49 protein-coding genes and 2 pseudogenes (2 of these 51 cut by a window edge) are annotated in these 56,736 nt (G+C 68.4%); 27 read left to right on the forward strand and 24 right to left on the reverse strand.

What is annotated here, in order from left to right:
- Nucleotides 1-153: the 3' portion of a sigma-54 dependent transcriptional regulator gene (locus ABNQ40_RS02080; protein WP_109048765.1), read on the forward strand. It extends 1,203 nt beyond the left edge of the window; 153 of the gene's 1,356 nt are visible here — the last part of the coding sequence; its start codon lies off the left edge, out of view; it ends in the stop codon at nt 151-153.
- Nucleotides 154-179: 26 nt separating this feature from the next.
- On the opposite strand, the gene ABNQ40_RS02085 is transcribed toward ABNQ40_RS02080, so the two are convergent.
- From ABNQ40_RS02085 to ABNQ40_RS02100, 4 genes are all read right to left on the reverse strand, one after another.
- Entirely contained in the window at nt 180-767 is a 588-nt protein-coding gene (locus ABNQ40_RS02085; RefSeq protein ID WP_109048764.1) for a zeta toxin family protein, read from the reverse strand.
- A complete protein-coding gene (locus ABNQ40_RS02090; protein ID WP_109048763.1) occupies nt 764-1,006 on the reverse strand; it encodes a hypothetical protein in 243 nt (80 codons plus the stop codon). The genes ABNQ40_RS02085 and ABNQ40_RS02090 overlap by 4 nt, the downstream gene beginning before the upstream one ends.
- Nucleotides 1,007-1,124: 118 nt before the next feature.
- A complete protein-coding gene (locus ABNQ40_RS02095) occupies nt 1,125-2,069 on the reverse strand; it encodes a hypothetical protein (protein ID WP_109048762.1) in 945 nt (314 codons plus the stop codon).
- Nucleotides 2,070-2,437: 368 nt separating this feature from the next.
- On the reverse strand, nt 2,438-3,754 hold the full coding sequence (locus ABNQ40_RS02100) for an amidase (RefSeq protein ID WP_109490810.1): 1,317 nt from the start codon (nt 3,752-3,754) through the stop codon (nt 2,438-2,440).
- 333 nt (nt 3,755-4,087) lie between these two features.
- Here ABNQ40_RS02100 and ABNQ40_RS02105 point away from each other — a divergent pair, with 333 nt between their 5' ends.
- Nucleotides 4,088-5,644: an FAD/NAD(P)-binding protein gene (locus tag ABNQ40_RS02105; RefSeq protein ID WP_247879664.1), complete on the forward strand. Its 1,557-nt coding sequence runs from the start codon at nt 4,088-4,090 to the stop codon at nt 5,642-5,644.
- 26 nt (nt 5,645-5,670) lie between these two features.
- Here the strand turns inward: ABNQ40_RS02105 and ABNQ40_RS02110 are convergent, their stop codons facing one another.
- The 5 genes and pseudogenes from ABNQ40_RS02110 to ABNQ40_RS02130 all read right to left on the reverse strand — a co-directional run bounded on the left by ABNQ40_RS02110 (nt 5,671) and on the right by ABNQ40_RS02130 (nt 10,596).
- Nucleotides 5,671-6,375: an aspartate/glutamate racemase family protein gene (locus ABNQ40_RS02110; protein ID WP_109048761.1), complete on the reverse strand. Its 705-nt coding sequence runs from the start codon at nt 6,373-6,375 to the stop codon at nt 5,671-5,673.
- Between the two features lie 13 nt (nt 6,376-6,388).
- Nucleotides 6,389-7,216, reverse strand: a complete 828-nt coding sequence (locus ABNQ40_RS02115; protein ID WP_109048760.1) for an ABC transporter permease — start codon at nt 7,214-7,216, stop codon at nt 6,389-6,391.
- Nucleotides 7,217-7,219: 3 nt separating this feature from the next.
- Nucleotides 7,220-8,137 carry an ABC transporter permease gene (locus ABNQ40_RS02120; protein ID WP_109048759.1) on the reverse strand — a complete coding sequence of 306 codons (918 nt, stop codon included), beginning with the start codon at nt 8,135-8,137 and terminating at the stop codon, nt 7,220-7,222.
- An 82-nt stretch (nt 8,138-8,219) separates the two neighbouring features.
- Nucleotides 8,220-9,534, reverse strand: a pseudogene (locus tag ABNQ40_RS02125) (PotD/PotF family extracellular solute-binding protein).
- 57 nt (nt 9,535-9,591) lie between these two features.
- Nucleotides 9,592-10,596 (reverse strand): ABC transporter ATP-binding protein, encoded by a 1,005-nt coding sequence (locus tag ABNQ40_RS02130; protein ID WP_109048758.1) that lies wholly within the window; start codon nt 10,594-10,596, stop codon nt 9,592-9,594.
- Between the two features lie 291 nt (nt 10,597-10,887).
- On the opposite strand from ABNQ40_RS02130, the gene ABNQ40_RS02135 reads away from it, so the two are divergent.
- A complete protein-coding gene (locus tag ABNQ40_RS02135; RefSeq protein ID WP_109048757.1) occupies nt 10,888-11,643 on the forward strand; it encodes a GntR family transcriptional regulator in 756 nt (251 codons plus the stop codon).
- An 83-nt stretch (nt 11,644-11,726) separates the two neighbouring features.
- Here the strand turns inward: ABNQ40_RS02135 and nagE are convergent, their stop codons facing one another.
- Both nagE and ABNQ40_RS02145 read right to left on the reverse strand, forming a co-directional pair.
- Nucleotides 11,727-13,202 carry an N-acetylglucosamine-specific PTS transporter subunit IIBC gene (gene nagE, locus ABNQ40_RS02140; protein WP_109048756.1) on the reverse strand — a complete coding sequence of 492 codons (1,476 nt, stop codon included), beginning with the start codon at nt 13,200-13,202 and terminating at the stop codon, nt 11,727-11,729.
- A 58-nt stretch (nt 13,203-13,260) separates the two neighbouring features.
- Complete coding sequence (locus ABNQ40_RS02145; RefSeq protein WP_109048755.1) at nt 13,261-14,169, reverse strand: N-acetylmuramic acid 6-phosphate etherase; 909 nt, start codon at nt 14,167-14,169, stop codon at nt 13,261-13,263.
- Between the two features lie 221 nt (nt 14,170-14,390).
- Here ABNQ40_RS02145 and ABNQ40_RS02150 point away from each other — a divergent pair, with 221 nt between their 5' ends.
- The gene (locus tag ABNQ40_RS02150) at nt 14,391-15,149 is read left to right on the forward strand and encodes a GntR family transcriptional regulator (protein ID WP_098736333.1); all 759 of its coding nucleotides are present in this window, start codon (nt 14,391-14,393) and stop codon (nt 15,147-15,149) included.
- Between the two features lie 50 nt (nt 15,150-15,199).
- The gene (locus tag ABNQ40_RS02155; protein ID WP_109048754.1) at nt 15,200-15,865 is read left to right on the forward strand and encodes an HAD-IA family hydrolase; all 666 of its coding nucleotides are present in this window, start codon (nt 15,200-15,202) and stop codon (nt 15,863-15,865) included.
- Nucleotides 15,866-15,883: 18 nt separating this feature from the next.
- Here the strand turns inward: ABNQ40_RS02155 and ABNQ40_RS02160 are convergent, their stop codons facing one another.
- From ABNQ40_RS02160 to ptsG, 5 genes and pseudogenes are all read right to left on the reverse strand, one after another.
- Nucleotides 15,884-16,237 carry a hypothetical protein gene (locus ABNQ40_RS02160; RefSeq protein WP_109048753.1) on the reverse strand — a complete coding sequence of 118 codons (354 nt, stop codon included), beginning with the start codon at nt 16,235-16,237 and terminating at the stop codon, nt 15,884-15,886.
- Nucleotides 16,234-16,377: pseudogene (locus ABNQ40_RS02165) on the reverse strand (DUF6516 family protein); the annotation flags it as partial. The pseudogene ABNQ40_RS02165 and the gene ABNQ40_RS02160, both read right to left, overlap by 4 nt.
- 180 nt (nt 16,378-16,557) lie before the next feature.
- A complete protein-coding gene (gene nagA / locus ABNQ40_RS02170; protein WP_109048752.1) occupies nt 16,558-17,718 on the reverse strand; it encodes an N-acetylglucosamine-6-phosphate deacetylase in 1,161 nt (386 codons plus the stop codon).
- Entirely contained in the window at nt 17,718-18,779 is a 1,062-nt protein-coding gene (locus ABNQ40_RS02175) for an SIS domain-containing protein (protein WP_109048751.1), read from the reverse strand. The genes nagA and ABNQ40_RS02175 overlap by 1 nt, the downstream gene beginning before the upstream one ends.
- Before the next feature lie 179 nt (nt 18,780-18,958).
- Nucleotides 18,959-20,743 carry a PTS glucose transporter subunit IIBC gene (gene ptsG / locus ABNQ40_RS02180; RefSeq protein WP_109048750.1) on the reverse strand — a complete coding sequence of 595 codons (1,785 nt, stop codon included), beginning with the start codon at nt 20,741-20,743 and terminating at the stop codon, nt 18,959-18,961.
- A 331-nt stretch (nt 20,744-21,074) separates the two neighbouring features.
- Between ptsG and ptsP the strand changes: the two genes are divergently transcribed.
- Complete coding sequence (gene ptsP / locus ABNQ40_RS02185) at nt 21,075-23,666, forward strand: phosphoenolpyruvate--protein phosphotransferase (protein ID WP_109048749.1); 2,592 nt, start codon at nt 21,075-21,077, stop codon at nt 23,664-23,666.
- Between the two features lie 72 nt (nt 23,667-23,738).
- Here ptsP and ABNQ40_RS02190 read toward each other — a convergent pair whose 3' ends face one another.
- On the reverse strand, nt 23,739-24,569 hold the full coding sequence (locus tag ABNQ40_RS02190) for a hypothetical protein (RefSeq protein ID WP_247879662.1): 831 nt from the start codon (nt 24,567-24,569) through the stop codon (nt 23,739-23,741).
- 221 nt (nt 24,570-24,790) lie between these two features.
- Between ABNQ40_RS02190 and ABNQ40_RS02195 the strand changes: the two genes are divergently transcribed.
- The 3 genes from ABNQ40_RS02195 to ABNQ40_RS02205 all read left to right on the forward strand — a co-directional run bounded on the left by ABNQ40_RS02195 (nt 24,791) and on the right by ABNQ40_RS02205 (nt 29,572).
- Nucleotides 24,791-25,699 (forward strand): DUF6502 family protein, encoded by a 909-nt coding sequence (locus tag ABNQ40_RS02195; RefSeq protein ID WP_199235267.1) that lies wholly within the window; start codon nt 24,791-24,793, stop codon nt 25,697-25,699.
- Complete coding sequence (locus ABNQ40_RS02200; protein WP_282187169.1) at nt 25,696-27,090, forward strand: DUF5666 domain-containing protein; 1,395 nt, start codon at nt 25,696-25,698, stop codon at nt 27,088-27,090. Before ABNQ40_RS02195 ends, ABNQ40_RS02200 begins: the two co-directional genes overlap by 4 nt.
- 379 nt (nt 27,091-27,469) lie before the next feature.
- Complete coding sequence (locus ABNQ40_RS02205) at nt 27,470-29,572, forward strand: methyl-accepting chemotaxis protein (RefSeq protein ID WP_109048746.1); 2,103 nt, start codon at nt 27,470-27,472, stop codon at nt 29,570-29,572.
- Here the strand turns inward: ABNQ40_RS02205 and ABNQ40_RS02210 are convergent.
- Nucleotides 29,550-30,779: an ROK family protein gene (locus ABNQ40_RS02210; protein WP_109048745.1), complete on the reverse strand. Its 1,230-nt coding sequence runs from the start codon at nt 30,777-30,779 to the stop codon at nt 29,550-29,552. The genes ABNQ40_RS02205 and ABNQ40_RS02210 overlap by 23 nt on opposite strands.
- A gap of 256 nt (nt 30,780-31,035) precedes the next feature.
- Here ABNQ40_RS02210 and ABNQ40_RS02215 point away from each other — a divergent pair, with 256 nt between their 5' ends.
- From ABNQ40_RS02215 to ABNQ40_RS02265, 11 genes are all read left to right on the forward strand, one after another.
- On the forward strand, nt 31,036-32,550 hold the full coding sequence (locus ABNQ40_RS02215) for a sugar ABC transporter ATP-binding protein (RefSeq protein ID WP_109048744.1): 1,515 nt from the start codon (nt 31,036-31,038) through the stop codon (nt 32,548-32,550).
- On the forward strand, nt 32,498-33,535 hold the full coding sequence (locus ABNQ40_RS02220) for an ABC transporter permease (protein ID WP_109048743.1): 1,038 nt from the start codon (nt 32,498-32,500) through the stop codon (nt 33,533-33,535). The genes ABNQ40_RS02215 and ABNQ40_RS02220 overlap by 53 nt, the downstream gene beginning before the upstream one ends.
- A gap of 78 nt (nt 33,536-33,613) precedes the next feature.
- Nucleotides 33,614-34,552: a substrate-binding domain-containing protein gene (locus ABNQ40_RS02225; RefSeq protein ID WP_391345713.1), complete on the forward strand. Its 939-nt coding sequence runs from the start codon at nt 33,614-33,616 to the stop codon at nt 34,550-34,552.
- Nucleotides 34,553-34,653: 101 nt separating this feature from the next.
- A complete protein-coding gene (locus ABNQ40_RS02230; RefSeq protein WP_109048741.1) occupies nt 34,654-35,721 on the forward strand; it encodes a sugar phosphate isomerase/epimerase in 1,068 nt (355 codons plus the stop codon).
- Nucleotides 35,718-36,890, forward strand: coding sequence for a Gfo/Idh/MocA family protein (locus ABNQ40_RS02235; protein ID WP_109048740.1), 1,173 nt, complete (start codon nt 35,718-35,720; stop codon nt 36,888-36,890). The genes ABNQ40_RS02230 and ABNQ40_RS02235 overlap by 4 nt, the downstream gene beginning before the upstream one ends.
- A 210-nt stretch (nt 36,891-37,100) precedes the next feature.
- Complete coding sequence (locus ABNQ40_RS02240) at nt 37,101-38,096, forward strand: alpha/beta fold hydrolase (RefSeq protein ID WP_199235265.1); 996 nt, start codon at nt 37,101-37,103, stop codon at nt 38,094-38,096.
- 157 nt (nt 38,097-38,253) lie between these two features.
- A complete protein-coding gene (locus tag ABNQ40_RS02245) occupies nt 38,254-38,940 on the forward strand; it encodes a hydrolase (RefSeq protein WP_109048739.1) in 687 nt (228 codons plus the stop codon).
- Nucleotides 38,941-39,022: 82 nt separating this feature from the next.
- A complete protein-coding gene (locus ABNQ40_RS02250) occupies nt 39,023-39,304 on the forward strand; it encodes a XapX domain-containing protein (protein WP_098736352.1) in 282 nt (93 codons plus the stop codon).
- A 107-nt stretch (nt 39,305-39,411) separates the two neighbouring features.
- On the forward strand, nt 39,412-41,289 hold the full coding sequence (locus tag ABNQ40_RS02255; protein ID WP_109048738.1) for an amidohydrolase: 1,878 nt from the start codon (nt 39,412-39,414) through the stop codon (nt 41,287-41,289).
- 91 nt (nt 41,290-41,380) lie between these two features.
- A complete protein-coding gene (locus ABNQ40_RS02260) occupies nt 41,381-41,827 on the forward strand; it encodes a DoxX family protein (protein WP_109048737.1) in 447 nt (148 codons plus the stop codon).
- Between the two features lie 59 nt (nt 41,828-41,886).
- Nucleotides 41,887-43,491: a Na+/H+ antiporter gene (locus tag ABNQ40_RS02265; RefSeq protein ID WP_109048736.1), complete on the forward strand. Its 1,605-nt coding sequence runs from the start codon at nt 41,887-41,889 to the stop codon at nt 43,489-43,491.
- 251 nt (nt 43,492-43,742) lie between these two features.
- On the opposite strand, the gene ABNQ40_RS02270 is transcribed toward ABNQ40_RS02265, so the two are convergent.
- Entirely contained in the window at nt 43,743-44,807 is a 1,065-nt protein-coding gene (locus tag ABNQ40_RS02270) for an ornithine cyclodeaminase (protein WP_109490761.1), read from the reverse strand.
- Between the two features lie 19 nt (nt 44,808-44,826).
- Nucleotides 44,827-45,777 carry an arginase gene (gene rocF, locus ABNQ40_RS02275; RefSeq protein ID WP_109048355.1) on the reverse strand — a complete coding sequence of 317 codons (951 nt, stop codon included), beginning with the start codon at nt 45,775-45,777 and terminating at the stop codon, nt 44,827-44,829.
- Nucleotides 45,778-45,915: 138 nt separating this feature from the next.
- Between rocF and ABNQ40_RS02280 the strand changes: the two genes are divergently transcribed.
- The 6 genes from ABNQ40_RS02280 (at nt 45,916) to ABNQ40_RS02305 (ending at nt 50,615) form a co-directional block, all read left to right on the forward strand.
- Nucleotides 45,916-46,359 carry an Lrp/AsnC family transcriptional regulator gene (locus ABNQ40_RS02280; protein WP_098736358.1) on the forward strand — a complete coding sequence of 148 codons (444 nt, stop codon included), beginning with the start codon at nt 45,916-45,918 and terminating at the stop codon, nt 46,357-46,359.
- A gap of 138 nt (nt 46,360-46,497) precedes the next feature.
- On the forward strand, nt 46,498-47,355 hold the full coding sequence (locus tag ABNQ40_RS02285; RefSeq protein ID WP_109048354.1) for an ABC transporter ATP-binding protein: 858 nt from the start codon (nt 46,498-46,500) through the stop codon (nt 47,353-47,355).
- A gap of 153 nt (nt 47,356-47,508) precedes the next feature.
- Nucleotides 47,509-48,348, forward strand: coding sequence for a transporter substrate-binding domain-containing protein (locus tag ABNQ40_RS02290; protein ID WP_109048353.1), 840 nt, complete (start codon nt 47,509-47,511; stop codon nt 48,346-48,348).
- Between the two features lie 5 nt (nt 48,349-48,353).
- Nucleotides 48,354-49,070, forward strand: a complete 717-nt coding sequence (locus tag ABNQ40_RS02295; RefSeq protein WP_109490760.1) for an ABC transporter permease — start codon at nt 48,354-48,356, stop codon at nt 49,068-49,070.
- A gap of 2 nt (nt 49,071-49,072) precedes the next feature.
- Nucleotides 49,073-49,762 (forward strand): ABC transporter permease, encoded by a 690-nt coding sequence (locus ABNQ40_RS02300; protein WP_391345437.1) that lies wholly within the window; start codon nt 49,073-49,075, stop codon nt 49,760-49,762.
- A gap of 58 nt (nt 49,763-49,820) precedes the next feature.
- Entirely contained in the window at nt 49,821-50,615 is a 795-nt protein-coding gene (locus ABNQ40_RS02305; RefSeq protein WP_109051186.1) for an alpha/beta fold hydrolase, read from the forward strand.
- On the opposite strand, the gene ABNQ40_RS02310 is transcribed toward ABNQ40_RS02305, so the two are convergent.
- From ABNQ40_RS02310 to ABNQ40_RS02325, 4 genes are all read right to left on the reverse strand, one after another.
- Nucleotides 50,602-52,344, reverse strand: a complete 1,743-nt coding sequence (locus ABNQ40_RS02310) for an ATP-binding protein (protein WP_247879956.1) — start codon at nt 52,342-52,344, stop codon at nt 50,602-50,604. The genes ABNQ40_RS02305 and ABNQ40_RS02310 overlap by 14 nt on opposite strands.
- 19 nt (nt 52,345-52,363) lie before the next feature.
- On the reverse strand, nt 52,364-52,894 hold the full coding sequence (locus ABNQ40_RS02315; protein ID WP_109051185.1) for a YfiR family protein: 531 nt from the start codon (nt 52,892-52,894) through the stop codon (nt 52,364-52,366).
- 2 nt (nt 52,895-52,896) lie between these two features.
- A complete protein-coding gene (locus tag ABNQ40_RS02320; protein ID WP_109051184.1) occupies nt 52,897-54,840 on the reverse strand; it encodes a TonB-dependent siderophore receptor in 1,944 nt (647 codons plus the stop codon).
- Nucleotides 54,841-54,929: 89 nt separating this feature from the next.
- Entirely contained in the window at nt 54,930-55,247 is a 318-nt protein-coding gene (locus ABNQ40_RS02325; RefSeq protein WP_109051183.1) for a DUF1289 domain-containing protein, read from the reverse strand.
- Between the two features lie 359 nt (nt 55,248-55,606).
- On the opposite strand from ABNQ40_RS02325, the gene ccoG reads away from it, so the two are divergent.
- Nucleotides 55,607-56,736 carry the 5' portion of a cytochrome c oxidase accessory protein CcoG gene (gene ccoG, locus ABNQ40_RS02330; RefSeq protein WP_109051182.1) on the forward strand. Its footprint extends 352 nt past the window's final position, so the window shows 1,130 of its 1,482 coding nt (coding positions 1-1,130); it begins with the start codon at nt 55,607-55,609; its stop codon lies beyond the right edge, outside the window.

Raw genomic sequence — 56,736 nt, forward strand, 5'->3', positions numbered from 1 at the left:
CGCCCTTTGGCCCAGGCGGTGGAGGCCTTCGAACGCGCCCTGATCGCCGACACCCTGCGCCGCACCGACCACAGCCTCGCCCGCGCCGCGGAAGAGTTGCAGGTCGCCAAAACCACGCTGCACGACAAGATCAGGAAATACGGCCTATCTTAGAGCGGATGCGAAGAAGCACGTTACTCCTAGGATGTTCTGAAAGCCTGTGGAATGGCTTCGGCGGCCCAGGCCGGAAGAATCGGAGCCAGCTTGATTACCCGTTCCATTTCGAGCTTCAACAACAGGCGACGCTTTCCACCGGAATTGTCGAATACCCAGGTTCTGTGCGCTATCGCAACAGCGTCAGCCAAGGCTGCCATGCTGCGACCATATCGGCGCAGAATGGCCTCCTTCGGAACGTCATGACCGCCGAGGAGAACGCGCGTCCGGACGCGCGCGGCGGAGATCGCGACATTGCCAATGCCGACGAAGATAAGATTGACCTTGTAACCGGCCTCTCGGGCGCGCCGCATCAATGCCAGTTCGCTCTTGCCCGTCAGCGTCGTTTCCATGGCGAAGGTTTCGCTGCGGTTCAGGTAGCCGTCGCGAAGCTCCAAAGCGATGCGGCCGGCCCGCATGTGGGCCGAGATGCTGTTCACGTCGTTCGGATCGAGATCGCGCGCGATATCATCGGCATTGACGAAAGGAATTCGTCCAATGAAGAAGCGGCGTGCGATGGTCGACTTGCCGGAACCGTTCGGACCGGCAAGCACCCAGATCTGTGGCTGGATCATTTTGCGAGCGGTGAGACCAAGCGTTCGTCGCCTGTCGAGAAATCGACCAGTTCCGTCCGACCGTCCGGATACTCCTTGATCATGCACCCCGGCAGCGTATCGTCCCTGGTGTAATAGACGGGCACACCGGCGCGAAGTACCCGCCGCATTTCCGCCCCGTCATCCTGCTCCAGCTGGGATTCGAACAGACGCTCCTGTTCCGGGGTCATCCTGTCCAGCATGCCGGGTGTCAGGTCCATCTCTCGGTATCCACCGCAGTTCCTCGATCACAATGAAGAGTAGGACTCTGCGTTGGGATGACAAAGCAGATTGTGGGAGGGCCGCGCCCTCCCATCGGCTGGGAGGGCGCGGGACCGGTCAGGCGGCGGTGTCGAGAGGAACGCCGTCGGTGCCATGGCCATGGGTCTCGCCATGCATCTGCCCGTGGCCGGGGTCGAGGTGCAGCGACTGGACGGTATCGACGAACTCGTCGACCGCCGCCACCACCTCGGCATTGCCGGTGACCGCGCTGTCGCCGGAGGCATAGTGGTTCAGGAAATGCTGCCAGATGGCGCTGCCGCCATCAGCCGCGGCCTGACCGGTACCGGCATCGGCCGAGCCAGCGGTGCCCGAGCCGTCATGCTGTGCGATCAGGCGGTCGTGCCAATGCGGCGCGTCGCCAGTGCCGGTCTTGGCGTCGTCGTTCGCCGTCGTGGTGGAAGTGCTCCCATTGGACGTTTCGGTGGACGTGCCGGTGTCCGTCGTCGTATCGGCCGTCCCGGTGTGGCTGTTGGCGTCGGTCAGATGTTCCTGGTGCAGCACGGCGCGGACCTGCTGCAATACGCCCTGGACGGTGGCGGTACTTTCGCCGGTGGCGTCGGCCAGCACCTTCACCAGCGGATCGGCCGGCGGCTGATGCGTGGTCGTGTCGGTGGTGTCGGAAGTCTTGCCGGTGGCGGCCTTGTCCGTGGCCGACGCGTCACTCGTCGACGTGTCACTTGCCGTGCCGTCGGTCGTCGCCGTATCCGTCGCCGTGCTGCCGCTCTTGGCGTCGGCGATGGCCTTTTCGACCGCGACGTAGGCAGCCTTCAATTCGGCGACGGCGCTGTCCGACAGCGTCGGAGCGCTGTGCCCGACAATGGTATCGTCCGTCATGTTCCCATTCGTGCCATTGGTGACGGCATCGCCCTGGGCGTGCTGGTGCTGAAGCTGGTGGTCCCGGAACTCGGCGACTGCGCTGTCGGTGGTCGTGACGGAGGAGGTCGGCGCAGTGGCCTTGGACATCACGGACTTGAGCGTATCAGTGGCGAAGTTGGTAGCCATAGGAAGTCTCCAAGCATTTCAGCCGATCGCCACCCGGCATTCTTGGCGCCAATATTCCCGGCGCCAGCGGATGGCATCCGACCATCACGCATGATGATCGTCGGCTCTCGTCTGCAGTCGTCATCCGACCGCCGGCAGACAATAAGTGCGCGTTTTCCGCAAATTGTACCGGATTCTGTCTGTCGCCACTCTTTGACACCGCTTGTGACGATGAGTGGTCATTTGGGAGTCAGGAATCAGTTATCTATAACCACTCACGTCTACTCTTTTAACATGACGTGCGTCCACATGGGTGATACGCACGGGGCCACGATTCCTGCGCGGAAAATTCACGGCCCCATCATGGTCACAGCACATCTGGCGCAGGCTTACCCCAGCAGCGCCGCTTCGATCCCGGCGGCGATGCCCAGCAGGCTGCGGTCGCCGCCGCGCCGGCCCATCGCCATCAGGCCGACCGGCAAACCATCAGCGGGAACCGGCAGGGAAATGGCCGGCAGGTCGAACAGGTTGGCGACACGGGTGTTTCGCAGCAGGGCCAGATTGACGCGGTGGAAGGCCGCATCGTCCAGCACGTCGGCGATGGTGGGCGCCGTCATCGGCGCCGTCGGCAGCAGCAGGACGGGATGGCGGGTCAGCCGCTCGTCCATCAGGCGGATCAACGCGGCGCGGCGGTGCTGCATGCGGACATAATCGGCGGCGGGCGCCTTGCCACCGGCCTCGATCCGCGCGCGGGTCTTCGGGTCGATGCCGTCGAGCGCCGTGATGCCGAGATCGGCGAGGGTCGCCGCCAGCTCGATGGCGGTGAAGACGCCGATGCGGTCCAGTTCCGCCAGCGCGTCGAGTTCCGCCTCGATGGACCCGTCGACGACCTGCGCCCCGGCCGCCCGCAGCCGGTCGAGCGCCGCCTCGAAGGCGGCGGCGACGGCAGGTTCGGTCCCGTCGAACAGCCGCCCGCGTGCCACCAGGAAGGATTGCCCAACTAGGGACAGCGGGGCCAGCGGCGCCGGGTTACCGTCGGAAAGGATGCTGTCCAGCAGCGCGGCATCCGCGACCTTGGCGGCAATCGGCCCGATCGCATCCAGCGTCGGCGACAGCGGAAAGGCCCCGTCCGACGGCAGGCGCCCGGCGGACGGCTTGAAGCCGACCGCACCCGACAGCGCCGCCGGAATGCGCAGCGACCCGCCGGTGTCGCTGCCCAGCGCGATCTCCGCCATGCCGTCGACCACCGAGATCGCCGCCCCGGACGAGGAGCCGCCCGGCACCCGCGAGCGGTCATGCGGATTTCCGGGATTGCCGTAATGGGGATTGATGCCGACCGCGGAAAAGGCGAATTCGGTCATGTGGGTCCGGCCGACGATGACCGCCCCCGCGGCACGCAGCCGGGCCACCGCCCTGGCATCGCGCCCGGCGGCCGGACGGCCGCGCAGAATGGCGGAGCCGGCCGCCGTCGCATCGCCCGCCACGTCGAACAGCGCCTTCACCGAGACGATCCGCCCGTCGAGCGGCCCCAGCGAGCGACCCGCCGCCGCCCGGCGGTCGCTGGCAGCCGCCGCGGAGCGCGCCTCCTCCGCATAGATCTCGGTGAACACCATGGCACCCTGCCGTTCCGGATCGGCAATCCGGGAAAGCGCCGCTTCCAGCCGGTCGCAAGCGGAAGCGTGGGGGGCGGGCTGGACGGACGGCATGGACATCGGGCGTGCTCCTAATCGGTCTTGCAACAAAGCTGCGCGGTGGCGGCGGTGCCCGAACGCATGTGCCATATCGGTGCGGGCTTGGCGACAGCGATGATGCGGGGCAACATGCGTAAAAAACCGGCAAATCCCTACTTTTGGAATAGTGTTTGCCCTTCGGCCGATGGCGCGTGTCCCCGGCGCTGTGATATTCAGGGCAGAACGAAGCGGACCGAGCAGACACACGGCCGACGCGAGTCCCCTCTTTCAGCAATAGCCTGAAGGGTTCGGGGAACAGATGCCAACGGCCGGCCTTTTCCGGAATGACTCACGGAAGGACGGACTTCGATGCCTGCAACGCCTCACTTCCATCGCCCTGGGCCTCCCCCCGGCGGCACCCCGCCGAATGACTTCCACCAGCCCCGCCAGATCGCCATCGTCGGCGCCGGCTTCACCGGCAGCCTGCTGGCCGCCCACCTGCTGCGCGGCGCCCAGGCGCCGCTGGTGGTGCATCTGATCGAATACGGGCACCGGCCGGGCACCGGCGTCGCCTATTCCACACCGAACGGCACGCATGTGCTGAACGTCCGCGCCTACAACATGAGCGCCTATCCCGACGATCCGCGCCATTTCCTGCGCTGGCTGTGGAGCCGCGCGGACGGGCCGACGCCGGACGAGCCGATGCCGCCCAGCGGTCATGCCTTCGCCTCCCGCGCGCTCTACGGCGCCTATATCCAGGATGTTCTGGCGGAGGCCCAGGCCGAGGCGCCCGCCCATGCCCGGCTGAACCTGATCCGGGCAGAAGCGGTGGATGTCCGCACCGAAACCCCGTCTGGCAGCCGGCCGGCGGTGCATGTGCGGCTCGGCGACGGGCGGGTGGTCAGCGCCGACACCGCCGCCCTTTGCATCGGCAATTTTCCGCCCTCGCCGCCCTGTCTGGCGTCTCCGACCGCGGACGAGGCCTTCACATCGGACCGCTTCATCGGCGACCCGTGGGATGCCGCTGCCATCGGCACCATAGACCGGGATGCTCCCGTCGCCATCCTCGGCACCGGGCTGACCATGGTGGACACGGTGCTGTCGCTGCTCGACCAGGGTCATAATGGGCCGGTCACCGCAGTGTCGCGCCGCGGCCTGCTGCCGCTGCGCCATGAGGAGACGCGGCCCTACACCTCCTTCCTGCATCCGGACGTGCTGCCCAGCACGGTTCTCGACGTGTTGATCGCCCTGAAGGCCGATGCCCGGCGGGCGGGCGCGGCCGGCTATGACTGGCGGTCGGCCTTCGACGCGCTGAGGCCTCACCATCACCGCATCTGGGCGCATCTGCCGATGGAGGAGCGCCGCCGCTTCCTGCGCCACGCCCGTCCCTTCTGGGAGGTGCATCGCCACCGCATGGCCCCGCAGGTCGCCGACCGCATCGCCGCCGCCCGCGACAGCGGCCAGCTGAGCATCCTGCCCGGCCGCCTGAAGGACGCCGCCCTGACCGCGTGCGGCCTGGAACTGACCGTCGCCGAGCGGGGCGGCGGGGCGGAGCGACGGCTGACGGCCAGCGCGCTGATCAATGCCACCGGCACCAACTGCGACTACACCCGCATCCGCCACCCGCTGGTGCGCTCGCTGCTCGACCGCGGCCTCGCCCGTCCGGACGAGTTGCGGCTGGGGCTGGACGTGACGGAAGGCGGAGCGGTGATCGCCGCGGACGGCACGCCGTCGCCGCGCCTGCTGGCGTTCGGGCCGGTCGCCAAGGCGCCCTTCTGGGAAATGACGGCCGTGCCCGAACTGCGCAGCCAATGCGCCGAAGCGGCCCGCCGTATCCTGAACGGACTGGCGGGCGGCGCGATCTCGGCCCAAGCGGGGTTGCCCGGCATCGCGGCACCGGACTTCCCGGAACCGCTGCCGTTGTAAGCTGCCGTTGTAAGACGGCGGAGGGGTCAGCGCGCCTTGGGCAGCGGCGGCGCATAGCCGCCGACCTTGCTGGTCCGCAGCCCCAGGGCGGCCAGCCCCTCCACCAGCTTCACGGCGGCGGTGACTCCGTCCACCACCGGCAGGCCCATCTCATCGCTCAGGGACCGGGCGAGGTCGGCCATGCCGGCGCAGCCCAGCACGATGGTCTCGGCGCCATCCTGCTCCACCGCCCGGCGGATTTCCGCCCGCACGCGCTCGACGGCACCGGACGCCGGATCCTCCAGCGCCAGCACCGGCACGCCCGCCGCACGGATGGTGCAGCGCCCGGCCATGCCGTAACGTTGCGCCAGCCGCTCCAGCGCCGGGACGGAACGGGCCAGCGTCGTCACCACGCTGAACCGGCCGCCCAGCAGCCCGGCGGTCTGCATCGCCGCCTCGCAGATGCCGACGACCGGTGCGGTGGCGAAGCTGCGCGCGGCGTCCAGCCCGACATCGTCGAAGCAGGCGATCACCGTGCCGGCGAGGACGCCGTCGCGCTGCTGCCGCTCGATCTCGGCCAGCATGCCGGGAACGGCCAGCGCCTCGTCGTAATAGCCCTCGATGCTGGCCGGGCCGCCCGGCGGGTTGGTGGCGACGATCTCGGTGCCGGTAGCCGCGACGGTGCGGGCGGCGGCACCGATCCGCGCGGTCATCGAGGCGGTGCTGTTCGGGTTGACGACCAGAATGCGCATGTCTTGAAAGTCCTCAGTGGCCGCTTCGGCGCAGGCGGCGGCGGCGCAGCGCGATCAGGCCCAGGAAGAACAGGCCGATCACGGTGAAGGAGAAGACCGTCGTCAGCGACCCCAGCGCATAGAGCACCGGCGTGGTGACGTTAGTGGTCATGCCATAGATCTCCAGCGGCAGCGTATTGAAGCTGCCGGCGGTCATCAGCGTGCGGGCGAACTCGTCATAGGACAGGGTGAAGCCGAACAGCCCGACGCCGATCAGGCTGGGCAGCAGGATCGGCAGCACCACATGGCGCACCGTCTGCCAGGGCGTGGCGCCCAGGTCGCGCGCCGCCTCCTCATAGGCCGGGTTGAAGCGGTTGAAGATGGCGAAGACGATCAGCAGGCCGAAGGGCAGCGTCCAGGTCAGGTGCGCCCCCAGCGCCGAGCTGTACCAGGACGGTTCCAGCCCCAGGATGTTGAAGAACAGGCCGATGCCCAGGCTGACCAGGATCGACGGCACGATCAGGCTGGCGACCGCGAGATAGAACAGCGCCCCGCTGCCGCGGAACCGGCGGCGGAAGGCAAAGCCGGCCAGCACCGAGAACAGCACGGTCAGCACCATCACCATCAGCCCCAGCGCGATGGAGCGGCGGAAGGACCCGCCGAAATCGCCCACCGCCTGCTGTTCGAACAGGTTGCGAAACCAGTGCAGCGAGACGCCGTTCATCGGGAAGGTCAGGCCGCCTTCCGGCCCCTGGAAGGACAGGATCAGGATGGTCGCGGTCGGGCCGTAGAGGAACAGCACGAACAGCGCGAAGAAGGCCCCCAGCAGGTAGAAGGACAGGCCGCGACGGGAGGTGCTCATCTCTCACAGCTCCTTGCGGATGTCGACGATGCGCAGCATCGCCACCACCATGATCAGGACGACGGCCAGCAGGACCACAGCGTTGGCGGCGGCGGCCGGGTATTGCAGCAGCGAGATCTCGTTGGCGATCATCAGCCCGATGGAGGCGCTCTGCCCGCCGCTCATCAGCCGCACGGTGATGAAGTCGCCCATCACCAGCGTGACGACGAAGATGGAGCCGATGGCAATGCCGGGCTTGGTCAGCGGCAGGATGACGTTCCACAACGTCTGCACCGCACTGGCGCCGCCGTCGCGCGCCGCCTCGATCAGAGCGCGGTCGATGCGCATCATCGAATTGAAGATCGGCACCACCATGAACAGCGCATAGAGGTGAACGAAGGCCAGCACGACCGAGAAGTCGGAGAACAGCAGGAACTCCAGCGGCTGGTCGATGATCCCGGCGGAGATCAGGCCGGAATTGAGCAGCCCGTTGCGCCCCAGGAACGGGATCCACGAGATCATGCGGATGATGTTGGAGGTCCAGAACGGAATGGTACAGACCAGGAACAGCACCATCTGCCAGGTTGTCGACCGCACATGGAAGGCCAGGAAATAAGCGACCGTGAAACCGATGCCGAGCGTGATCGCCCAGGTCAGTGCGGCATATTTCAGCGTGTTCAGATAGGTCTTCCAGGTGACCGGCGAGGTCAGCAGCTCCGTGTAGTTGGTCAGCACGAAGTCGGGATAGATGCGCACGCTGTCGTAATCCCAGAAGCTGACCGCGACGATGGTCAGGATCGGCACCAGCAGGAACAGCAGCAGCGTGACGGTCAGCGGTGCCGCCTGGAGATAAGGCGCCACGCGCGGCAGCAGGCGGCGACGCCGCACCCTGCCGGCGGCGGCCGTGACGGACGGTCGGGACGTTTCGGCGGTCAGGGTCATCGGCGTGGTCCTGCGGTGGGTGGTGTCGGCGATTACCCCCCTCTCCCCAGGGGGGAGAGGGAATGGCTGGCAATCGCAAAGGTCAGGCCGCGATGAACTCGTTCCACTTGCGGACCATGTAGCGGTCCTCGTCCATCACCGCGTTCCAGCAGGCGACACGGCCCATGCGGTCCTGGAACGAGCCGCCGTCGCGTACCGCGCCGGCCTTCTCCATCACCTTGCCTTCGGGGCTGAGGATGTCGGCCTTGGCAGGCTGGCCCTCCATCCAGAAGGCCCATTCCTCCGGCGACATGTGCTGCTTGGCGGTGTCGAGCACGGCCGAGTAATAGCCCTGGCGGTTCAGATAGGCGCCGACCCAGCCCGACAGATACCAGTTGATGTATTCATAGGCCGCGTCCAGCTCCAGCCCGCTCAGATGCTTGGCGATGCCGAGACCGCCGCCCCAGGCGCGATAGCCCTCCTTCAGCGGCTGGTAGACGCACTGGATGCCCTTGGCGCGCACGGCGGCGACGGCCGGCGACCACATCGACTGGATGATGACCTCGCCCGACGACATCAGGTTGACGCTCTCGTCGAAGGTCTTCCAGAAGGCGCGGAACTGGCCGGCCTTCTTGGCGTCGGTCATGATCTTGAGGGTCTTGTCGATCTCCTCCTTGGTCATGTTGCCCTTGTCGCCATATTTGACCTCGCCCATCGCCTCGCAGACCATTGCGGCGTCCATGATGCCGATGGACGGGATGTTCAGCAGCGACGCCTTGCCCTTGAAGGCGGGGTCCAGCAGAATCCTTCCAGCTGGAGATCGGACGGCCGACCAGATCGGGGCGGATGCCCAGCGTGTCGGCGTTGTAGATGGTCGGGATCAGCGTCATCCACTCGGTCGGCGCCTTGGCGAACTTGGTGCTGTCCTTGCCCTCGACGAAGCCGACGGTGTGGGGGGCAGTGCCCTGGGCGATGGCGCTGTCGGGCGTCAGCTTGCCGGTGATGAAGATCGGGACGATCTTGTCGAAGTTCTTGATCTTCTTCACGTCCATCGGCTGCATGACGCCGGCCGGGAACACCTTCTTGCCGATCCAGTATTCGATGTCGGCGATGTCGTAGGACTTCGGCTGGGTCACCGCACGCTGCGTCACCGCGTCGGAATCCAGCGCCGTCATCTGCAGGGTGAAGCCCAGATCCTCCTTCACCTTGTCGGCGACGGCGTTCAGGTTCGACACGCCGGTGCCGAACTGGCGCAGCGTGACGTTCTTGATGTTCTGCGCCCAGATGGTCGGAAAGCCGGTGATGGCGCCCGAGCCGACGGCGGCACCGGCCACGGCGGCGGTGCCCTTCAGCAGGGTGCGGCGGCTGACGCCGGTCGACAGCGTCGCGGACTTCGAAGGAGTACGGGTGTCGGTCATCGCTGAGCCTCCAGTCTGTTCGTCGTGTTGTTTTTTGATGGGCGGTTTTTGAAAAGGTCAGGCCACCAGCGGGTGGATGTCGCGGCGGCTCCAGCCGGCCCGCACGCGGTCGCCCACGCCGACGGGGGCATCGAAATAGCGGGCCTCGTCCAGCACGACGGCGAACTCGTCGGCACCGGCGACATCGAGGCTGAGATGGACGGAGGCGCCGTGATACTCCAGCGAGCGCACCGTGCCCTCCACCTGGATTTCGCTCGGCATATCGGCCCCGCCGAGCTGGATGCGGTCGGTCCGGACGGCACAGCGGCCGGCGTCGCCCACAACTCCCCCCTCGATGACGTTGTGGCCGCCGATGAAGCGGGCGACGAAGGCGGTGCGCGGCTGGTTGAACAGCTCGCGCGGCGGCCCCGCCTGTTCGATCCGACCCTGGTTCATCACCACGGCGAGGTCGGCCAGCGCCATCGCCTCGGTCTGGCTGTGGGTGACGTGGATGAAGGTGATGCCGATGTCGCGGTGCAGGCGCTTCAACTCCTCCCGCATGCGCACCCGCAGGAAGGGGTCGAGCGCCGACAGCGGTTCGTCCAGCAGAAGCACACCCGGCCGGGTGATCAGCGCGCGGGCCAGCGCCACGCGCTGCTGCTGTCCGCCTGACAGCTGCGACGGCAGGCGGCCGGCATACTTGCCCATGTCGACCAGATCGAGCATTTCGGCCGCCCGGCGCCGCCGCTCCTCCTTCGCGACACCTTTCATCTTCAGGCTGAAGGCGACATTGTCGGTGCAGTCGAGATGCGGGAACAGGGCGTAGCTCTGGAACATCATCGCGGTACCGCGCTTGGCCGGCGGGTCATCATTGACCACCGTGTCGCCGATCAGCAGGTCACCGTCGGTGATGTCCTCGTGCCCGGCGATCATCCGCAGGGTGGAGGTCTTGCCGCAGCCGCTCGGCCCCAGCAGGCAGCAATAGGATCCGGCGGCGATCCGCAGATCGATGCCGTCCACCGCCACGGTCGCTCCATAGGCCTTGCGCAGCTTCACCAGCTCGACCGTCGAACCTGCCGTCATCGAAGGGCCTCCAGAATTGTGCACAATCTGCGCGGTCGTTTGTGACCGTTCCGCCTTCTGCATCCCGCGTGCCAACGGCCAAATGGCGAAAACCCGCCGGTTCCATGGCCGCTGATTGCGCAAAGACGCAGCATTTGTGCAGCAGTTCGGCGCAGTGGCGCGGTTTTAGGCACTTCTGATCAGGACGATCACCGGCATGCTGCTCATGCGATTGCAGTTCCATCGCTGGCCCGCTTTGTGCACAATCTGCGGCAAATTTCCCGCACACCGGTAAAAGCACCTCCCCCGCCCATGACCACCGCCGCCACCGCCAAGCCAGCCCGCCGCACTCCCCTCGCCCGCACCGGCGCGCCGCGCGGCAGCGCGGAATCCCGCATCGTCCGCAGCATCGGGGAGGCCATCGCTGACCGCCGCCTGCCGCCCGGCACCAAGCTGACGGAGGAAAGCCTGGCGGAAGCCTTCGGCGTTAGCCGCGAACGGGTGCGAAAGGTGCTGCTCCTGCTGGCGCAGCGGCGTGTGGTGACGCTGATCCCCAACCGTGGCGCCTTCGTCACCAAGCCGTCGCCGAAAGAGGCGCGCGAGGTGTTCGAGGCGCGCCGGGTGATCGAACGTGCGATCATGGAGCGGTTGGAGCGGCTGCCCCGCCCGCTGTCCGACGACATGCTGGAGAAATTGCGCGGGCATGGCGCGTTGGAGGACGCGGCGGAACGCGCCGCTGATCGCAAGGCGATGATCCGCCTGTCCGGCCAGTTCCACCTGCTGCTGGCGGAGTTCGCCGGCAACGCGACGCTGGCCGGCATCCTGACCGACCTGATCGACCGCTCCAGCCTTGCCATCGCGGCGTTCGAGCGGAGGTCGTCGCACACCTGCTCCGCCGACGATCACCGCCGCCTGATCGCCGCCCTGATCGGCAACCGCCCCGGCGAGGCGACCGCCCTGATGATCGAGCATCTCGACGACGTCGAGCGCCAGTTGGACCTCGAGGCGAAGACCGACACCCGCATCGACTTGAGGGCGATCTTCGCCGATGAACCGGAACCCGCCTGACGGTACACAGGCCTCAAAAGACCGAAAGCCCCGGTTCCGCGAGGAGCCGGGGCTTTCCAATGTTGGGACCGGGGTGCTTTCGATCAGACCCGCAAGCCCGCCGATGCGTTCAGCGAGTCCTGGATCTCGCCCGCCAACTGGTCGGCAATCGGACCGACGATCACCTGGACCGAATTGGCCGACGGCTTCACCACACCGCGGGCGCCGATGCGCTTCAACTCCACCTCGTTCACCCGGCTGGCATCGGCGACGTTCAGGCGCAGGCGCGTGGTGCAGGCCTCCACAGATCGCAGATTGCCGGCCCCGCCGAGGGCCGCGACATAGGCGCCGGCACGGTCGCTGACCGCCGGGGCCGACGCGGCCGATACAGTGGCGGGCCGGACACCGGAGGCGGCCGGTGCCTGACCGGCGGGAATGGCGATGTCGTCGCGGCCAAGCGTCTTCAGGTCGAAGCGCTGGATGACGAAGCGGAACAGCCCGTAATAGATGGCGAAGTAAGCGGCACCCACCGGCAGCAGCAGGATCGGGTTGGTCGCCTTGCCGTAATTCAGCACATAGTCGAACAGGCCAGCCGAGAAGCCGAAGCCCAGCTTTACGTTCAGCACGTCCATCAGCACCATCGACAGGCCGGTCAGCACGGCATGGACGGCGAACAGAGCGGGCGCCAGGAAGATGAAGGCGAATTCCACCGGTTCCGTCACGCCGGTCAGGAAGGCGGTCAGCGCCATCGACAGCAGCACGCCGCCGACCGCCGCGCGGTTCTCCGGCTTGGCGGTGTGGTACATGGCGAGACAGGCGGCCGGCAGGCCGAACATCATCACCGGGAAGAAGCCGGACATGAAGGCGCCGGCCGTCGGATCGCCCTTGAAGAAGCGGTTCAGGTCGCCGGTGACGCCCTGGTAATCGCCCAGCAGGAACCAGGCGATGTTGTTGATGATGTGGTGCAGGCCGGTGATGATCAGGATGCGGTTGAGCACGCCGTAGAGGAACAGGCCGATCTTGCCGAGCCCCAGCACGCCGGTGGTCAGCGCGGTCAGTCCGGAATCGACGACGGGCCAGCCATAGCCGAAGACCAGCGCGATCCCCAGCGCCGCCAGACCGGTGACGATGGGCACGAAGCGCCGCCCGCCGAAGAAGGCGAGATAGTCCGGCAGCTTGATGTCCTTGTATTTGTTGTAGAGCTGGCCGGCGATGATGCCGATCAGGATGCCGACCGGGATGCTGATGCGGCTGGACATCTTCGCCACCAGCTCCGGCGCGACGCCGCTCAGCACCACCGCACCCTTCACCGCCACGAAATAGCCGACGGCGCCGGCCAACCCGGCGGCACCGTGGTTCTCACGGGCGAAGCCGATGGCGATGCCGACGGCGAACAGGACGCCCAGGTTGGAGAAGACGGCGTCGCCCGCCGCGGCGATGAAGGCGATGTTCAGCAGGTCGGGCTGGCCGATTCGCAACAGCAGCCCGGCGATGGGCAGCACGGCGATCGGCAGCATCAGCGCCCGCCCCAGCCTCTGGACGCCCGAAAAACGGTCGCCCGACAAACGATCAGCAGACATTCGGACGTCTCCCAGTGCAACGGGCTCCGGCCTCACGGGGCCGGGCCTCGCATGTTGGTCATTCTTGCGTGTTGGACCCCGACCGGGCCTGTTCCATCGCGCGGCGCAGGTTGCCGCCGGTCCCGGTCAGCAGCCGGTCGATCTCGGGCGCCTCCAGCCCGGCGAGCCCCAGCACGGCGCGGCGCACGTCGCCGTGCCGCTCCAGCGCCGCGCCGGCAGCATCCTCGTCCACACCGGCGATGCGGGCGACCATGGCGGTGCAGCGGCGGCGGAGCTTGGCATTCTCCGGCCGGACATTGATCATCAGGTTGTCGTAGACATTGCCGAGCGCGGTCATGACGCCGGTCGAAAACAGGTTCAGCACCACCTTCTGCGCGGTGCCGGCACCGAGCCGGGTCGATCCGGCGATCACTTCGGCCCCCGTCGCGGTCAGCACCGGATGCTCCACCGCTTCCAGCAGGGGGGAACCGGCACTGCTGGCGATGCCCATGGTCAGGGCCCCCGCCTCCCGCGCAGCGCGCAGGACGCCGACGGTGTAGGCGCTGGCGCCGCTGGCGGACAGGCCGACCACCACGTCGTCGGCGCAAATCCCTGCCCGGCCGGCATCGGCCCGCCCTGCTCCCTCGTCATCCTCCGCCGCCCCGGCCAGCCCGCGCGACAGGTCGAGCCCGCCTGCGATCAGCAGCACCAGCCGCTCCGCCGGCCAGTCGAAGGTCGGCCCCAGATCCAGCCCGTCGAGGGCTGCGACCATCGCCGACGACCCGGCCCCGGCATAGACCAGCCGTCCCCGTCCCGCAGCCAGACGATCCGCGGCGGACTCCACGGCGGCGGCGACCAGCGGCAAGGCGGGAGCGCAGGCGGCGAGAGCGCGCGTCTGCCCCTCCCACAGGGCCGTCATCAGTTCGGCGGCCGGCCACACGTCCAGCCGGCTGTACCGGTTCGCCGCATCTTCCGTGCCGCCCGCCATCGTTCCGGCTCCGCTGTCGCCCCGGCGCCAAGCCTGGGGGTTGGTGATGTCTGGTTGGTGGTATTAGATTGGACTGTATGCGCAGAATACCAAAATCCGGACATTCCGCAATCTGAAACTGGTTGTAATTGTGCTTGCACTTCTGCATCCCGTCCTGCGCCTGTTGCCCAAAGGCCTTTCAGTGGTATCATGCCGGTCCCGGAGCACTGGAGTGGTTGCCGATGTCCACTGCCGCCGCCGCGGCCCCGTTCGACCCGACCGCCCTGTCGGACGCCCTGCCCCTGCCGCTGTACCTGCAATTGGCACGGCATCTGCGGACGCTGATCGTCGAGGGCAGGCTGACCGACCAGGACGCCCTTCCCGGCGAGAGGGAGCTGGCGGAGACCTTCGGTGTGTCGCGCGTCACCGTGCGCAAGGCACTGCGCGAACTGATCGCGGAGGGGCTGCTGCACCAGCGCCAGGGGGCCGGCACCTTCATCAACCGCAGCCCTCATGTGGAGCAGCGGCTGTCCGCCCTGACCAGCTTCACCGAGGACATCGGCGGGCGCGGGCTGAAGCCGGATTCGCGCTGGCTCAGCCGCTCGGTCGCCACTGCGACGCCGGAGGAGGCGATGGCGCTGGGCCTGCGTCCGGGGGCGGAGGTGGTGCGGCTGCACCGGCTGCGTCTGGCCGACGGCACCCCGCTCGCCATCGAACTCAGCGCCCTGCCGACCAGCGTCCTACCCGACCCCGATCTGGTGCAGGGCTCCCTGTACGAGACCCTGCGCGGGCGCGGCCATCCGCCCTTCCGCGCGCTGCAACGCTTGTCTGCCATTCGCCTGCCGGCGGATCAGGCGACGCTTCTGGGGGTTCCCGACGGCGCCCCCGCCCTCTACATTGAGCGCCGCACCTTCCTGGAAAACGGAACCCCGCTGGAGTTCGTCCGTTCCCACTACCGCGGCGACGCCTATGACTTCGTCGTGGAACTGTCGCTGGTCTGATCCCTACCGGACCATTCCTCCCACACCGACGATTCCAACGAGAGCGAGCGATGAAGCCTGCCCTTGATACCCCGTTCCGCGTCCGCGCCATCCTGTTCGACATGGACGGCACCCTGATCGACACCAAGGGTCCGGTTGAGCGCTCCTGGCGCGCCTGGGCCGCCCGGCACGATCTCGATCCCGAGGCGATCCTGGCCGTCTGCCATGGCGTCCGCAGCATCGAAACCGTCCGCCGCTTCGCCCCCGCCGGTGCCGACATCGATGAGGAAGTGCGTCTGGTGGAGGAGTGCTACACCGGCGATACCGAAGGGGTGCGCGCGGTTCCCGGCGCGCTGGAGCTTCTGCAATCGCTGCCGCGCCACCGCTGGGCGGTGGTCACCTCCGCCCCGCACGACATGGCGAGAAAGCGTATCGCCCAGGCCGGCCTGCCCCTGCCCGACCTGCTGATCGGCGCCGACAACGTCACCCAGGGCAAGCCCCACCCGGAAGGCTACCGCACCGCCGCCGAGAAGCTGGGCTTCGACCCGCGCGACACCGTGGTGTTCGAGGATGCCCCGGCGGGACTGGCCGCCGGCAACGCGGCAGGCGCCTGGGTGATCGGATTGACCACGACGCTGTCCGCGCATGAGCTGGACGGCAACCTGTCTCTGCCCGACCTGACCGCGCTGCGGGTGCGCGTCGACGAGGATGGGCTGGAGATCGTGGCGGTGGGCTGACGCCCGCCAAGGAAATCTCTACAAGGCGATCCGGGTAGAGATCGCGTCGTACGGCGCGGTCAACCCGGTGCCGCCTTCCTCGCGATCAACAAGGCCGGCGGCGACCAGCGCCTCGACATCCTCATGCACGCGGCGATAGTCACGGCCCACCGCCTTGGCGAGAGCGTTGATGCTGGCGGCCGGCGCCCGGTGCAGATGCCGGAGCAGTTCCAACCGCTTGGGCGTCAGCGCGCGAGCCAGCGTCTCGAAGCTGTCGAAGGACAGGTGCCGCTCGTTGACCGGATCTCCGTGCTCGGCACGGCGCCATGCGTCCGAGAAACGGCCGGCAAGCTCTTCGGCAGTGTCGCCGACGTGGATCTTTAGGTCGCTCATACATCGCCTCCTGCGGTCCTGACGTCGGTCAGAAAGTCCGTAATCAGCTGCTCCGGCGAGGTGAAGCGATATGGTTCCTCTCGCAGCCCATAATGCCGGTGGTCGCCTTTGCCCCGCTCATTGTCGTAACCGATCACCCGCTCGGCAAGCTTGAACAGATCTCACCTGATCTCCTCATGCGCTTCTCTCAGCCGTCATTCCCGCGAAGGCGGGAATCCAGACAAGTCAAAGGCTTAGATACGGAGCTTCCTGGTTCCCCGCCTTCGCGGGGATGACGACCGATGATCGACCCTGTACGCTCACGACTGATACCTCCGGCCTCAAGCCCCCCGCCACTCCCCCTCGACCCACGTCCCGCGCACCGTCTGATCGGGCCGCAGCAGCACCAGATCGGCCCGCCAGCCCGGCACGATCCGGCCGCGCTCGCCGTCCATCCCCAGGAACTCGGCTGGATAAAGCGACGCCATCCGCAGCGATTCCTCCAGCGGCAGGCCGATCAGCGTCCCGGCATTGCGCACCGCCGTCGCCATGTCGAGGTCGGCCCCCGCCAGCGTGCCGTCGGCCAGCACCAGCCGCCCGTCGCGCCGGTAGATCGTCCGCCCGTTCAGCTCGAAGCGATCCGCGTCGGTGCCCGTTGGCGGCATAGCATCCGTCACCAGCATCATCCGGCCCCGCGGCCGGGCGGCCAGCGCCGCGCGCATCATCAGCGGGTGGACATGATGCCCGTCGGCGATCAGCCCGCACCAGGGCCGCCCGTCGCCCAGCGCCGCCCCGGCCGGGCCGGGCTGGCGGTTGGCGATGCCGGGCATGGCGTTGTAGAGGTGCGTCACCCCGCGCACGCCGAGATCGAAGGCCTCCACCACCCGCTCGGCGCTCGCCATCGTGTGGCCGACCGACAGGATCACCCCCGCCGCCATCAGCCGGGACAGCGCCACGTCCTCCACGCATTCCGGCGCCAGGGTCAGCAGAATCCGGCCGCCCGGCATCCGTGCCGGCAGCCCGCCGATGAAGTCGAGATCGCCCTCGTCCGGCGCGCGGACGAAGCGCGGATCATGGGCGCCGACCCGCTGCGGGCTGATGAACGGCCCCTCGAAATGGATGCCCAGCACACCGCTGCCCGGTTTGGCGACCGCCATCACCGCCGCCTCGGCGGCGGCACGGTGGCAGTCGGGAGTGTCGGTGATGATGGTCGGCAGCAACCCGGTGGTGCCGAAGCGCCGGTGCGCCGCGGCGATGGCGAGCGTCGCGTCCGCCGTCGGCTGCTCGTTGAACAGCACGCCGCCGCCCCCATTCACCTGGATGTCGAGGAAGCCGGGCGCCAGCAGGTCGCCGGCCTCCAGCGCCACCGTCCGCTCGACGTCCGGCGGGGTACGTCCGGGGGCGACGATGTCGAGGATGCGGCCATCGGCGACCAGCAGGCTGCGGCCGTCGAGGATGGTCTCGCCCGTGAAAATCCGGGCGCCGGTCAGGAGCTGTCGCATCAGACGGTCTTCGTCACTTTGGCAAGGTTGGGCGGGCTGTCGGGGTCGATGCCGCGGGCCAGCGCCAGTTCATAGACCGCGCCGTAGAAGCTCTGCAATGCCGCCAGCGGCGCCGCCTCCGGCGCGATCCCCGGCAGGCTCGGCAGCAGGGTCGTTCCCGCGAGTCCAGCCTCGGTGGTGGCGACAGCGGCGCCCAGCCCGACGATGCGCTCCACCACCGCGCGGGTGTGGGGCTCCGCCGCATCGGCCTGGGTCAGGGCCAGCACCGGAAAGCCGGGGCCGACCAGCGCCAACGGGCCATGGACCACCTCCGCCGCGCTGAAGGCCTCGGCGTGCAGACGGCAGGTTTCCTTGAACTTCAGCGCCATCTCCAGCGCCGCGCCGAAACCGACTCCGCGCCCCAGCACATACAGGCTCTCCGCGGTGGCGAGCGGCATCAGCGCCGGCTTCCAGTCCAGCGCCCTGGCTGCCTCCAGCGTGTCGGGCAAGGCCGCCAGCGTTGCCTTCAAAGCCGGATCGTCCTGCCAGTGCGCCACCAGTTGCAGATAGGCGGCCAGCGAGGCGATGCAGGATTTCGTCGCGGCGACGCTGCGCTCCGGCCCGGCCGCCAGCGGCAGGAAATGGTCGCACATCTCCGCCAGCGGCGAGTCCTCGGCATTGACGAAGCCGACCACCCGCGCACCGCCGGCCTTCGCCGCCTCCACCAGCCGCAGCAGGTCCGGGCTGCGGCCCGACTGCGAAACGGCGATGAACAGCGCGCCCTCCAGGCTGAGATTCCCGCCATAGACCGAGGCGATGGACGGCCCGATGGAGGCCACCGCCCGCCCGATCCGCGTCTCGATCAGATATTTGCCGTAGGCCGAGGCATGGTCGGAACTGCCGCGGGCGCAGGTGACGACGAAGCGCGGCGGCTCGCGGCGCAGCCGTTCGCCCAGCTCGGCGAAGCCGGCACCACACCGCTCGATCTGCCGGGCCACCGCGGCGGGGGCCTCCGCCGCCTCCACCGCCATCAGCGGGGTGGAGCGGGAGGGGGTGAACTCTGGACTGCCCTGATCGGTCATGGCGGCGCTCGCGATTGACTGGTATAGATACCAATGTAAGACCTTCTTGCGCCGGAGGCCAGCGTCCATTGGTGGAATCGCATCACGAAATCCGCCGCAGTGCGGAAAAGAAAAGCGGCGCGACCCGGGAAAGGTCGCGCCGCACGATAAAACCACTCAAATACCAGACAGGATGCCCGCTATTCGGCGGCGCGCCGTCCGCCCGGCAGCATGCCGGTCATCGCGCCCGCCAGCGCGTCGGCGTCGTTGCCGACGATCAGGTCCAGGCCGTTGGCGCCCAGCCCCATCACCGCGCGCACGCCGGCCCGCTTCAACGCCTCGGCATTCGCCTTGCCGGCGTCGCTCAACTCGACCCGCAGACGGGTGGTGGCGAAGGCGGCCAGTTCCTTGATGTTGCCGGCGCCGCCCAGCGCCTCGGCGATGCGGGCGGCACGGTCGGTCGGGACCGCCGCCGCGGCCGGAGCGGATACCGGTTTCGCTGCGACCGGTGCCGCCACGGCGGCGGGACCGTCGGCTTCCGCGCCGGCGCTGTGCAGATATTCCTGCATCTCCGTCTTCAGATTCTCCGACAGGGTGCCGAACACCGCCTGCACGCTGTCGCGCACCCGCAGGACGCCGGACGCGCCCATGCCGCGCAGTTTGCCGTCATCGACGCGGGCCGGGTCCTTCACCACCACGCGCAGGCGGGTGATGCAGGCGTCCAGATTGCTGATGTTGCCACGCCCGCCGAAAGCCAGGACGAGGTCGCGCGCCCGCTCGCTGCCGGTGGCCGTGCTGACGCTTTCCTCCGTCGCGTCCTCGCGGCCGGGGGTCTTCAGGTTCAGCGCCAGGATGGTGTAGCGGAACACGACATAGTAGATCGCCGCATAGACCGGCCCCAGGATCAGCACCAGCCACCATTTCTGCGACAGCGGGCTCAGCGCGTTGAACAGCACGAAGTCGATGCCGCCCTGCGAGAAGGTGAAGCCCATATGGGCGCCCAGCGAGTTCATGATGAACTGCGAGGTCGCCGCCAGCATCGCATGGATCAGGTACAGCACCGGCGCCAGGAACAGGAAGCTGAACTCGATCGGTTCGGTGATGCCGGTCAGGAAGGAGGTCAGTGCCGCGGACACCATGATGCCGCCGACGCGCACCCGGTTCTCCGGCTTAGCGGTGTGCCACATGGCAATGGCCGCGGCCGGCAGGCCGAACATCTTGAACAGGAAGGCGCCGGACAGGATGCCGGCCGTGGGATCGCCGGCGAAATAGCGGGCGATGTCGCCATGGACCACCTGTCCGGCAGCGTTCTGGAAGGACCCGATCTCGAAGAAGAAGGGCACGTTCCAGATATGATGCAGGCCGAAGGGGATCAGCAGACGTTCGACGAAGCCGTAGATGGTCGCGGCCAGACGCGGATCGTTCACCGCCGCCCAGCGCGAGAAGCTGTTGATGCCCTCCTGCACCGGCGGCCAGACCACCGACAGCACGATGCCGAGCACGATGGCGGCCAGTGCCGTGATGATCGGCACGAAGCGCTTGCCGGCGAAGAAGCCGAGATAGGCCGGAAGCGCGATCTTGTAGAAGCGGTTGAACATCGCCGCCGCCAGCCCGCCGGCCAGGATGCCGCCGAACACGCCGGTTTCCATCGACTTGATGCCCATGATGGTCTTCGGCTCCATGCCCCAGACCCCGGTCATCACGCCCAGCGTGGCGAGCATCACGATATAGCCGATGGTGGCGGCGATGGCCGACACGCCGTCATTCTCGGTGTAGCCCAGCGCCACGCCGATGGCGAAGATCAGCGGCAGGTTGCCGAAGATCACGTCGCCGGAATTCTTCATCAGCATCGACAGCAGCGGCGGCATCCATTCGAAGTTCGCCGCACCGATACCCAGCAGCAGACCGGCGACGGGAAGAACCGCCACCGGCAACATCAGCGACTTGCCGATTTTCTGTAGAAACGCAAAGGGGTTCATTGCCATGGCGGCTCTCCCGCAAATTGTCCGGCGGCGGCGACATCCTGGGTCCTGGATGGGTCGGCCCTGGGTGGGAATACAACCTGACCCATGCCCGGGTTTCACGACATAGGCGACATAGCGTGCCGGGCAAGCTTGCGGCTTATCCCCGATGCGCCATGCGGGGCGCGGATTGGCCGCAGGCTTCCGCCTTTCCCGGACGGGATCTTTCGATAACATATGACGAGAACTGCGCTTGGGCTATGCGGCGTCTGCGCACAGACGGCGTCCAATACGGGAGACGCCCGCCAGGGGACGCCCGCTGCGGTCTGGCGATAAGAAAAGAGGTCCGAACCACATGACCGCGATCACGCTTGCAGCTCCGCTGGCCGGATGGGCCATGCCGCTGTCCGAGGTGCCCGATCCCGCTTTCGCCCAGGGGCTGGTCGGAACCGGCATGGCCATCGACCCCACGGTGAACGAGTTGCGCAGCCCCTGCGACGGCACCGTGCTGTCGGTGCACCGGGCGCGCCATGCCTGCACTGTCCGCACCGCCAGCGGGGCAGAAATTCTGCTGCATCTGGGGGTCGACACCGTCGGCCTGAACGGCGAGGGATTCACCGCCCATGTTCAGGACGGGCAATCGGTGAAGACCGGCGACCGCCTGATCAGCTTCGACATGGATCTGGTGGGAAGCCGGGCGCAGAGCCTGGTCAGCATGATGGTCGTGGTGAATGACGGCTATACCGTCGACGGCCTGTCGGTGGATCGCGAGATCGCCGCCGGCGACGCGGCGATGACCGTCCGTGGCGGCAGCGGCGCCGATGCCGGACTTCCCGCCGCCGCTCCCGACTCGGGAGAAGACGGCGACGGAGAAACCGGCGAGCGGAGCGTCACGCTGCCCATCGCCAGCGGGCTGCATGCCCGCCCGGCCGCGGCCCTGGTCGCCGCGACCAAGGCCTATCCTGGCACCGTCACCATCCACTGCCGCGACCGCCGCGCCAACGCCAAGAGCGTGGTCGCCCTGATGGGGCTCGGCACAATGCTCGGCGACCGGCTGACGGTGCGCGCCGCCGGCCCCGGCGCCCAGGACATGGCGGAGAGCATCGCCGTGCTGATCGAAGGCGGGCTGGGCGATCCGCTCGTCGCCACCGTCGCTGCCAGTGCCGGTTCGCAGGCCGCGCCGGCTACACCCCCAGCCGCCCCCGCCCCGGCCCAGCCGGCCGCCGAGGAAGATGTCGGCCCGCCCTTCGCCCCCGGCGAGGAGGTGCTGCTGAAGGGCACCATCGCCGTGCCGGGACAGGCAGTCGGCGCCGTCGTCCGCCGGTTCCGCAGCACCGTGCGCGTGGTCGAACAGGGCGCCGGCCCGGATATCGAGGAGCCGCGCCTGCGCCGGGCGCTGGAGCGGGTCGTCGCCGGTCTGGCCCAATCCGCGCAGCGGATGCCCGAACATGCCGCCATCTTCCAGGCCCACCGGGAGCTTCTGGACGATCCGGAACTTCTGGACGGCGCGCTCGCCGACATCCGGGCCGGCAAGAGCGCCGAATGGTCCTGGCAGCGCACGGCGCGCCTCCAGGCCGACGCCCTGGCCGCCCTCGCCGATCCCCGCATGGCCGAACGCGCCGCCGACCTGCGCGACCTTGAACAGCAGGTGCTGACCGCCCTGTCCGGCAAAGGGCCCGACGTCGGGCTGGCCGAACTGCCGGCCGGCAGCATCGTCCTGGCCGACGAGATCCTGCCCTCCGACCTCGCCGGGGTTCCGGCCGGACGGCTGGCCGGCATCGGCATGGCGCATGGCGGCCCGACCTCCCACGCCGTCATCCTGGCAGCGGCGCTGGGCGTGCCCACCGTCGTGGCGCTGGGCCGGCAGGTGGAGCGGGTGCCGGACGGCGCCCCCGTGGTGATCGACGGCAACCGCGGCGAGTTGCTGGTCTTCCCGCCGGAGGACACGCTGGCGGCGACCCGGACCGCCGTCGCCGCCCGCACAGCACGCCGCGAGGAGAACCGCCTCACCTCCCGCGAGGACTGCCAGATGGCCGACGGCACGCGGATCGAGGTGTTCGCCAACCTGGGCCGGGTCAGCGACGCCCCTGGTGCGGTGGTGGAGGGAGCAGAGGGCTGCGGCCTGCTGCGCACCGAGTTCCTGTTCCTGGAACGCCAGTCCGCCCCGACAGAGGATGAGCAGTACCAGCAGTATCAGCAGATCGCCGACGCGCTGGAAGGCCGGCCGCTGGTGATCCGCACGCTGGATGTCGGCGGCGACAAGCCGCTGTCCTACCTGCCCCTGCCGAAGGAGGAGAACCCGGTGCTCGGCCTGCGCGGCGTCCGCGTCGGCTTGCGCGAGCCGGAGCTTCTGCGGGCGCAGATCCGCGCCATCCTGCGGGTGAAGCCGGTTGGCGTCTGCCGCATCATGGTGCCGATGATCGCCTCGCCGTCCGAACTCCAGGCGGTGCGGGCGATGGTGGACGAGGAGCGGGCAAAGCTCGGCCGGGCCGAACCCATCGAGCTGGGGGCGATGATCGAGGTGCCGGCCGCCGCCCTGATCGCCGACCGCATCGGCGCGGTGGCCGACTTCCTGTCCATCGGCACCAACGACCTGACCCAGTATGTGCTGGCCATGGACCGCGGCAACCCGCATGTGGCGGCCCAACTCGACGCGCTGCATCCGGGCGTGCTGCGGCTGATCCGCCTTGCGGTGATGGGGGCGAAGACCCACGACCGGGTGGTCGCGGTGTGCGGCGGCTCCGCCTCCGACCCGATGGCGGCGCCGCTGCTGATCGGGCTGGGCGTCACCGAATTGTCGGCCACCCCGGCGGTGATCGCCGACCTGAAGGCGTTCATCCGCACCCTGCGCATGGAGGATTGCCGCCGCGTCGCCGAAGCCGCTCTCGGCACCGACAGCGCCGACGAGGTCCGCCGGCTGGTCGCGGAGAGCTGGCCGGCGCTTTGAGATCCTGAAACGGAAAAAGCCGGCAGCCCATCGCTGGGCGTGCCGGCTTTCTGATGCGTGATCGAAGAACCGTCACACCCGCCCGGCCATCAGCAGCACCGCCGCCGCCTGCCGGCCGCCATGCCAGCGGACGGCGCTCCGGGCGGCGGCGCGCATCGCGGCGATGCCGATCAGCGATGCGGCGACGAACAGCCCCGGCGTCAGGTCGCCGCGCATCAACAGCGCTGCTCCCAACCCGACGATAAGCACCCGATAGACCGTTTCGCAGAAGCCCAGCCCGGCGAGGAAGCCGTCGGTGCAGCCGAAGCTGTCGGCACCGGCCAGCCGGGCGAGCTGCGACTGCCCGCCCGCGGCATGCGCCGGCCCCGTCGCCCCAACCGCCATCATCGCCGCCAACGCCGCGACTCCGGCCAGCGCCATGGCACCCATCAGCGGGCTCACCAGCGCCAGAACCGCCAGATGGACCGGCGCCCATGCCGCCTCCAGCACCCACAGGCGCTGCAACCATCCGGTGGCGGCACCCGACGGCACCAGCCGCGCCAGTTCCCGCGATTGCGCGAACTCCAGCATCGCATGCAGGGCGAACAGGCTCAGCACCACGGCCACCAGCAGAAGAAGGCTGCCATCGTCGCCCCCCACCCACAGGGCGTCCTGCAACGGCCGGGCATACAGCGCGCTGCCGGCCACCAGCAGGTTGGCCGCCACCCCGAACAGGCAGCTGCGGATCAAAGCGGACCGGTTGGTAACCGCGTGACGGGCGATGGACGACGCCATGTCGGACGCTCGCGTTCGGAAGGGAAGGACCGGCGGCAGGCTCTGCGCCCCGCGCGCCATGGCGGGGGATGGACAGTCCCGGTCGGCGGGCTGGCGGGCGGGCTGATGATCGAACGATGACAGGCTCATGCGGGCTACGGCCGGACGGCCGCTCCTTAAACCTTGGCGGACCTCGACGGTCCTCATGACACTGCGCAGCCACAGCGACCGTCGCATGCTCGGCATGATGCGTGGGAAAATTTCCCACATCAAGCGAAAAGGTGATTCCCTTTCCCTTCCGCCGCGCTATTGTCACGTCGGTCCTCACGTCGATACAGGACCTAGACCCCAACCGCCGGAGTGTCAGGCGCGTGCCGATCCGCAGCCCCGAACCAGACCGCCCGACAGTGGCCGGCAGCACCGGGGCGGCACCGCCGCCGGCGCTGCTGACGGCGGTGCGCCGGCTGCTGGTCCCGCTGGTGCGGACGTTGATCGGCTTCGGCATTTCCTGGCCGATGCTGGCGAACCTTCTGAAGTCGGTGTATGTCGAGGTGGCGGAGCGCGGCTTCGCGCTGCCCGGAAAACCGATGACCGACAGCCGCATCACCCTGCTGACCGGCGTCCACCGCAAGGACGTCAGCCAGATCCGCAGCGCGCCGCCGGTCGCGGAGGCCGCCGCCGCCGCCGCCCCGTCGCTGGGCGCGCAGGTGCTGAGCCGCTGGCTGACCGAAGCCGCCTTCCTCGACGCCGACGGCCGCCCCCGCCCCCTGCCCCGCGTTTCCGACGGCGAAGCCGGCTTCGAAACGCTGGTGACCGGCATCAGCAAGGACATCCGCCCACGCGCCCTGCTGGACGAGCTTCTGCATGCCGGACTGGTGACGGAACGGCCGGACGGACTGCTCGACCTTGCCGAGGCGGCGCATGTGCCGCGCGGCGATCTCGACAAGCTCGCCTACTATTACGGCCGCAATCTTGCCGACCATCTGGCGGCGTCCGGTCACAATCTGGCGGGCGGCGCGCCGCCGTTCCTGGAGCGGGCGCTCGCCTATGACCGGCTCAGCCCCGACTCGGTCGCCGTCCTGCGGCGGGAGGCCGACCGGCTGGGAATGGCGATGCTGGTCGAGTTGAACCGCTTGGCGGCCGATCTCGCCGATGGCGACGCCGGCCGTGACGACGCCGGCCACCGCTTCACCGCCGGCCTCTACCTCTATGACGAGGAGGAGGCGGTCGATCCTGCGCGGCAGGATGCCGGGTCCGGCGAGGGAGCGGCGGCATCGTGACCCGCAAGTTCACCCCTCTGGCTCGCACGCTGCTGCTGACGCTGATGCTGGCCGCTGGCTGCGGCCCCACCCCGAACCGGGACGGCGGCATAGCAGACCGGGGCATCGGCGGCACCGGCGTTTCCGTCGCCGACCGCGGCATTGGAGGGACCGGCATCGTCGGAACCGTCACCGCCTTCGGCAGCGTCTGGGTCAACGGCCTGCGGGTCGATCTGCCGCAGACGACCCAGGTGCGGATCGAAGGCCGGCCGGCCCAGCCCGGCGACGTGCGGATCGGCCAGACGGTCGCCATGACCGTCACCCCGGGCGGGCCGACCGGCCTGACGGCGCAGACGCTGGAGGTGCGCTTCGCCGTCGCCGGTCCGGTGGAACGGACGACGGCCGGCAGCGCCCCCAGCGCCGTGGTGTTGGGACAGCGCATCGACCTCGCCGAGGCGGAGGGCACCACGGCGCTCACCCCCGGACGCTGGGTCGCGATCTCAGGCCTGCGCCGGCCGGATGGCGTGATCGACGCCAGCCGCGTCGATTCCTGGGAGCCGGCGCGCGGCTGGGTCCTGCGCGGACGGCTGGACTCCGTGACACCGAAGACGCTGACCGTTGCCGGGCTGACGTTGTCCCGCGGCCGGAGCCTGACCGGCGCCCTCCCGGCGGTGGGCAGCATTGTGCGCGTCGCCGGCAAGCCCGATCCAGCCGCGGCGTTCGCGGTGGAAGCCGATCCCTTCAATCCCTTCGGCAGCACGGTCAGCGCCCTGTCGATCGAAACCTATGTCGATGCTTCCGGACAGACGACGAGTCCGGGCGGCCCGCGCATCGGCCGGCCCGACGGCGAAGCCGCAGCCGCGCGTGTGGTGATCGACAGCGTGGTGACGTCCGGCGGCGGAATCGACCGCAGCCGGTCCTTCGGCGCCCAACGCCTGGGTGGCCGCTCGCTCGACGGCGCCGATCCCGCCGCCCGTGCCGCCGGGCTGGCACGGGCAGGCATGCGTTCCGACGGCCAGCAGGGGCCGGACGCACCGGGCATGGAGGGGCCGGAAGGGCCGCTCGACGGCGTGCGCACCCATCCGGGATGGGGGGCGCCACCCGGCCCTTATGGTGGCCCCTATGGCGGGCCGGCCGCCGGCCAGCGTCCCGCTGCCGGCCCCAACTCCGGCCCGGACGGCAGTTCCGCCTCCGGCGCCGCCCGTGCGGCCAGTCCGCCCTCTTCCATGGGCGCCTCGCCGGAGTCCACCGCCGCCCCGACCAGCGGCGGGTTCGGGGGAAGATTTGGCGGTCCCGGCCGGGGACGGGGTTCCATGCCGGGCGATGGCGGTTCGCCCCACGGCGGCCCGAGAGGAGGATTTGGCGGAGGTTTCGGTGGTGGGCCGGATGGGGGTCGCGGCGGGCATTTCTGATCAAGCACAGCGACCGATGCGTGCAAATAACGCCACGCCCTGGACTTAAGTATTTATTTTAAAAGCCTGGAAGACGCCTTCGACCACACTCGCAAGGCGCTGCGGCATTTTGATCCACACTTGGATTTTGCCTGCATTCCTGAACTTATCCGCATTAGCATATTAATATATCAACGTCGGAGGAAAGCCGTCGCGGAAGACCGGCGCCATTGTCAATCGGGGCTGAACCGAAACCGCAAAGTCGGTTTCCATTATCGTCTTCGGTTTAGGCCCTAACCGGTTTCCAAAACACGCCCGTTCAACCGGCCCGCCCTGGCAGGGGGAACGGTGTCGCGCCGTCCGCAACGGCTCCAACTCTTCGCACAGACAGGACCAGACCATGATCTCGCTCCTTTCGCGGCTGTCGATCCGCGCCACCCTTGGACTTGTCGTCGCCGCGCTGGGGCTGTTGCTGATCGCCACCAGCAGTGTCACGTTGATCGACGTCGTCGACCGCACCCGCAACGCCCAGCGTGTCGCCACGCTCAGCGAGACCAGCCGCGACCTGCTGCGCACGCTGCTGGCGATCCGGCTGGAGCGCGGACTGGTCGGCCCGGCGCTGGGGGCGGAGGAGCCGGCCGGCGACGCCGAACTGCGCGACATCGCCGCCAACCGTGCGGTGGCGGAAAGCGGCTATGCCGCCATCGCCGCCAAGCTGGACGCGCTCGACCTGCCCGGCCTGCCGGCCGCGGCCTCGACGCTGCGCGCCACCCACGACACGCTGGCCGCCCTGCGCCGACAAGCCGATGGCACGCTGCGCCAGCGCAAGGCCGCCCGCGATCCGGCGGTGGCGGAGGCCTGGGCGACGGCGCCGGTCGCCTATCTCGACGCGCTGACCGCCGCGACCGATCTGCTGGACGGATCGCTGAAACTGGCCGATCCGATGATCGACCATCTGCTCGGCATCAAGCGTGCCGCCTGGAACACCCGGTTGAATGCCGGCGGCATGGCGCTGCGCATCCAGACCGCGGTCGCTACGGGCCAAGCCTGGACGCCGGCCGATGCGCATGCGGTGGCAGAGGCCATCGGCCGCACCGGTCAGGCCTGGGCCCTGGTCAGGGAAGCGGCCTCCCGCCCCGATACGCCGGACCAGATCCGCGAGGCGGTCGAAAAGGCCAAGGTGAATTTCGAAGGCCCGCTGGTCGAACAGCGCAAGGCGGTGCTCGCCGCCCTGGCCGAAGGCCGCAAGTCTCCGGTCGAGATCGGCACCCTGCGCCAGCAGGATACCGCCAGCCAGGGCTACATCGTCGATGCCGCCCTGGCGGCGGTGGACCGCATGGTCGTCCGTTCCGATGCGCAGGCCGCGCGTGCGACGCAGGATGCCGTCATCGCTGGCCTGCTGGTGGTGGCCGCCGTGCTTCTGACCGTCATCGGCATGATCGTCGCCAAGCGCCGGGTCAGCGATCCGATCCGCTCGATGACCGAGGCGATGCGGCGTCTGGCCGACCGCGACATGGCCGTCGCCATCCCCGGCCTGGGCCGCGCCGACGAGATCGGCGGCATGGCGGCGACCGTCACCGTCTTCCGCGACAGCATGTTGACAGCCGACCGTCTGGCGGCGGAGCAGGCCCGCGAACAGGCCGCCAAGGAGGCGCGGGCCGCCCGGCTGGAAGCGCTGATGCGCGATTTCGACGCCAAGGCGATGCACATCGTCGAGACGGTGGCGTCGGCCGCGACCGAGATGCAGGGCACCGCCGGCGCGATGTCGACCACCGCCTCGCAGGCCAGCGCCCAGGCGACCGCCGTCGCCGCGGCCTCCGAACAGGCGTCCGTCAATGTCCAGACCGTGGCGTCGGCGACCGAGGAGCTGTCGGCCTCCATCCTGGAGATCGGCCGGCAGATCGCCGCCTCCACCCGAATCTCGGGCGAGGCGGTGACCCAGGCCGAACGGACCAACAGCACCATGCGCACGCTGGTGGAGGCGGCCGACCAGATCGGCCATGTGGTGGAGATGATCAACAGCATCGCAGCGCAAACCAACCTGCTGGCGCTCAACGCCACCATCGAGGCGGCCCGCGCCGGGGAGGCCGGCAAGGGCTTCGCCGTCGTCGCCGGCGAGGTCAAGGCGCTGGCCAGCCAGACCGCCCGCGCCACCGACGAGATCCAGGCCAAGGTGAAGGAGATTCAGCAGGCCACCGGCGGCGCCCAGGACGCCATCCACGGCATCGGCCAGACCATCGGCCGCATCAGCGAGATCACCACCACCATCGCCGCCGCCATCGAGGAACAGGGCGCCGCCACCCGCGACATCGCCGGCAACGTGACGGAGGCCGCACGCGGCACCACGGAGGTGTCCTCCACCATCGTCGGCGTCAACCACGCGGTGCTGGAGACCGGCTCCGCCGCCACCGAGGTGCTGGACGCCGCCAGCAGCCTTGCCCGCGAAGCCGAAACCCTGCGCGGCGAGGTCACCTCCTTCATCACCGCCGTGCGGGCGGCGTGACGCCGGTTCCCGTCGTCGGTCCGGCCAGCATGGTTTCCTGCACCGCCATCACCGCGGCGCCGATCACCCCGGCGCTCTCGACCTCCGGCACATACTGGATGTCGAGATGCCGGGTAGAGAGGGCGAGCGAGCGCCGATAGACGCTCTGCCGGATCGAGGCCAGCAGCAGCGGCCCGATCCGCGCCACGCCGCCGCCGATGAAGATGTGCGACGGGTTGAAGAAGTTCACCACGGCGGCCAGCATCCGCCCGATATGGCCGCCGGCCTGCTGAACGATGGCGGTGGCCGCCGCATCCCCCGCCCGGCTGGCGTTGCCGAGATCGACCGTCGTCAGCGCGCCGTTGCGCTCCAGCAACTCCATCAGCCGCGGGCTTTCGCCGCCCCGCGCCGCCTCCTCCGCCATGCGCGCGATGGCCGGCCCGGCCGCCATCGCCTCGACGCAGCCGGCATTGCCGCAATGGCAGACCGGCCCCTGCGGATCGACGCAGATATGGCCGACGTCGCCCGCCGACCCGTCCCGCCCGCGATAGACAAGGCCGTGGCAGATGATGCCGCAGCCGATGCCGGTGCCGATCTTGATCACCAGGAAGTTCTGAAGCTGGCCGCGCAGGCGCCAGTGCGTGCCCAGCGCCATGATGTTCACGTCGTTGTCGACGAAGACCGGGGCGGCATATTCCTCCGCCAGGAATTCGCGGATCGAGAAGGTCTCCCACCCCGGCAGCAGCGGCGGGTTGACCAGCATGCCGCTGTCGAAGGCGACCGGTCCCGGCACGCCGACGCCGATTCCCAGCACCCGCGCCGGCCCGATCCCCATCCGCTCCCGCGCCTCGCGCAGCAGGTCCCGCACCCGCCCGAACACCGCCGCTGGCCCGTCGCGCACATCCGCCGCTTCCGACCTATGGTCCAGCACCGTCATGTCTGGGGCGAGCAGCGCCACGTCGATGCTGGTGGCGCCGATGTCTATTCCCGCCAGCACCCCCATCCGGTGGCTCAGCCGCAGCACCTCCGGCCGCCGCCCGCCCGACGAGGGCTGCACCCCGCCTTCTTCGATCAACTCGCGCCCGATCAGGCTGGAGATCGCGAGGTTGGCCTTGCTCTTGGAGAAATCGACCGACGCCGCCAGTTCGCCCCGCGACAGGCCGCCCGCCCAGAACAGCCGCTCCAGCAGGGCGCGCTCGCCGTCCGACAGACGCTGCCAGTCAACCATCGACGAGTGCCTTTCCGAACGATGCGTGTCTCCCTCCCTATCACACCTTACCCACTTTTGCCAAATTATGTTCGAAGTCGGCCATTGTCTGTCCAAAGCGGCAGGCTTACCATCAGCCCAACGAACGAAGCGGCGTCTCCCGGCTTTCGAGCCGACGAAGGGACGACACGCCTCGCAGTGGGAGAAACGTCATGGACGGTATCCGCCCGGCCGCAGTCTTGCGGTTGGTGGAAAGGCCGTCAGGGGGTGCGGAGCCATGAGCCTGCATGTCGCCTTCGACGGCATCACCAAGGAATTCGGACCCGTACGGGTTCTGCACGGCGTCAGTTTCGACCTGCATCCGGGTCGGGTGCATGGGCTGCTGGGCGAGAATGGCGCCGGCAAATCGACGCTGATGAAGATCCTCGCCGGCTATCACGCGCCGACCTCCGGCACGCTCAGCATCGACGGCGAAGCGGTGACCTTCCGGAACTCCCGCGACGCCGAACAGCGCGGCATCGTGCTGATCCACCAGGAGCTCAGCCTCGCCGACGACCTGACCGTCGCGCAGAACATGTTCCTCGGCCACGAGATCAAGCGCGGCTGGCTGCTCGACGACCGCGCGATGCGCGACCGGGCGGCCCAGGCCCTACGCCAGGTTGGCTTCGACCGCGATCCCGACACCAAGGTCCGCGACCTGATCGTCGCCGAGAAGCAACTGGTGGAGATCGCCAAGGCGCAGCTGCGCAACGCCCGCCTGCTGATCATGGACGAGCCGACGGCCAGCCTGACGCCGTCGGAATGCGACCGGCTGTTCGGGCTGATCGACCGGCTGCGGCGGGACGGCGTCACCATCGTCTACATCTCGCACAAGCTGGACGAGGTGGAGCGCATCACCGACGAGGTGATCGTGATGCGCGACGGCCGTTTCGTCGCCCGCGCCCCCACCGCCGAGACACCGCGCCAGCGCATGGCAACGCTGATGGTCGGGCGCGAGCTGACCGACATGTTCCCCGACAAGCGCATGCCAGCCCTCGGCAAGCCGCTGATGGCGGTGCGCGGACTGACCGTTCCCGGCTGGGCGGAGGATGTGAGTTTCGACCTCCATCCCGGCGAAATCCTGGGTTTCGCCGGTCTGGTCGGCGCCGGCCGCACCGAACTGTTCGAAGGCATCCTGGGCCTTCGCCCGCGCAGCGGCGGTACGGTCGAGATCGAAGGCCGCCCGGTCCGCCTGCGCAACCCGCGCGAGGCGATGCGGAACGGCTTGACCTATCTCAGCGAGGACCGCAAGGGCAAGGGCCTGCACGTCAACATGGGGCTGCGCGACAACCTGACCCTGATGACGCTGCGCCACCATGCCCAGCCTCTGCTGTCGCCTGCGTCGGAGGATCGGGCGCTGGAGCATGCCGTCGCGAATTTCGGCATCCGCGGCAACCCGCAGGGCACGGCATCCTCACTGTCCGGCGGCAACCAGCAGAAGCTGGCCATCGCCAAGTTCCTGGAACCGGATCCGCGCGTCTTCGTGCTGGACGAGCCGACCCGCGGCGTCGATGTCGGCGCCAAGCGGGACATCTATTTCCTGATCGCGCGGCTGGCCGCCGAAGGGCGCGGCGTGATCGTCATTTCATCGGAACTGATCGAACTGATCGGGCTCTGCCACCGGGTGATCGTGATGCGCGGGCGGCGGGTGACCGCGACCGTGCCCGCCGACCGGCTCAGCGAAGAGGAGTTGATTGCCCATGCCATCGGGACCAACGCCGGCACCGACATCGGCGCCCACGCCCGTCACTGAGGCCGGCACCGTGTCCACAGGCAAGCCGGCCCGCCGCTTCGATCCGCACCGCTTCGGCCCGGTCGTCGGGCTGGTGCTGCTGCTGATCGTCGGCACGGCGCTGAACCCGGATTTCGCCACCTGGGACAACATGATGAACGTGCTGACCCGCACGGCCTTCATCGGGATCATCTCCATCGGCATGTGCTTCGTCATCATCTCCGGCGGCATCGACCTGTCGGTGGGGTCGATGGCGGCGCTGATCGCCGGTGGCATGATCCTGCTGATGAATGCGCTGGCCGGGTCGGTCGGCTCGCCGGTCGTCGTCGTGGCGCTCGGCATGCTGTTCGCCCTGCTGCTGGGCGGCGGCTTCGGGCTGGCGCACGGCTATCTGGTCACGCGCGGGCGGATCGAGCCCTTCATCGTCACGCTGGGCACGCTCGGCATCTTCCGCGCCGTGCTGACCTGGCTGGCCGACGGCGGCGCCATCACGCTGGACAACGACCTGTCGGACGCCTACGGCCCGGTCTATTACGGCAGCCTGCTGGGCATTCCGGTGCCGGTCTGGGTCTTCCTGGTGGTGTCGGTCGTCGGTGCCGTCCTGCTGAACCGGACCGCCTTCGGCCGCTATGTCCAGGCCATCGGCTCCAACGAGCAGGTCGCCCGCTTTGCCGCGGTGGATGTCGACCGGGTGAAGCTGCTGACCTACGGGCTGCTCGGCGTCTGCGTCGGCATCGCCACGGTGCTGTATGTGCCGCGCCTGGGTTCCGCCTCCCCCACGACCGGCCTGCTGTGGGAGCTGGAGGCCATCGCCGCGGTGATCGTCGGCGGCACCTCCTTCAAGGGGGGCGAGGGACGGATCGCCGGCACGGTGATCGGTGCGGTTCTGCTGTCGGTCATCAGCAACATCCTGAACCTGACCAGCATCATCAGCGTCTACCTGAACGCGGCGGTGCAGGGCTGCGTCATCATCGCCGTCGCCTTCCTGCAGCGCCGGCGTCCTTAAAAAATCAAGAGGAGGAGAAACGTCATGTCGGAAGTTGCGCGTTATACCCGCCGTATGGTGCTCGGCACGGGCTTGGCGATGGCCGCGACGGTCGCCCTCGGCGGCGCTCTCGGCGGCGTCGCCTTCGCGGCGGACACGGTGAAGCTGGGCGTCAGCATCCCGGCCGCCACCCACGGCTTCACCGGCGGCATCGTCTGGTGGGCCAACCAGGCGAAGGCGGAGCTGGAAAAGGCCCACCCCAACCTGAAGATCACCGTCAAGACCGCCAGCGGCGCGCCGGAACAGGCGAACCAGCTTCAGGATCTGGTGACGGTGACCAAGATCGACTCGCTGGTCATCTTCCCCTTCGAATCCGCCGCCCTGACCCAGCCGGTCATGCAGGCGAAGAAGAAGAACGTCTATGTCACCGTCGTCGACCGCGGCCTGACCGACGCAAGCGCCCAGGACGCCTACATCGCCGGCGACAACACCGCCTTCGGTCGCATCCCGGCGGAATACATCGCCAAGAAGTACAACGGCAAGGCCAACATCGTGGCGCTGCGCGGGATCCCGACCACGCTCGACAACGAGCGCTGGGAAGCCTTCACCGGCGTGCTGAAGCAGTATCCCGACATCAAGATCCTCGACGGCAAATACGCCAACTGGAACCGTGACGACGCCTTCAAGGTGACGCAGGACTTCCTGACCCGCTTCAAGGACATCGACGTCGTCTGGGCCGCCGACGACGACATGGCCTTCGGCGTGCTGAAGGCCATCGAGCAGGCCAAGCGCACCGACATCAAGGAGGTGTTCGGCGGTGCCGGGTCCAAGACGATGGTGAAGACCATCCTCGACGGCTCCAACCCGCTGATCCGCGCCGACGTGTCCTATTCGCCGAAGTTCATCTACGACGCCATCAAGATGACCGCCGAGGCGCGTCTGAAGGGCGACAAGCTGCCGGCGACCTACATCATCCCGTCGGCGCTGATCACCAAGGAGAACGCCAAGGAGTTCTACTTCCCGGATTCGCCGTACTGATCCCTGGTTCGTCAGCCCCCTGACCCTCCCCCTCCCAGCGGGGGAGGGTCAGGGGGGACAGCCGCCAGCCGACACCTCCCGAAAACCGGGGAGCCTGACCCATGAAGACCATCAAAGGCCCGGCGATCTTCCTCGCCCAGTTCGCGGGCGACGCCGCCCCCTTCAACTCGCTGGACGGCATCGCCCGTTGGGCTGCCGGCCTCGGCTTCAAGGGCGTGCAGATCCCCAGCTGGGACCGCCGCCTGTTCGACCTGCACAAGGCCGCGACCAGCAGCACCTATTGCGACGAGATCAAGGGCACGCTGGCCGATGCCGGCGTCGAACTGACCGAACTGTCAACCCACCTCCAAGGCCAGCTCGTCGCCGTCCACCCCGCCTACGACGCGCTTTACGACGGCTTCGCCCCGGCGGAGGTCCATGGCCGTCCCGACGCCCGGCAGGCCTGGGCGGTGGAACAGCTGCACCTCGCCGCCAAGGCGTCGGCGAACCTCGGCCTGACCGCCCACGCCACCTTCTCCGGCGCGCTGGCCTGGCCTTATCTCTATCCGTGGCCGCAGCGTCCGCCCGGCCTGATCGAGACCGCCTTCGACGAGCTGGCGAAGCGCTGGCGGCCGATCCTCGATGCCTTCGACGACGCAGGATGCGATCTCTGCTACGAGATCCATCCCGGCGAGGACCTGTTCGACGGCACCAGTTTCCAGATGTTCCTCGACCGGGTGGGCGGGCATGAGCGCTGCAACATCCTGTTCGATCCCAGCCACTTCGTCCTCCAGCAGTTGGACTATCTCGGCTACATCGACGTGTTCCGCGACCGCATCCGCATGTTCCATGTCAAGGACGCGGAATTCAATCCGACCCCCTGGCAGGGCGTCTATTCCGGCTATGCGCCGTGGAAGGACCGCGCCGGGCGCTTCCGCTCGCTGGGCGACGGGAAGGTCGATTTCCGCGGCATCTTCTCCAAGCTGACCCAGTACGGCTTCGACGGCTGGGCGGTGCTGGAATGGGAATGCTGCATCAAGCATCCGGAACAGGGGGCCGCCGAAGGCGCCCGCTTCATCCAGGACCACATCATCCGCGTCACCGACCGCGCCTTCGACGATTTCGCCGATGCCGGCACCGACGAGGCGGCCAACCGCCGGATTCTCGGTCTGGGGAAAGGGGCATCATGAGCCCGGATCAAGCACCCGCGTCGTCGAGACGCTTGAGGCTCGGCATGGTCGGCGGCGGCCAGGGCGCCTTCATCGGTGCCGTCCACCGCATCGCCGCCCGCATCGACGACCGCTACGAGCTGGTCGCCGGCGCCCTGTCCTCCGACCCCGAAAGGGCGCGGGCCAGCGGCGCGGAGCTGTTCCTGGCGCCCGACCGCTGCTACGACGACTTCCACAAGATGGCTATGGCCGAGGCCGCCCGCCCCGACGGCATAGACGCGGTCGCCATCGTCACGCCGAACCATCTGCATTACCCGGCGGCCAAGGCCTTCCTCGAGGCCGGCATCCACGTCATCTGCGACAAGCCTCTGGTCCACACGGTGGAGGAGGCGGAGGAACTGGCCGCATTGGTGGACAGCCGCGACCTCGTCTTCGTCCTGACCCACAATTACAGCGGCTATCCGATGATCCGGCAGGCGCGTGCCATGGTGGCCTCGGACATGCTGGGCCGCATACGGGTGGTGCAGGCCGAATATGCCCAGGACTGGCTGGCGACCGATCTCGAGGCCAGCGGCAATAAGCAGGCCTCCTGGCGCACCGATCCGGCGCAGAGCGGCATCGCCGGCTGCATCGGCGACATCGGTACCCACGCCTTCCATCTTGCGGAGTTCGTGACCGGGCTGCGCTGCACCGATCTCGCCGCCGATTTGACCGCCTTCGTGCCCGGCCGGCGGCTGGACGACAATGCCCACATCATGATGCGCTTCGACGGCGGCGCCCGCGGCATGCTGTGGGCCAGCCAGATCTCCCCCGGCACCACCAACGGCCTGCGCCTGCGCATCTTCGGCGAGACCGGCGGGCTGGAGTGGCAGCAGGAACAGCCCAACGAGCTGCGCTTCACCCCGCTGGGCGAGCCGACCCGGACCCTGCTCCGCGCCGGTGCGGGAAGCCTGCCTGAGGCCAGCGGCATATCGCGCACCCCGGCCGGCCATCCGGAGGGTTATCTGGAAGGCTTCGCCCAGATCTACCGCGACGCCGCCGACCGCATCACCGCCCGGCTGGACGGCCGCCCGGCACCGGCCGACGTGCCGCTGCCGACGGTGGAGGACGGGGTGCGCGGCGTGCGCTTCATCCATGGCGCCGTTGAGTCCAGCCGCCGCGATGCTGCCTGGGTGTCCCTGGCTGGATAGGCAGCGCAACCGCCTTTTCCCCCGCCGCGCCCCACGAAAAGCCGGTCCCCGTACAGGAGGGCCGGCTTTTTTGCATTCCCGGCAGCGGGATGCGCAGAACCGGCAAAAGCCGTTCCGAAGAGGCAATCCCCCACCCGGCCATTTCCCTAACATCCGTTCACCAAGACAGCCGGCGCCGGTCCTGCCGGCCCGGTCCCGAACGGACTTCGCATGACCACCCAGGATTTCCATCCGTCCCGCCGGACGGTCCTTTCCGGCAGCGCCGCCCTTGCCGTCGCGGGCAGCGGCCTGCTGACCGCGGTCGCCGGCACCGCCGTCGCCGCCGAAAAGACGGCCACCCGCCCAGACCAGACCAAAGGAACGAAACCCATGCTCCAGGGCAGCCACGTCACCACCAGGGACGGCGTCCAGATCTACGTCAAGCAGTGGGGTCCGCAGACCGGCCAGCCGGTGGTCTTCAGCCATGGCTGGCCGCTGACCGGCGACGCCTTCGAAGACCAGATGATGTTCCTGGCCCAGCACGGCTACCGCACCATCGCCCATGACCGCCGCGGCCATGGCCGGTCGTCGCAGCCGGGCTTCGGCAACGATCTCGACCATTACGCCGACGATCTGGCCGCGGTGACCGAGGCGCTGGACCTGAAGAACGCCGTCCATGTCGGCCACTCCACCGGCGGCGGCGAGGTCGCCCGCTACATCGGCCGCCATGGCGTGTCGCGTGTCGCCAAGGCGGTGCTGATCGGCGCCATCACGCCGATCATGGTCAAGACCGACTGGAATCCGGACGGCGTGCCGCTGGAGGTCTTCGACGGCATCCGCGCCAGCGTGAAGGCCGACCGGTCGCAGTTCTTCAAGGACCTGACCATCCCCTTCTACGGCTACAACCGGCCGGGTGCCAAGGTCTCGCAGGGCGTCATCGACAGCTTCTGGCTCCAGGGCATGATGGGCGGTCTTCAGGCCGAATATGAGTGCATCAAGGCCTTCTCCGAAACCGACCAGCGCGACGATCTGAAGAAGATGATCGTCCCGACGCTGGTCCTGCACGGCGACGACGATCAGGTCGTCCCGCTCGCCACCACCGGCAAGGCCGCCGCGGCGATGCTGCCGAAGGGCACCCTCAAGGTCGTTCCCGGCGGTTCGCACGGCATGTGCACCACGCAGAAGGACCTCGTGAACGAGGAACTGCTGGCCTTCATCCGCGCCTGACCGGGCTGCGGGACACTGTTCGTTCATCGGCAACAATTATGTTCCGATCCACCAGATTGTCCCGCGATCCCGCCCCGTGCCATTGTCCCTTCAGACGGCGGCGGCGACGAAGCCGGCAGACAACCCCTTGAAAATCCATACGGAACAGGAAACGATCATGACCTTCAACGCCAAGTCGCTCATCAACGCCGACGACACCGTCTTCATCTTCATCGATCACCAGCCGCAGATGTCCTTCGGCGTGGTCAACATCGACCGCCAGCAGCTGAAGAACAACACCATCGCTCTGGCCAAGACCGCCAAGCTGTTCGGCGCCTCGACCATCGTGACCGCCGTGGAGACCGAGAGCTTCTCCGGCTACATCTGGCCGGAACTGATGGACGTCCTGAAGCAGGACCCCATCGAGCGCACCTCGATGAACAGCTGGGACTCCGAAGAGCTGGTGGCCGCCGTCAAGGCGACCGGCAAGAAGAAGCTGGTCATCGCCGCGCTGTGGACCGAGGCCTGCCTGCTCTACCCGACCCTGTGCGCCATCGAGGAAGGCTTCGAGGTCTACATCGTCACCGATTGCTCGGGCGGCACCTCCAAGGAGGCCCATGACGCCGCGGTCCGCCGCATGGAGCAGGCCGGCGCCCATTCCATCACCGCGGTCAACGTCCTGCTGGAAATCCAGCGCGACTGGGCCAAGCGCGAGAGCTACGACGGCGTGATGAACATCGTCCGTGAGCATTTCGGCGCCTACGGCATGGGCGTCGATTACGCCTACACCATGGTCCACAAGGCCCCGCAGCGCGGCGAATTCCCGCACAAGGTGGTCGGCGGCATCAAGCACGAGCACGCCTGATCCGACATTTTTCCGGTGCCCGGTTCCGGCCGGGCACCGGCCCCCATTTGACGGAACAGCTTCAGACCGGGAGTCCGGACCCATGATGCCCTATCTCCTTTCGGCCGGCGCCGGCATCCTGGTCGGCGTCATCTATGCGCTGATCGGCGTCCGTTCGCCGGCCCCGCCGACCATCGCGCTGATCGGACTGCTCGGCATGCTGGTCGGCGAACAGGTGGTGCCCGTCGTCAAGCGGTTGATCGCCGGCGAGCCGGTCGTCGCCTTTATCCAGACCGACTGCGCGCGCCATGTGCTGGGTCCGCATGCCGGCGTCGCCGCACCGCAGGTGGAGTCCGATCCGGCTGACAAGGGAGGGAAGGCATGACGCCTCCCCCCATCGACCGCCGGAAAGCGATGGCGGGAACTGCCGCCGCATCCCTGCTAGCATCACCGCTGCTGTCCACCCTCGCGTCCAGACCCGGGAATGCCGCCATGCCGAACACTGCCGCTTCAGGCGATCTGATCCTCGTCAACGCCAAGGTCACCACGCTCGACCGCGCCAACCCGCAGGCCAGCGCCATCGCCATCCGCGACGGCCGCTTCCTCGCCGTCGGCACGGAGGCGGAGGTGCGCGCCGCGGCTCCCCAGGCGACGGTGATCGACGCCAAGGGCCGGCGGGTGATTCCCGGGCTGATCGACAGCCACATGCACATCATCCGCGGCGGCCTGAACTACAACATGGAGCTGCGCTGGGACGGCGTGCCGAGCCTCGCCGACGCCATGGCGATGCTGAAGCAGCAGGCGGCCATCACCCCGGCACCGCAATGGGTCCGCGTCGTCGGCGGCTTCACCGAGCACCAGTTCGCCGAAAAGCGCCTGCCGACCATAGAGGAGTTGAACGCCGCCGCCCCCGACACGCCGGTCTTCATCCTGCACCTCTACGACCGCGCCCTGCTGAACGCCGCGGCCTTGCGTGCCGTCGGCTACACCAAGGACACGCCGAACCCGCCCGGCGGCGAGATCGTGCACGACGCCGCCGGCAACCCGACCGGCCTGCTGCTGGCCCAGCCCAACGCGACGATCCTCTATTCGACGCTGGCCAAGGGGCCGAAGCTGCCGCCCGAGTATCAGCTGAACTCCACCCGCCATTTCATGCGCGAGATGAACCGGCTGGGCGTGACCGGGGTGATCGACGCCGGCGGCGGCTATCAGAACTATCCCGACGATTACGCCATCGTCGAGAAGCTGCATGCCGACGGCGAGCTGACCCTGCGCATCAGCTACAACCTGTTCACCCAGAAGCCGAAGGAGGAGCTGGCCGATTTCGCCGGCTGGGCGTCGAAGGTGAAGCCCGGCGACGGCGACGACAGCTACCGCCACAACGGCGCCGGTGAGATGCTGGTCTATTCCGCCGCCGACTTCGAGGATTTCCGCGTCGCCCGCCCAGACATGCCGCCCACCATGGAAGGCGATCTGGAGCCGGTGATCCGCCTGCTGGCCGAGAACCGCTGGCCCTGGCGCCTGCACGCCACCTATGACCAGACCATCAGCCGCGCGCTCGACGTCTTCGAAAAGGTCAACCGCGACATCCCCTTCGACGGGCTGCACTGGTTCTTCGACCACGCCGAGACGATCAGCGAACGCAACATCGACCGCATCGCCGCACTCGGCGGCGGCATCGCCGTCCAGCACCGCATGGCCTATCAGGGCGAATATTTCGTCGAGCGCTATGGCGCGAAGGCGGCGGAGCGGACCCCGCCGATTGCAAAGATGATGGCGGCCGGCCTGCCGGTCGGCGGCGGCACCGACGCCACCCGCGTCGCCAGCTACAACCCCTGGGTCTCGTTGTCCTGGCTGGTGACCGGCCGGACGGTGGGCGGTCTCAGCCTCTATCCGCGCGCCAATCTGCTGGACCGCGAGACGGCGCTGCGGCTGTGGACGGAGGCCAACACCTGGTTCTCCAACGAGCAGGGCAAGAAGGGTCAGATCAAGGCCGGTCAGCTCGCCGACCTCGCCGTGCTGTCCGACGACTTCTTCTCGGTGCCGGAGGACCGCATCGTCCATCTGACCTCCGTCCTGACCATGCTCGGCGGTGCGGTGGTGCATGGCGAGGGCGATTATGGCCCGCTGGCGCCGCAACTGCCCAAGCCGATGCCGGACTGGTCGCCGGTGCGCACCTTCGGCGGATATTACAAATCGGCCGACAGGGGAACGGGCGACCAGCGTCAGGCGCTTGCCTCGGCCTGCGGCTGCGCCACCGGCTGCGGCGTCCACGGCCACGACCACGCCGCCGCCTACGCCGCCGACGTGCCGGCCGCCGACGTGCAGTCCTTCTGGGGTGCGCTCGGCTGCGGCTGCTGGGCGGTTTGATCCCACTCTTCCCTTTCCCCTGAAGCGGATCTCCTCTCCCCTCCCCGGGGAGAGGGGGGTTCCCACCTTCTCCCAAACTGGGAAACCCGCCATGACCCTCCGCTCCTTCGAACGCCCGGCGGAACGCATCGTCGACCGCATCCTCGACTGGGACGGCACATGGCTGCTGGCCCGGCTGGCTCTGGTCGGCGCCTACCTCCTCGGCGGTTTGGTCAAGCTCACCGACTGGCCGGGCGCCGTCGCCGAGCAGACACATTTCGGCCTTACCCCACCCGCCCTGTGGGCGGCCCTGACCATCCTGGTCGAGCTGGTCGGTCCGCTGCTGATCCTGCTGGACCGTGCGCTGTGGCTCGGTGCCGGCGCGCTCGGCGTCTTCACCGTTCTCGCCGCCCTGATCGCCAATGATTTCTGGACGATGGCCGGTCAGGAGCGCTTCATGGCGACCAACGCCTTCTTCGAGCATATCGGGCTGGTCGGCGGCTTCGCGCTTGCCGCGATCGTCTCGCGGATGCGCCGCCGCTTGGGCATAAACCGGTAAGCGAAGGAAAGCGCCCCGCCCTCATCGCCCTCCACGACAACAGAACAGCGGACCCCAGCATGTCGCCATCCGGTCAGTTCGAACTCGTCCTCGGCCTGATGGCGGCGATCATCGTGCTGGAACTTGCGGCCAAGCGGCTGCGCATGCCGCCCTCGGCCGTGCTGGTGTTGGGCGGCATAGCGCTCGCCCTGATTCCCGGCCTGCCGGAGATCACACCCGATCCCGACCTGACCCTGCTGCTGTTCCTGCCGCCGCTGCTGTTCGCCAGCGCCTATTTCACGGTGTGGAGCGACTTCCGCGCCAACCTGCGCATCATCCTGCAATTGGCCGTCGGGGCGGTCGCCTTCACCACGCTGGCGGTCGGGGTGGCTGCTCATCTGGTGATGCCGTCGCTGCCCTGGGCCGCCTGCTTCACCCTCGGCGCCATCCTGTCGCCGCCCGACGCCGTGGCCGCCAAGGCGGCGCTGAAGGGTTTGCCGCTGCCGCCACGCATCGTCACCCTGCTGGAGGGCGAAAGCCTGGTGAACGACGCCACCGGGCTGGTGCTGTTCCGCATCGCCATCGCCGCAGGGATGACCGGCACCTTCGAGGCCGGCCATGCCTCGCTTGAGTTTCTGTGGCTCGCCATCGGCGGTGTCGCGGCCGGCGTGGTCTTCGGCCACATCGCGGCACTGCTGCTGGGGCGCCTGCGCGACGTGCCGCTCAGCATCGTCGGCGGCTTCCTCGCCGCCTGGGGCAGCTATCTGGGCGGAGAGGCGCTGGAGGTGTCGGGCGTGCTCGCCACCGTCGGCTGCGGTCTGGTGATGGGCCGGCGCCAACACGACCTGTTCACGGCACAGCTGCGTACCCATGCCAACGCCGTGTGGGCGGTGGCGGTGTTCCTCATGGAATCGATGGTCTTCATCATCATCGGCCTGTCGCTGCGCGGCGTGCTGGGCCGGCTGGAGGCCGCCGGCACCGGCCTGACCGACCTGTTGCCGATGATCGTCGCCGTCACCCTGGCGATGATCCTGTCGCGCTTCGCCTGGCTCTTCCCCTCGACCTACCTCCCCCGCTTCCTGTTCCCGAGCCTGCGGCGGCGCGACCCCTACCCGTCGGTGGCGGTGCCGGTGATCATGGGCTGGGCGGCGATCCGCGGCGTGGTCAGCCTTGCCGTCGCCCTGTCGGTGCCGGTGGAGTTTCCCGGCCGCGACATCATCCTTGCGACCACCTGGGCGGTGATTCTGGTGTCGATCCTGGGACAGGCGACCACGCTCGCCCCGCTGATCCGCAGGATGCGGCTGGGCGGTTTCACGCTGGAGCGCCGCCCGACCCTGTCTGAATCCGAAGCCCGCATCCGCATGGCCCGCGCGGCGCTGGACGCGGTGCGCGAGCGGTCGGACACGGCCGACGGCCGGCAGCGCCACCCGCGCCTGCTCGAACAGTACGGCCACCGGGCGACGATGGCCGAACGCTTCCACGAGAGCGAAGGCATGCTGACGGAGGACCGGCGCGAGCATTTCGCCGCCGTCCTGGCCGCCAACCGCGCCGCCCGCACCGAGATCCTCGGCCTGCACCGCGGCGGCCGCATCCACGACACGGTGCTGCACCGGCTGGAAGCGGAACTGGACCTTGAGGAGCTGAGCGCGGAGCAGGCGCTTGCGGAGGGGGAGGCTGCGGGGTAAAGCGCCTCTCCCCCCTCGGGAGGATCCCCTCTCCCTCCCGGGGAGAGGGTTAGGGTGAGGGGGTCGCGCGGCGGGGATCTTCAAGCATCGCGCACCTCCCGCTCCCCACAAAATCCACCCTGTGCATCCCCCTCACCCCGACCCTCTCCCCGCTTTCGGCGGATTTTCGATCCGCCTGTCGCGTCAGCGCAAACTTCGTTTGCGCGTGAGCGGGGGAGAGGGAGACCTCGACGGGTGACGGGAATCCCCCCTCAAGCCGCCTCGCCCACCGGGGCCGGCTTCGCCGCGCGCAGGATCATGCCGAACAGATCGCGCGGCTCGTCGGGATCGGCAAGCATGTCCAGATTCTCGTAGAGCCCCGTTCCCGCCACCTTGTCGCGGACATAGCGCAGGGCGGAGAAATCCTCCGTCGCGAAGCCGACCGAGTCGAACAGCGTGATCTGCCGCGCGTCGCGCCGCCCCACCGCCTGCCCGGTCATCACCGTCCACAGCTCCGTCACCGGATGGTCGGGAGCGAGCTGCTGGATTTCGCCCTCGATCCGCGTCTGCGGCGGATATTCGACGAAGATGTCCGACCGCAGCAGGATGTCGCGGTGCAGTTCCGTCTTGCCGGGGCAGTCGCCGCCGACCGCGTTGATGTGCACCCCGGCCCCGACCATGTTGTCGGTCAGGATGGTGGCATACTGCTTGTCGGCGGTGACGGTGGTGATGATCTGCGCCCCCTCCATCGCCTCCTCGGTCGATTTGCAGGCGGTGATCTCGAAGCCCTGGTCGCGCAGGTTGCGCACACATTTCTGCGTCGCCGCCGGGTCGATGTCGTAAAGCCGCAGCTTGCCGATGCCCAGCAGCGCCTTGAAGGCCAGCGCCTGGAATTCCGCCTGCGCCCCGTTGCCGATGATCGCCATGCAGGCGGCATCCTTCGGCGCCAGATGCTTGGCCGCGACGGCGGAGGTCGCGGCGGTGCGCAGCGCCGTCAGGATGGTCATCTCCGTCATCAGCACCGGATAGCCGTTGCCGACATCGGCCAGCACGCCGAAAGCGGTGACGGTCTGCCGCCCCTCCCGCGTGTTCTTCGGATGGCCGTTGACGTACTTGAAGCCATAGGTCCGGCCGTCGCTGGTCGGCATCAGCTCGATCACGCCCTCCGCACTGTGCGAGGCTACCCGCGGCGTCTTGTCGAAGCTCTCCCAGCGGCGGAAATCCTCCTCCACACAGGCCGACAGCTCGGTCAGGAAGCGTTCCACGCCGATGTGCAGCACCAGCTTCATCATGTGGTCGACGCTGACGAAGGGAACGAGGTTCAGGTTCGGGATCATGGTCAAACGCTCCATTCGCTCAGAAGCTGCGGGTGGGGTAATCGAGGACGCGGCGCCCCATCAGGCTCGCCAGCAGTTCCACCATCAGGGTCGCGGTGCGGCCGCGCTCGTCCAGGAAGGGGTTCAGCTCGACCAGATCGACGCTGCTGACCAGACCGGTGTCGTGCAGCATCTCCATGATCAGATGGGCTTCGCGGAAGGTGGCGCCGCCGGGAACCGTGGTGCCGACGCCGGGCGCGATGCCGGGATCGAGGAAATCCACGTCGAGGCTGACATGCAGCAGCCCGTCCGCCTCCACCACCCGCTCCAGGAACGGGCGCAGCAGGGCGACGATGCCGTGCTCATCGATCTTGCGCATGTCGTGGATGGTGATGCCCGAGGTCTCCAGCGCCCGCCGTTCGGCCGGATCGACGCTGCGGATGCCCATCATGCAAACATTGTGCGGGTCGAGCCGGGCGGGCGGCGGCGGGAAATAGCCATCGAAGCCGGCCAGCCCGGTGGCGTAGGCCATCGGCACGCCATGCAGATTGCCGCTCTCCGTCGTCTCCAGCGTGTGGAAATCCGGATGGGCGTCGAGCCAAAGCACGAACAGCGGGCGCCGCATCTCGGCGGCGCGCTGCGCCAGTCCGGTCAGGGTGCCGGCGGCAAGGCTGTGGTCGCCGCCCAGGAAGATCGGCATGGCATCCTGCCCGGCGCTCGCCTCGTACGCCACCTGGGTCAGCGCCGCGGTCCAACCGGCCACTTCCGGCAGGAATTTCAGCGCGGCGTTGCCATGCGCCAACGGCCGCTGCGGCAGCGGCGCCACGTTGCCCAGGTCGGTCACGCTGTGGCCCAGGTCCGACAACGCCTTGGCGATGCCGGCGGTGCGGTAGGCGCTGGGTCCCATTTCGCAGCCAAGCCGGCCCGCCCCATCCTGCACCGGCACGCCGACCAGCCGGCACTGCTTCGTTTTGGTCTTGTGGTAGGACATTGTTTGGTCTCTTGCCTGTTCCTCTCACCAGCAAACCACAGGCGTCCGGCGGAACGGACAGGGCAATTTGACAAATGTCGCCAATCTGCCTACCAAACTGAACAGCCAAGCTTGCCAGATTGTCGGAGTGCCTCAATCATGACCCTCGACCAGCTCGATGAGAAGCTCATCACCCTGCTGCGCCATGACGGCCGCCGAAGCATTTCCGACCTCGCCATCGAACTCGGCGTCTCGCGGGCGACGGTGCGCTCGCGGATGGAGCGGCTGGAAAGCTCCGGCATCATCACCGGCTATACCGTGATCCTGCGCGCCGACACGGTGGAGGCGCCGGTGCGCGGCATCATGCTGATCGAAGTCGAGGGGCAGGCCACCGACCGGGTCGTCCGCACGCTCAGCGGCTTCCCCGAGATCATGGAGATCCACAGCACCAACGGACGCTGGGACCTGATCGTCGAGCTGTCGGCCGGCAGCCTGCCGGAATTCGATGGGGTGCTGCGCCGCATCCGGCTCATCCCCGGCATCACCACCAGCGAAACCAACCTGCTGCTGAACACCCCGCGCAGCACCCGCGCCCGGCTGTAGGCCACCCGCAACTTGCCAATCCGCGCAGTCCAAGCTTCCATTCTGGCAAGTTCGGCCGATTCTCCTGTCACTTTTTCATCTTCCGGCCGCCGTCTGCTTCGCTGATGCTCCGTCTACCCAACGAAACCGGGACGCCGCATGGACCAGCATCGCATCGCCACCGATCCTATCGCCAGCGTCGGCCGGAACGGCCCGGCTCACCGCCACCCTCCCTCCAACCCCACCGCCACGGTCGCCGTCCAGGCGGACGGCCTGCACAAGCGGTTCGGAAAGCTGGAGGTGCTGAAGGGCGTGTCGCTGACCGCCCGCGAAGGCGACGTCATCACGCTGATCGGCTCCTCGGGTTCGGGCAAGAGCACGTTGTTGCGCTGCATCAACATGCTGGAAGTCCCCGACGAAGGGCGCGTCACCATCTGCGGCGAGACCATCGCGATGAAGACAGCGCGCGGGCGGACCCTGCCGGCCAATTCCCGTCAGGTCGACCGCATCCGCACCAGTCTCGGCATGGTGTTCCAGAACTTCAACCTCTGGAGCCACATGACCATTCTGGAGAACGTGATCGAGGCGCCGGTCCATGTGCTGGGCGTGCCGAAGGCCGAGGCCATCGACCTCGCGCGCAGCCTGCTGGACAAGGTCGGCATCCTGGGCAAGGCCGATTGCTATCCGATCCAGCTGTCGGGCGGCCAGCAGCAGCGCGCCGCCATCGCCCGCGCCCTTGCCATGCAGCCCAAGGTGATGCTGTTCGACGAACCGACCTCGGCGCTCGACCCCGAACTGGTCGGCGAGGTGCTGCGCGTCATCCGCCAGCTGGCGGACGAGGGCCGCACCATGATCCTGGTGACGCACGAGATGGACTTCGCCCGCGAGGTTTCCTCCAAGGTCGTCTTCCTCCATCAGGGCCGGATCGAGGAGGAAGGGGCGCCCGACAGGGTGCTGACCAATCCCGAATCCGACCGCGTGCGCCAGTTCCTCTCCCGCCACCTCTCCGCCGCCTGAATAAAGGAGGGGGTGCGCCACACAAGCGCAGGCTTCCCGGCTTTCGCGACGATGACGGCCGACGGACGCCTGTGCCAAAGTCCGCCGTTCCGCGGCCGGCACGGATCGCAACAGCCGGACCCGAGCGGACAAACGAACACAGGATACCAACCAATGAAGAAGATCCTTTTGGCCCTGGTGCTGGGCGCCCTGGCCGCCGGCAGCGCCGTTCCGGCGATGTCGAAGGATGCAAAGAAGATCCGCATCGCGTCCGAAGGCGCCTTCGCGCCGTGGAACGGCATGGATTCGTCGGGCAAACTGGTCGGCTTCGAGATCGACCTCGCCTGGGACCTGTGCAAGCGCATTGAGGCCGACTGCGAGCTGGTCGCCATGGATTGGGACGGCATGATCCCGTCGCTGCAGCAGGGCAAGATCGACGCCATCATGGCCGGCATGACCATTACCGACGAGCGCAAGAAGGTCATCGCCTTCGCCGGCCCCTACGGCACCGAGCAATCCACCTTCGCCACCCTGAAATCCTCCAAGCTGGCCGGTGCCACCGTGGGCGCCGAGCGTGTCGACCTCGCCGACGAGGCGGCTGCCAAGCCGGCGGTCGCCAAGCTGGCGGAGCTGCTGAAGGGCAAGACGGTGGGCGTCCAGACCTCGACCATCCAGGTCGATTTCCTGGAGAAATACCTGCCGGACGTGACCGTGCGCAATTACGACAAGATCGACAACGCCGCCATCGATCTGGCCGCCGGCCGCGTCGATGCGATCTTCGGCGACCGTTCGCCGGTCGAGGCGCTGATGCGCGCCGCGGGCAACGACAAGATGACGCTGTTCGGCCCGGCGATGACGCGCGGCGTGCTGGGTGAGGGCATGGGCGCCGGCCTGCGCAAGGCCGATACGGAGCTGAAGAGCCGCCTCGACAAGGCCATCGCCGATGCCAACAAGGACGGCACCATCGCGACCTTGAGCCAGAAGCATTTCGGCTACGACGTTTCGGTGCGGTGATCCCGATGCTGGATCTCCTCGACTCCGGGCTCACCTCCGGGCTGCACGGCTGGGGGCCGCAGCTCCTGTCCGGGACGGCGATGACCGTCGCGGTCGCGCTGTCGTCCTTCCTGCTGGGTCTCGCCTTCGGGGCCGCCGGCGCCGCCGCCAAGCTCAGCGACAGCCTGGTGTTGAGGGGTCTGGCGGAGCTTTACACCACCGCCGTGCGCGGCGTGCCCGAACTGCTGGTGATCTACCTGCTGTTCTTCGGCGGTTCGGGCATGATCATGGCGGTGGCCGGAATCTTCGGCTACGGCGGCCTCATCGAGCTGAACGCCTTTTCCATCGGCGTCGCCGCCGTCGGCCTGATCTCCGGCGCCTATTCGACCGAGGTCATCCGCGGCGCCGTCAAATCGGTGCCCTACGGCCAGATCGAGGCGGCGCGGGCCTGCGGCATGGGGCGCTGGCGCATCCTGCGCCGGGTTCTGGTGCCGCAGACCCTGCGCTTCGCCCTGCCCGGCCTGGGCAATGTCTGGCAGCTGACGCTGAAGGATACCGCGCTCATCTCCGTCACCGCCCTGGCCGAGATCATGCGCGTCGCCCACACCGCCGCCGGCTCCACCCGGCAATCCTTCCTGTTCTACAGCGTCGCCGCACTGCTGTACCTCGCGCTGACCACCGTCTCGACGACGGCGTTCCAGCAGGCCGAGCGCTATGCCAGCCGCGGCGTGCGGAGGGCCTGACGATGAACTGGACCTTGATGTGGGACAGCCTGCCGCGCCTGCTGGCGGCCCTGCCCCTGACCTTGCAGCTGGTGGTGCTGGCGCTCGCCTTCGGGGCGGTACTGGCCTTCGCCACCGCGCTCCTGCGCCTGTCCGGCAACCGGGTGGCGGTGGCGCTGACTGCGGCCTACACCTTCATTTTCCGCGGCACGCCGCTGCTGGTGCAGATCTTCCTGATCTATTACGGCCTCAGCCAGATCGACCTCATCCGCGACAGTTTCCTCTGGCCCGTCCTCAGCCAGCCGATGTGGTGCGCCATCCTGGCGCTGGCGCTCAACACCGGGGCCTACACCTCCGAGATCCTGCGCGGCGCCATCGAGACGGTGCCGCAGGGTCAGGTGGAAGCCGCGCGGGCCTGCGGCATGTCGCGGGTGCGGCTGTTCCGCCGCATCGTCCTGCCGGTGGCGATCCGCCAGATGCTGCCGGCCTACGGCAACGAGGTGATTTTGATGGTGAAGGCCAGCTCGCTCGCCAGCACCATCACGATGATGGAGATCACCGGCGTCGCGCGGCGGATGATCGCCCAGACCTTCGCGGTCTTCGAGATCTTCATCGTCGCCGGCATCCTCTACCTGCTGATCAACTTCGTCGCCACCCGCCTGATCCGCCACGCGGAATGGCGCATGACTCCCTATCTCCGGGCGCGGGCCTGACGCGCAACATCCATGCTATCCTGCCGTCCGGCCCCCACCGCACCATCAACCGGACACCATGACCACCGCCGTCAGCGACCAGGACCGCTTGATACCCACTCCCACCGGCGCCGGCTTCGGCCGCCTCTACGTGAAGGACTGGACGCCCGCCGCGGCCGGCGGTCTGCCGCCGATCCTGCTGTTCCACGATTCGCTCGGCTGCGTCGATCTCTGGCGTAGCTTCCCGACCCGCCTTGCCGCCGCGACCGCAAGGCGGGTGATCGCCTATGACCGGCTGGGCTTCGGCCGCTCCGATCCCCACCCTGGCAGCCTGCCCCGCGATTTCGTCGCCGCGGAGGCACGGGACGCCGTCCCCCTCCTGCTCGACAGTTTCGGCATCGGCGATTTCGTCGTCTGCGGTCACAGCGTCGGCGGCGGCATGGCGGTGGAGACGGCGGCGCGCTTCCCCTCCCGCTGCCGCGCGCTGGTGACCATCGCAGCGCAGGCTTTCGTCGAGGAGCGCACGCTGGACGGCATCCGCGAGGCGAAGCAGGGCTTCCAGGATCCGGCCCAGCTGGCCCGTCTGGCGAGATACCAGGGCGACAAGGCGCGCTGGACGGTCGATGCCTGGACCGAAAGCTGGCTGTCCCCCGCCTTCGCCGACTGGACCCTGGACGCCGCCCTGGCCGATGTCCGCTGCCCGGTTCTGGCCCTGCATGGCGACCGCGACGAATACGGATCGGCCGAGCACCCGGCCCGCATCGCCGCCGGTCGCGGAAGCGTCCGCCTCCTGCCCGATACCGGCCACGTCCCTCACCGCGAATGCGAGGCGGAGGTGGTGGAGGCGATCCGGTCTTTCCTCAGCGAACCCTGACGCCCGCCCCCAGCGCCGCTTCCAGCAGTTCCGCAAGCTCCCCGACCCGGTAGGGCTTCGGCAGCACCCGCACCCCATCGATCCGGGCGATGTCCTCGCTGTAGCCGGTGGTCAGCACCACCGGCAGGCCGGGGCGCAAACGCCGGGCGGTGTGGGCCAGATCGATGCCGTTCATCGCCCCCGGCATCACCACGTCGCTGAACAGGATGTCGATCCGCAGGGCCGGGTCGTTCAGAAGCCCCAGCGCCTCCTCCGCATTGCCGGCGCGCAGAACGGCATAGCCCATCTCGTCGAGTGCTGCCGCCACCATGCTGCCGACGATGGGGTCGTCCTCCACCAGCAGCAGGCGCCGGCCGGCCCCGCGCGCGGTGTCCAGCGCCCGCTCCTTCGCCGGCGCCGCCACCGGCTTGACCGTCCGCGGCAGGAACAGCGAGACGGCGGTACCCTGGCCGGGCGCGCTGTCGATCTCCACCCGGCCCGACGACTGGCGGGTGAATCCATACACCTGCGCCAGCCCGAGGCCGGAGCCCTTGCCGACTTCCTTGGTGGTGAAGAAGGGTTCGAAGACGCGGGCCTTCACCTCCGCCTCCATCCCGGTGCCGGTATCGCTGACCGTCACCTGCACCAGATCGCCGCTCGCTCCGTCCGCCGGCCGGTTGCGGGCGGTGACGCGCAGCCGCCCGCCTTCGGGCATGGCATCGCGCGCATTGACGGCGAGGTTCAGGATCGCCAGCTCGAACTGGGTCGGATCGACTTCCACCGGCCACAACCCCGGCTCCACCTGCGTCTCCAGCGTGATGTCGGCGCGGATGGCGCGGGTCAGCAGGTCGGCCATGCCCAGCAGCCGGTCGCGGACATCCATCGGCTCCGGCCGCAGCGTCTGGCGGCGGGCGAAGGCCATCAGCTGCTGCACCAGCTTGGCGCCGCGGTCGATGGCCTGCTGCCCGGTTTCCAGCAGCGGCTGGATCGACGGCTCCTTCGCCCGCCGCCCGACCAGTTGAAGGCAGCCGGCCAGCGCCTGGAGCAGATTGTTGAAATCATGGGCGATGCCGCCGGTCAACTGGCCCATCGCCTCCATCTTCTGGCTCTGGCGCAGGGCGGCCTCGACCCTCTCGCGCTCGGCGATCTCGGCGTTCAGCGCCCTGTTGGCGGCGGACAGGTCGCGCGCCCGTTCCGCCAGATCATGGTTCGCCCGCGCCAGCGCCGCCTGCGCCGCGCCAAGCACCAGCACGATCAGCAATGTCATCGCCAGCAGCAGCGCCATGCCGACATAGCGTTCGGCCCGGCGGGCGAAGGGTTCCATCTGCGTGCGCAGCGACACGCTGCCGATGGCGCGGCCGTCCTGCACAACCATGACGGTCACCGTCAGATGGTCGCCGTCGAAATGATGCCCCGGCGGCTCGGCGGTTTGCTGCATCGGCGTCATCCCGCCGGCGGTGTAGCTGGCGAACAGCGCCCCGCTGCCGTCATAGACGCCGGCCGCCTCGAACTCCGGGCTGGCGGACAGCGCCGCCAGATACTCGCTGGCGGAGGTCCGGTCGTTGAAGCTCAACGCCGCGGTGACGGTCGCCGCCAGGATCCGCGTCTGCACCTCCACGTCGCCCGTCCGCTCGTCGCGATAGGCATTTTCACTGGCCAGCGCCATCAGCCCGCCGGCCACCAGCAGGACAACCACCGCCAGCGCGGTCAGGCGCGGCGTGTGCCGCCAGAATCCGGCCAGATCGGTCACGTTCCGCTCTCCTGCTTCCTCATGGCCGCACCGACAGACTCATCAGCTTGGAGCTGATCGCCAGCCGGTTGCCCTGGGCCGCCGCCGCATCGATGACGAAACGGACCCGGTCCTCCTGCAACACAAAGGTGATAACCGCGCCGGCGGCCGATCCGCCCGGCGCATCGGCATCGCTGACAGTCAGAACAGGCTCGCCGCGCAGCCGGTCCATCGCCATTGTCCCATACAGCAGATGGCAGCCCGACCCTTTTTCGAACTGCGGCCGGCGCATCAGTTCGATGGGCCGGCCGCCGGCATTCTGTCCGGCGACAGCCCGGTCCAGCAAGTCGCCGAACGGGTCCGGCCCTTCCACGCAGAGGCGGAACGGGCTGTCCGCCGTGGCGAAGACGCCCGGCGGCCAAGCGACGAAGGCGATGAATTTGTAGAGGAAGGTCGCCTTCACCGCCACCTCCAGCGGCTCTGCCGATGCAATCGACACCGGCGCGCCTGCCAGCACCAGCAGCAGGCTCAGCGCCAGAGGATTGCACCAGCGGATGGGCCGCTCCTCCATGCTCAAAACCCCACCCGCATGCGCGCATAGACGCTCCGTCCGATGGCGCGCGGCGTGGTGTTGGACGGATCGTAGGCCTCCAGATGCCGGGCATGCAGCAGATTCTGGCCGAACAGCGACAGTTCCAGCGCCGGGGTAACATGCCAGCCCAGATGCAGGTCGGCCTCGGTATAGGCCGGGACGTTCGACACCGCGACCCGGCCGACCCGGCGCAGGGTGGCGTCGAACTCCACCTCCGGCGTCAGGTTCATCTGCGAGCGCAATTGAACTTGATAGGTCGGATCCTGGCCGGCGGCCTGGAAGCGGGACAGGTCGGTCGCCCCCGGCTTCAGCCGCAGGTTCTTGTGCAGCCAGTTGCCTCCGGCATGCAGGGTCCACCAACTGGTCAAGCCATAGCTGCCCCAGCCTTCGATACCGTAGGTGTTTCCCTCCATATCGTTGCGCAGCATGATCGGCAGGCCGCCGTCGGTCAGGCTGGTGGTGCGCAGGTCGTCATAGACATTGTAGAAGGCCGACAGCGCCACCCGGCTGTTCGCCACGGGCCGGCCGCGATAGCCGACCTCATAGGCCACCAGCCGCTCCGACTGGAAATCGGGCGAGGGCGCCAGGATTCCGGCCCCCGACAGTTCGCGATCGACGCGCGACGGCGTGCGCACCGACCGGCTGACCGCCGTCCACAGCATGTGGTCGTCCGACAGCCGCCAGGCGAGCCGCAGGTTGGGCAGGATGTCGAAACCGGAATAGCTGTTGTATTCCGCTTTCATCCCGACCGTCAGCTTCAGCTTCGGCGCCAGCGTCACCTCGTCCTGGGCAAACAGGCTTCCCAGCGAGATCGTCGCGTCGTCCTCCGGGAAACCAAGGGACACCCGCGAGCGGAAGGCCGACTGCCACACGCGGTATTGCGCCCCCCAGACCAGCTGGTGCCGGCTGCCCAGCGCCACATTGTGCTGGGCCTGAACGTCGAAGGTCTCCAACCGGTCGGTCGCGACCGCATAATCGCGGTTCTGCTGGTCGTAATAGGCCTGCACCTGCACCGACGACCCGCCGCCCAGCCTGTGCGTCCAACGCCCGAGCAGGTTCCCGCCATGCAGCGAGGTGTCGAGCCACTCCGTATGGTTGTGGAAGAGATCGCCTTGCAGGGTGTAGGAGGCCGCGCCGCCCGCCGCGGTGCCATCCAGCCGGAAGCCGGCCTGCGAGCCGTCGAAGGCGTCGGTGGTCACGTCGCCCGGCACCGCTGCGAAGCTGCTGCGCCGGTCGAAGCCGGTCAGATAGCCGCGCAACGCCAGTCCGCCATCCGCGGCCTTGACGCCATAGCGCAGGGTGCCGTTCCGCTCGCCGGAGCCGGCGCCTATTTCGGCAAAGCCGCCCTGGCTGTCCGCGGCGGGCCGGGTGATAACGTTGACGACACCGTTGACCGCATTGGCGCCCCACAGCGTGCCGCCGGGGCCGCTAACCACCTCGATCCGCTCGATCTCCGACAGCGGGACGTTGATCGCTTCCCAGAAAACGGTGGAGGCGACCGGCGAATAGACGCTGCGGCCGTCGACCATCACCTGAAGCTTGTTGGCGGCTTCCGGCGAGTTGAAGCCTCGCGCGCTGACGGTGTAGCCGGCGGTGTTCAGCCGGGCCACCTCCAGATTCGGCGCCAGCCGCAGCGCTTCGGGCAGGCTGGTGGCGCCGGACCGCCGGATGTCCTCCGCCGTGATGACATAGACCGCCGCGGCCGCGTCGCTCAGCGGCTCCGGCCGCTTGGAAATGGAGGTGACCTTGATCGTCCCCAGTTCCTCGATGGACAGGGTCGACAAATCCTCGACCGTCTGGGCCGGCGCCGCATGCGGTGTCAGAACCAGAGACAGCGTCAGGAGGGCGCCCAGCCTGCGGGCGGGACCACCGGCTCCCCCGGTTCTCTCGCACCGGCTTTCAAGACGGAGGGCTCGCCATGGCATCGACGCTTGGTTGCTCTGTTCAGTGTCTGCACGAACGAGCTTTATAGCAGTCTTGAGCGTGGCTTCCCGCTAGGCGGAACGGCCGAACCCTACCTAGAGCTTTCGGGCGTCTGACCTTGGCTGCCGGACAGCTGGCCGCGCTCCTCCCGCAATAGGGCGAGTTTCGCCTCAAGCTTGCCGATCTTTCTGTCGAGCTTGCGCAGCCGCTTGCGCGGCGCCTTTTCCTCGGCCGATCCGGCTTCGATGCCACGCCGGGAGTTGGCCCAGATTCTGGCATTGATCGCCGCCTTGGCAGCATCGCTCAGCCGCTTCCACCCCTTCACCTCCGCCCTGGTGCGGTGGCAGCCCAGGCAGTTGCCGTCGCCGCCGAAGCGGCAGAGGCCGACGCACGGGTTCCCGCTGTCCATTTTCGCTGTCCTGTCGCTCTGCTTTCCGCTCACGGGGGGCCTGCCACATGGTCGTCTCCGGTCGATGAGAATGTGCGCCGGTGGTCCCGTCCGGCAATGGCGGCCGGCGGAAAGCTGGCATGCCTGCAATCCGGAAGCAGTCCGGCAAATCATCCGAATGCATGGATCCCTCGAAAATATATCCATACAAAAATGCGACACACCGCCGCACGAGGACTTGAAGGGCCGATTTCACCCTACAATCACCTTGCCGCATCCGTACAAATGATCCATACAAACGCCATCGCCGGATGGCCGCTTCTCCATACGCCATAGAGCATGGACGGGCGCCCGGACGGCTTCTTCGTGCCAGGTGATCCATGCCCAGCGATGCGCCCATCATCACCCGCCGCCCCGACCATGCGGCGGAAACTCCGGACCCGCCATCGGCCTACGCCTCCCACCGCAAGATCCATCCCAAGGCGGTGCGCGGGCGGTACCGGCGGCTGAAGACATGGCTGGGCGTGGTCCTGCTGGCGCTGTTCGCCATCCTGCCCTGGCTGCGCTGGGACCGCGGGCCGGGGCTGCCCGATCAGGCGGTGCTGTTCGATCTGGGCAGCCAGCGCTTCTACATCTTCGCCCTGCAGCTTTGGCCGCAGCATGTCTATTACATCACCGGCGTGATGATCATCGCGTCCATCGGCCTGTTCCTGGCGACGGCGCTGGGCGGCCGGGTCTGGTGCGGCTTCACCTGCCCGCAGACGGTGTGGACCGACCTGTTCGTCTGGGTCGAGCGGCGGGTGGAAGGCGACCGCGGCGACCGCATCCGGCTGGACAAGCATCCCTGGACCGCCGGCTGGCTGGCGAAGAAGACGGTCAAGCACGCGGGATGGCTGGCGATCTCCCTTGTCACCGGCTTCATCGGCATCGCCTACCTGACCGACGCGCCGTCCCTGGCGACCGATCTGCTGCGCTTCGACGCCCCGGCGCTCGCCGCCGGCTCCGTCCTGTTCATCGCAGCCTGCACCTATGCCATGGCCGGCTTCATGCGCGAACAGATGTGCTTCTACGTCTGCCCCTGGCCGCGCATCCAGGCCGCCATGCTGGACGAGGAAAGCCAGGTCGTCACCTATCAGGACTGGCGCGGCGAAGGGCGTGCGCCCCTGCGTAAGAGCGAGGGCTGGGACACCCGCACCCACAAGGGGTTCGGCGACTGCATCGATTGCGGCCAGTGCGTCCATGTCTGCCCGACCGGCATCGACATCCGCGACGGCATCCAGATGGAATGCATCGGCTGCGGCCTGTGCGTCGACGCCTGCAACGACGTGATGGCGCGCATCGGCCGGCCCGGCGACCTGATCCGCTTCGACACCCTGACGGCGCAGGCGGCCAAGGCGGCCGGCACCACGCCGGCCCGCTACCGGCTGATCCGGCCGCGCACCATCGTCTATGGCCTGATGCTGGTCGTGGTCGGCGGGGTGATGGCGATCGCGCTGGCGATGAAGTCCAG

Source organism: Azospirillum sp. A23 (genome assembly GCF_042938965.1).
GTDB classification, from domain to species: domain Bacteria; phylum Pseudomonadota; class Alphaproteobacteria; order Azospirillales; family Azospirillaceae; genus Azospirillum; species Azospirillum melinis.

Excerpts from the sequence above, each read along its gene's own strand:
- ABNQ40_RS02280 (WP_098736358.1), top strand. The coding sequence starts at position 45,916 with ATGACCCTCGACCAGCTCGATGAGAAGCTCATCACCCTGCTGCGCCAT.
- nagA (WP_109048752.1), bottom strand. The coding sequence starts at position 17,718 with ATGCGACAGCTCCTGACCGGCGCCCGGATTTTCACGGGCGAGACCATC.
- ABNQ40_RS02325 (WP_109051183.1), bottom strand. The coding sequence starts at position 55,247 with ATGGACAGCGGGAACCCGTGCGTCGGCCTCTGCCGCTTCGGCGGCGAC.
- ABNQ40_RS02135 (WP_109048757.1), top strand. The coding sequence starts at position 10,888 with ATGACCACCGCCGCCACCGCCAAGCCAGCCCGCCGCACTCCCCTCGCC.
- ABNQ40_RS02225 (WP_391345713.1), top strand. The coding sequence starts at position 33,614 with ATGGCCGCGACGGTCGCCCTCGGCGGCGCTCTCGGCGGCGTCGCCTTC.
- ABNQ40_RS02240 (WP_199235265.1), top strand. The coding sequence starts at position 37,101 with ATGACCACCCAGGATTTCCATCCGTCCCGCCGGACGGTCCTTTCCGGC.
- ABNQ40_RS02100 (WP_109490810.1), bottom strand. The coding sequence starts at position 3,754 with ATGCCGTCCGTCCAGCCCGCCCCCCACGCTTCCGCTTGCGACCGGCTG.
- ABNQ40_RS02315 (WP_109051185.1), bottom strand. The coding sequence starts at position 52,894 with ATGGAGGAGCGGCCCATCCGCTGGTGCAATCCTCTGGCGCTGAGCCTG.
- ABNQ40_RS02210 (WP_109048745.1), bottom strand. The coding sequence starts at position 30,779 with ATGGTTGACTGGCAGCGTCTGTCGGACGGCGAGCGCGCCCTGCTGGAG.
- ABNQ40_RS02260 (WP_109048737.1), top strand. The coding sequence starts at position 41,381 with ATGACCCTCCGCTCCTTCGAACGCCCGGCGGAACGCATCGTCGACCGC.
- ABNQ40_RS02150 (WP_098736333.1), top strand. The coding sequence starts at position 14,391 with ATGTCCACTGCCGCCGCCGCGGCCCCGTTCGACCCGACCGCCCTGTCG.
- ABNQ40_RS02155 (WP_109048754.1), top strand. The coding sequence starts at position 15,200 with ATGAAGCCTGCCCTTGATACCCCGTTCCGCGTCCGCGCCATCCTGTTC.
- ABNQ40_RS02120 (WP_109048759.1), bottom strand. The coding sequence starts at position 8,137 with ATGACCCTGACCGCCGAAACGTCCCGACCGTCCGTCACGGCCGCCGCC.
- ABNQ40_RS02230 (WP_109048741.1), top strand. The coding sequence starts at position 34,654 with ATGAAGACCATCAAAGGCCCGGCGATCTTCCTCGCCCAGTTCGCGGGC.
- ABNQ40_RS02215 (WP_109048744.1), top strand. The coding sequence starts at position 31,036 with ATGAGCCTGCATGTCGCCTTCGACGGCATCACCAAGGAATTCGGACCC.
- ABNQ40_RS02085 (WP_109048764.1), bottom strand. The coding sequence starts at position 767 with ATGATCCAGCCACAGATCTGGGTGCTTGCCGGTCCGAACGGTTCCGGC.
- ABNQ40_RS02220 (WP_109048743.1), top strand. The coding sequence starts at position 32,498 with ATGCCATCGGGACCAACGCCGGCACCGACATCGGCGCCCACGCCCGTC.
- ABNQ40_RS02250 (WP_098736352.1), top strand. The coding sequence starts at position 39,023 with ATGATGCCCTATCTCCTTTCGGCCGGCGCCGGCATCCTGGTCGGCGTC.
- ABNQ40_RS02255 (WP_109048738.1), top strand. The coding sequence starts at position 39,412 with ATGCCGAACACTGCCGCTTCAGGCGATCTGATCCTCGTCAACGCCAAG.
- ABNQ40_RS02270 (WP_109490761.1), bottom strand. The coding sequence starts at position 44,807 with ATGATCCCGAACCTGAACCTCGTTCCCTTCGTCAGCGTCGACCACATG.
- ptsP (WP_109048749.1), top strand. The coding sequence starts at position 21,075 with ATGACCGCGATCACGCTTGCAGCTCCGCTGGCCGGATGGGCCATGCCG.
- ABNQ40_RS02090 (WP_109048763.1), bottom strand. The coding sequence starts at position 1,006 with ATGGACCTGACACCCGGCATGCTGGACAGGATGACCCCGGAACAGGAG.
- ABNQ40_RS02305 (WP_109051186.1), top strand. The coding sequence starts at position 49,821 with ATGACCACCGCCGTCAGCGACCAGGACCGCTTGATACCCACTCCCACC.
- ABNQ40_RS02295 (WP_109490760.1), top strand. The coding sequence starts at position 48,354 with ATGCTGGATCTCCTCGACTCCGGGCTCACCTCCGGGCTGCACGGCTGG.
- ABNQ40_RS02320 (WP_109051184.1), bottom strand. The coding sequence starts at position 54,840 with ATGCCATGGCGAGCCCTCCGTCTTGAAAGCCGGTGCGAGAGAACCGGG.
- ptsG (WP_109048750.1), bottom strand. The coding sequence starts at position 20,743 with ATGGCAATGAACCCCTTTGCGTTTCTACAGAAAATCGGCAAGTCGCTG.
- ABNQ40_RS02265 (WP_109048736.1), top strand. The coding sequence starts at position 41,887 with ATGTCGCCATCCGGTCAGTTCGAACTCGTCCTCGGCCTGATGGCGGCG.
- ABNQ40_RS02095 (WP_109048762.1), bottom strand. The coding sequence starts at position 2,069 with ATGGCTACCAACTTCGCCACTGATACGCTCAAGTCCGTGATGTCCAAG.
- ABNQ40_RS02145 (WP_109048755.1), bottom strand. The coding sequence starts at position 14,169 with ATGGCGGGCGGCACGGAAGATGCGGCGAACCGGTACAGCCGGCTGGAC.
- ABNQ40_RS02290 (WP_109048353.1), top strand. The coding sequence starts at position 47,509 with ATGAAGAAGATCCTTTTGGCCCTGGTGCTGGGCGCCCTGGCCGCCGGC.
- ABNQ40_RS02160 (WP_109048753.1), bottom strand. The coding sequence starts at position 16,237 with ATGAGCGACCTAAAGATCCACGTCGGCGACACTGCCGAAGAGCTTGCC.
- rocF (WP_109048355.1), bottom strand. The coding sequence starts at position 45,777 with ATGTCCTACCACAAGACCAAAACGAAGCAGTGCCGGCTGGTCGGCGTG.
- ABNQ40_RS02205 (WP_109048746.1), top strand. The coding sequence starts at position 27,470 with ATGATCTCGCTCCTTTCGCGGCTGTCGATCCGCGCCACCCTTGGACTT.
- ABNQ40_RS02110 (WP_109048761.1), bottom strand. The coding sequence starts at position 6,375 with ATGCGCATTCTGGTCGTCAACCCGAACAGCACCGCCTCGATGACCGCG.
- ABNQ40_RS02115 (WP_109048760.1), bottom strand. The coding sequence starts at position 7,216 with ATGAGCACCTCCCGTCGCGGCCTGTCCTTCTACCTGCTGGGGGCCTTC.
- ABNQ40_RS02300 (WP_391345437.1), top strand. The coding sequence starts at position 49,073 with ATGAACTGGACCTTGATGTGGGACAGCCTGCCGCGCCTGCTGGCGGCC.
- ABNQ40_RS02235 (WP_109048740.1), top strand. The coding sequence starts at position 35,718 with ATGAGCCCGGATCAAGCACCCGCGTCGTCGAGACGCTTGAGGCTCGGC.
- ABNQ40_RS02175 (WP_109048751.1), bottom strand. The coding sequence starts at position 18,779 with ATGACCGATCAGGGCAGTCCAGAGTTCACCCCCTCCCGCTCCACCCCG.
- ABNQ40_RS02130 (WP_109048758.1), bottom strand. The coding sequence starts at position 10,596 with ATGACGGCAGGTTCGACGGTCGAGCTGGTGAAGCTGCGCAAGGCCTAT.
- ABNQ40_RS02245 (WP_109048739.1), top strand. The coding sequence starts at position 38,254 with ATGACCTTCAACGCCAAGTCGCTCATCAACGCCGACGACACCGTCTTC.
- nagE (WP_109048756.1), bottom strand. The coding sequence starts at position 13,202 with ATGTCTGCTGATCGTTTGTCGGGCGACCGTTTTTCGGGCGTCCAGAGG.
- ABNQ40_RS02285 (WP_109048354.1), top strand. The coding sequence starts at position 46,498 with ATGGACCAGCATCGCATCGCCACCGATCCTATCGCCAGCGTCGGCCGG.
- ABNQ40_RS02105 (WP_247879664.1), top strand. The coding sequence starts at position 4,088 with ATGCCTGCAACGCCTCACTTCCATCGCCCTGGGCCTCCCCCCGGCGGC.
- ABNQ40_RS02190 (WP_247879662.1), bottom strand. The coding sequence starts at position 24,569 with ATGAGCCTGTCATCGTTCGATCATCAGCCCGCCCGCCAGCCCGCCGAC.